At 41.0% G+C, this 57,671-nt stretch carries 53 protein-coding genes (2 of these 53 running past the window's edge); 42 read left to right on the forward strand and 11 right to left on the reverse strand.

Going from position 1 to position 57,671, the window contains the following annotated elements; all coding sequences use genetic code 11:
• Nucleotides 1-742, reverse strand: the 5' portion of a protein-coding gene (brnQ, locus tag DX933_RS14125; protein ID WP_123317076.1) for a branched-chain amino acid transport system II carrier protein. 560 nt of this gene lie to the left of the window's left edge; 742 of the gene's 1,302 nt are visible here — the first part of the coding sequence; it begins with the start codon at nucleotides 740-742; its stop codon lies off the left edge, out of view.
• A 473-nt stretch (nucleotides 743-1,215) separates the two neighbouring features.
• Between brnQ and DX933_RS14130 the strand changes: the two genes are divergently transcribed.
• Both DX933_RS14130 and DX933_RS14135 read left to right on the forward strand, forming a co-directional pair.
• Nucleotides 1,216-3,078 (forward strand): cation:proton antiporter, encoded by a 1,863-nt coding sequence (locus DX933_RS14130; RefSeq protein ID WP_123317077.1) that lies wholly within the window; start codon nucleotides 1,216-1,218, stop codon nucleotides 3,076-3,078.
• A gap of 24 nt (nucleotides 3,079-3,102) precedes the next feature.
• Nucleotides 3,103-3,534 (forward strand): GNAT family N-acetyltransferase, encoded by a 432-nt coding sequence (locus DX933_RS14135; protein ID WP_123317078.1) that lies wholly within the window; start codon nucleotides 3,103-3,105, stop codon nucleotides 3,532-3,534.
• A 119-nt stretch (nucleotides 3,535-3,653) separates the two neighbouring features.
• Here DX933_RS14135 and DX933_RS14140 read toward each other — a convergent pair whose 3' ends face one another.
• Nucleotides 3,654-3,836, reverse strand: a complete 183-nt coding sequence (locus DX933_RS14140; protein WP_397316609.1) for an SE1832 family protein — start codon at nucleotides 3,834-3,836, stop codon at nucleotides 3,654-3,656.
• Between the two features lie 364 nt (nucleotides 3,837-4,200).
• Between DX933_RS14140 and DX933_RS14145 the strand changes: the two genes are divergently transcribed.
• From DX933_RS14145 to DX933_RS14155, 3 genes are read left to right on the forward strand one after another with little or no spacing between them, the layout of a single operon-like run.
• On the forward strand, nucleotides 4,201-5,043 hold the full coding sequence (locus tag DX933_RS14145) for a GNAT family N-acetyltransferase (protein ID WP_123317079.1): 843 nt from the start codon (nucleotides 4,201-4,203) through the stop codon (nucleotides 5,041-5,043).
• Nucleotides 5,044-5,079: 36 nt separating this feature from the next.
• Complete coding sequence (locus DX933_RS14150) at nucleotides 5,080-5,262, forward strand: hypothetical protein (protein ID WP_123317080.1); 183 nt, start codon at nucleotides 5,080-5,082, stop codon at nucleotides 5,260-5,262.
• 25 nt (nucleotides 5,263-5,287) lie between these two features.
• Nucleotides 5,288-5,887: a hypothetical protein gene (locus DX933_RS14155; RefSeq protein WP_123317081.1), complete on the forward strand. Its 600-nt coding sequence runs from the start codon at nucleotides 5,288-5,290 to the stop codon at nucleotides 5,885-5,887.
• Nucleotides 5,888-5,992: 105 nt separating this feature from the next.
• On the opposite strand, the gene DX933_RS14160 is transcribed toward DX933_RS14155, so the two are convergent.
• Entirely contained in the window at nucleotides 5,993-7,075 is a 1,083-nt protein-coding gene (locus DX933_RS14160; protein ID WP_123317082.1) for an AI-2E family transporter, read from the reverse strand.
• A 363-nt stretch (nucleotides 7,076-7,438) separates the two neighbouring features.
• Between DX933_RS14160 and DX933_RS14165 the strand changes: the two genes are divergently transcribed.
• The 6 genes from DX933_RS14165 (at nucleotide 7,439) to DX933_RS14190 (ending at nucleotide 14,217) form a co-directional block, all read left to right on the forward strand.
• Nucleotides 7,439-9,175 (forward strand): phospho-sugar mutase, encoded by a 1,737-nt coding sequence (locus tag DX933_RS14165; protein WP_123317083.1) that lies wholly within the window; start codon nucleotides 7,439-7,441, stop codon nucleotides 9,173-9,175.
• A gap of 284 nt (nucleotides 9,176-9,459) precedes the next feature.
• Nucleotides 9,460-10,221, forward strand: coding sequence for a TerC family protein (locus DX933_RS14170; protein WP_123317084.1), 762 nt, complete (start codon nucleotides 9,460-9,462; stop codon nucleotides 10,219-10,221).
• 233 nt (nucleotides 10,222-10,454) lie between these two features.
• A complete protein-coding gene (gene rsgA / locus DX933_RS14175) occupies nucleotides 10,455-11,504 on the forward strand; it encodes a ribosome small subunit-dependent GTPase A (RefSeq protein ID WP_123317085.1) in 1,050 nt (349 codons plus the stop codon).
• Between the two features lie 201 nt (nucleotides 11,505-11,705).
• Nucleotides 11,706-12,068: a DUF488 domain-containing protein gene (locus tag DX933_RS14180; RefSeq protein WP_123317086.1), complete on the forward strand. Its 363-nt coding sequence runs from the start codon at nucleotides 11,706-11,708 to the stop codon at nucleotides 12,066-12,068.
• A gap of 91 nt (nucleotides 12,069-12,159) precedes the next feature.
• Nucleotides 12,160-12,597, forward strand: coding sequence for an OsmC family protein (locus DX933_RS14185; protein ID WP_123317087.1), 438 nt, complete (start codon nucleotides 12,160-12,162; stop codon nucleotides 12,595-12,597).
• Nucleotides 12,598-12,825: 228 nt separating this feature from the next.
• Nucleotides 12,826-14,217, forward strand: coding sequence for an L-cystine transporter (locus DX933_RS14190; protein WP_123317088.1), 1,392 nt, complete (start codon nucleotides 12,826-12,828; stop codon nucleotides 14,215-14,217).
• Between the two features lie 50 nt (nucleotides 14,218-14,267).
• Here DX933_RS14190 and DX933_RS14195 read toward each other — a convergent pair whose 3' ends face one another.
• Nucleotides 14,268-16,067 carry a DNA ligase D gene (locus DX933_RS14195; RefSeq protein WP_123317089.1) on the reverse strand — a complete coding sequence of 600 codons (1,800 nt, stop codon included), beginning with the start codon at nucleotides 16,065-16,067 and terminating at the stop codon, nucleotides 14,268-14,270.
• 287 nt (nucleotides 16,068-16,354) lie between these two features.
• Here DX933_RS14195 and ku point away from each other — a divergent pair, with 287 nt between their 5' ends.
• From ku to DX933_RS14210, 3 genes are all read left to right on the forward strand, one after another.
• Entirely contained in the window at nucleotides 16,355-17,185 is an 831-nt protein-coding gene (ku, locus tag DX933_RS14200; RefSeq protein ID WP_123317090.1) for a non-homologous end joining protein Ku, read from the forward strand.
• Nucleotides 17,186-17,383: 198 nt separating this feature from the next.
• Complete coding sequence (locus DX933_RS14205; protein WP_123317091.1) at nucleotides 17,384-18,394, forward strand: acyltransferase family protein; 1,011 nt, start codon at nucleotides 17,384-17,386, stop codon at nucleotides 18,392-18,394.
• Between the two features lie 66 nt (nucleotides 18,395-18,460).
• On the forward strand, nucleotides 18,461-18,754 hold the full coding sequence (locus DX933_RS14210) for a hypothetical protein (RefSeq protein ID WP_123317092.1): 294 nt from the start codon (nucleotides 18,461-18,463) through the stop codon (nucleotides 18,752-18,754).
• 97 nt (nucleotides 18,755-18,851) lie between these two features.
• Here DX933_RS14210 and DX933_RS14215 read toward each other — a convergent pair whose 3' ends face one another.
• Nucleotides 18,852-20,198: a YjiH family protein gene (locus DX933_RS14215; protein WP_123317093.1), complete on the reverse strand. Its 1,347-nt coding sequence runs from the start codon at nucleotides 20,196-20,198 to the stop codon at nucleotides 18,852-18,854.
• 313 nt (nucleotides 20,199-20,511) lie between these two features.
• Here DX933_RS14215 and DX933_RS14220 point away from each other — a divergent pair, with 313 nt between their 5' ends.
• The 10 genes from DX933_RS14220 to DX933_RS14260 all read left to right on the forward strand — a co-directional run bounded on the left by DX933_RS14220 (nucleotide 20,512) and on the right by DX933_RS14260 (nucleotide 29,364).
• Complete coding sequence (locus DX933_RS14220; RefSeq protein WP_123317094.1) at nucleotides 20,512-22,032, forward strand: ABC1 kinase family protein; 1,521 nt, start codon at nucleotides 20,512-20,514, stop codon at nucleotides 22,030-22,032.
• Nucleotides 22,033-22,046: 14 nt separating this feature from the next.
• Entirely contained in the window at nucleotides 22,047-22,361 is a 315-nt protein-coding gene (locus DX933_RS14225; RefSeq protein WP_123317095.1) for a phasin family protein, read from the forward strand.
• A gap of 426 nt (nucleotides 22,362-22,787) precedes the next feature.
• Nucleotides 22,788-23,477, forward strand: coding sequence for a cytochrome c oxidase subunit II (gene coxB, locus DX933_RS14230; protein WP_190279534.1), 690 nt, complete (start codon nucleotides 22,788-22,790; stop codon nucleotides 23,475-23,477).
• A gap of 11 nt (nucleotides 23,478-23,488) precedes the next feature.
• Nucleotides 23,489-25,399 (forward strand): cytochrome c oxidase subunit I, encoded by a 1,911-nt coding sequence (locus DX933_RS14235; RefSeq protein WP_123317097.1) that lies wholly within the window; start codon nucleotides 23,489-23,491, stop codon nucleotides 25,397-25,399.
• Entirely contained in the window at nucleotides 25,396-25,968 is a 573-nt protein-coding gene (locus tag DX933_RS14240; protein WP_123317098.1) for a cytochrome c oxidase subunit 3, read from the forward strand. Before DX933_RS14235 ends, DX933_RS14240 begins: the two co-directional genes overlap by 4 nt.
• Nucleotides 25,969-25,981: 13 nt before the next feature.
• Nucleotides 25,982-27,559 (forward strand): FMN-binding glutamate synthase family protein, encoded by a 1,578-nt coding sequence (locus DX933_RS14245; RefSeq protein WP_123317099.1) that lies wholly within the window; start codon nucleotides 25,982-25,984, stop codon nucleotides 27,557-27,559.
• Between the two features lie 146 nt (nucleotides 27,560-27,705).
• Nucleotides 27,706-27,837: a hypothetical protein gene (locus DX933_RS18750; protein ID WP_263363198.1), complete on the forward strand. Its 132-nt coding sequence runs from the start codon at nucleotides 27,706-27,708 to the stop codon at nucleotides 27,835-27,837.
• Nucleotides 27,838-27,867: 30 nt separating this feature from the next.
• Nucleotides 27,868-28,122 (forward strand): GlsB/YeaQ/YmgE family stress response membrane protein, encoded by a 255-nt coding sequence (locus tag DX933_RS14250; protein WP_123317100.1) that lies wholly within the window; start codon nucleotides 27,868-27,870, stop codon nucleotides 28,120-28,122.
• Between the two features lie 539 nt (nucleotides 28,123-28,661).
• Nucleotides 28,662-28,964, forward strand: a complete 303-nt coding sequence (locus DX933_RS14255) for a DUF5327 family protein (protein WP_123317101.1) — start codon at nucleotides 28,662-28,664, stop codon at nucleotides 28,962-28,964.
• Nucleotides 28,965-28,995: 31 nt separating this feature from the next.
• A complete protein-coding gene (locus DX933_RS14260) occupies nucleotides 28,996-29,364 on the forward strand; it encodes a DUF423 domain-containing protein (protein WP_123317102.1) in 369 nt (122 codons plus the stop codon).
• Here the strand turns inward: DX933_RS14260 and DX933_RS14265 are convergent.
• The 4 genes from DX933_RS14265 to hemQ form a co-directional block, all read right to left on the reverse strand.
• The gene (locus DX933_RS14265; RefSeq protein ID WP_123317103.1) at nucleotides 29,359-29,610 is read right to left on the reverse strand and encodes a hypothetical protein; all 252 of its coding nucleotides are present in this window, start codon (nucleotides 29,608-29,610) and stop codon (nucleotides 29,359-29,361) included. The genes DX933_RS14260 and DX933_RS14265 overlap by 6 nt on opposite strands.
• A 123-nt stretch (nucleotides 29,611-29,733) precedes the next feature.
• Nucleotides 29,734-30,174: a spore coat protein GerQ gene (gene gerQ / locus DX933_RS14270; protein WP_123317104.1), complete on the reverse strand. Its 441-nt coding sequence runs from the start codon at nucleotides 30,172-30,174 to the stop codon at nucleotides 29,734-29,736.
• 32 nt (nucleotides 30,175-30,206) lie between these two features.
• On the reverse strand, nucleotides 30,207-30,629 hold the full coding sequence (locus tag DX933_RS14275; protein ID WP_123317105.1) for a cell wall hydrolase: 423 nt from the start codon (nucleotides 30,627-30,629) through the stop codon (nucleotides 30,207-30,209).
• Nucleotides 30,630-30,763: 134 nt separating this feature from the next.
• A complete protein-coding gene (gene hemQ, locus DX933_RS14280) occupies nucleotides 30,764-31,513 on the reverse strand; it encodes a hydrogen peroxide-dependent heme synthase (protein ID WP_123317106.1) in 750 nt (249 codons plus the stop codon).
• Between the two features lie 268 nt (nucleotides 31,514-31,781).
• Between hemQ and pta the strand changes: the two genes are divergently transcribed.
• The gene (gene pta, locus DX933_RS14285; protein ID WP_123317107.1) at nucleotides 31,782-32,753 is read left to right on the forward strand and encodes a phosphate acetyltransferase; all 972 of its coding nucleotides are present in this window, start codon (nucleotides 31,782-31,784) and stop codon (nucleotides 32,751-32,753) included.
• Nucleotides 32,754-32,884: 131 nt separating this feature from the next.
• Here pta and DX933_RS14290 read toward each other — a convergent pair whose 3' ends face one another.
• Nucleotides 32,885-33,742, reverse strand: a complete 858-nt coding sequence (locus DX933_RS14290; RefSeq protein WP_123317108.1) for a lipoate--protein ligase family protein — start codon at nucleotides 33,740-33,742, stop codon at nucleotides 32,885-32,887.
• Between the two features lie 185 nt (nucleotides 33,743-33,927).
• Here DX933_RS14290 and DX933_RS14295 point away from each other — a divergent pair, with 185 nt between their 5' ends.
• From DX933_RS14295 to DX933_RS14305, 3 genes are all read left to right on the forward strand, one after another.
• Nucleotides 33,928-35,238 (forward strand): HD domain-containing protein, encoded by a 1,311-nt coding sequence (locus DX933_RS14295; protein ID WP_123317109.1) that lies wholly within the window; start codon nucleotides 33,928-33,930, stop codon nucleotides 35,236-35,238.
• Nucleotides 35,228-35,740, forward strand: a complete 513-nt coding sequence (locus DX933_RS14300) for a YwgA family protein (protein ID WP_123317110.1) — start codon at nucleotides 35,228-35,230, stop codon at nucleotides 35,738-35,740. The genes DX933_RS14295 and DX933_RS14300 overlap by 11 nt, the downstream gene beginning before the upstream one ends.
• 208 nt (nucleotides 35,741-35,948) lie before the next feature.
• Nucleotides 35,949-36,461, forward strand: coding sequence for a YwhD family protein (locus DX933_RS14305; RefSeq protein ID WP_123317111.1), 513 nt, complete (start codon nucleotides 35,949-35,951; stop codon nucleotides 36,459-36,461).
• A gap of 353 nt (nucleotides 36,462-36,814) precedes the next feature.
• Here DX933_RS14305 and DX933_RS14310 read toward each other — a convergent pair whose 3' ends face one another.
• Nucleotides 36,815-38,830 (reverse strand): transglycosylase domain-containing protein, encoded by a 2,016-nt coding sequence (locus DX933_RS14310; RefSeq protein WP_123317112.1) that lies wholly within the window; start codon nucleotides 38,828-38,830, stop codon nucleotides 36,815-36,817.
• 566 nt (nucleotides 38,831-39,396) lie between these two features.
• Here DX933_RS14310 and DX933_RS14315 point away from each other — a divergent pair.
• From DX933_RS14315 to fsa, 14 genes are all read left to right on the forward strand, one after another.
• Nucleotides 39,397-39,822: a DUF1934 domain-containing protein gene (locus tag DX933_RS14315; RefSeq protein ID WP_123317113.1), complete on the forward strand. Its 426-nt coding sequence runs from the start codon at nucleotides 39,397-39,399 to the stop codon at nucleotides 39,820-39,822.
• Between the two features lie 210 nt (nucleotides 39,823-40,032).
• The gene (locus DX933_RS14320) at nucleotides 40,033-42,138 is read left to right on the forward strand and encodes a (Fe-S)-binding protein (RefSeq protein ID WP_123317114.1); all 2,106 of its coding nucleotides are present in this window, start codon (nucleotides 40,033-40,035) and stop codon (nucleotides 42,136-42,138) included.
• Nucleotides 42,139-42,370: 232 nt separating this feature from the next.
• Complete coding sequence (locus tag DX933_RS14325; RefSeq protein WP_123317115.1) at nucleotides 42,371-43,558, forward strand: acetyl-CoA C-acetyltransferase; 1,188 nt, start codon at nucleotides 42,371-42,373, stop codon at nucleotides 43,556-43,558.
• 48 nt (nucleotides 43,559-43,606) lie between these two features.
• A complete protein-coding gene (locus DX933_RS14330; RefSeq protein WP_123317116.1) occupies nucleotides 43,607-44,461 on the forward strand; it encodes a 3-hydroxybutyryl-CoA dehydrogenase in 855 nt (284 codons plus the stop codon).
• A 90-nt stretch (nucleotides 44,462-44,551) separates the two neighbouring features.
• Nucleotides 44,552-45,685: an acyl-CoA dehydrogenase gene (locus DX933_RS14335; protein WP_123317117.1), complete on the forward strand. Its 1,134-nt coding sequence runs from the start codon at nucleotides 44,552-44,554 to the stop codon at nucleotides 45,683-45,685.
• Nucleotides 45,686-45,823: 138 nt separating this feature from the next.
• The gene (locus tag DX933_RS14340; RefSeq protein ID WP_123317118.1) at nucleotides 45,824-46,966 is read left to right on the forward strand and encodes an acyl-CoA dehydrogenase; all 1,143 of its coding nucleotides are present in this window, start codon (nucleotides 45,824-45,826) and stop codon (nucleotides 46,964-46,966) included.
• A gap of 254 nt (nucleotides 46,967-47,220) precedes the next feature.
• A complete protein-coding gene (gene meaB, locus DX933_RS14345; protein WP_123317119.1) occupies nucleotides 47,221-48,174 on the forward strand; it encodes a methylmalonyl Co-A mutase-associated GTPase MeaB in 954 nt (317 codons plus the stop codon).
• Nucleotides 48,161-48,802 (forward strand): TetR/AcrR family transcriptional regulator, encoded by a 642-nt coding sequence (locus tag DX933_RS14350; protein WP_123317120.1) that lies wholly within the window; start codon nucleotides 48,161-48,163, stop codon nucleotides 48,800-48,802. The genes meaB and DX933_RS14350 overlap by 14 nt, the downstream gene beginning before the upstream one ends.
• A 61-nt stretch (nucleotides 48,803-48,863) precedes the next feature.
• Nucleotides 48,864-52,103 (forward strand): fused isobutyryl-CoA mutase/GTPase IcmF, encoded by a 3,240-nt coding sequence (icmF, locus tag DX933_RS14355; protein ID WP_123317121.1) that lies wholly within the window; start codon nucleotides 48,864-48,866, stop codon nucleotides 52,101-52,103.
• Nucleotides 52,104-52,595: 492 nt separating this feature from the next.
• Nucleotides 52,596-53,156, forward strand: a complete 561-nt coding sequence (rpoE, locus tag DX933_RS14360) for a DNA-directed RNA polymerase subunit delta (RefSeq protein ID WP_123317122.1) — start codon at nucleotides 52,596-52,598, stop codon at nucleotides 53,154-53,156.
• 408 nt (nucleotides 53,157-53,564) lie between these two features.
• Nucleotides 53,565-55,172, forward strand: a complete 1,608-nt coding sequence (locus DX933_RS14365; RefSeq protein WP_123317123.1) for a CTP synthase — start codon at nucleotides 53,565-53,567, stop codon at nucleotides 55,170-55,172.
• A 779-nt stretch (nucleotides 55,173-55,951) separates the two neighbouring features.
• Nucleotides 55,952-56,320: a response regulator gene (locus tag DX933_RS14370; RefSeq protein WP_123317124.1), complete on the forward strand. Its 369-nt coding sequence runs from the start codon at nucleotides 55,952-55,954 to the stop codon at nucleotides 56,318-56,320.
• Nucleotides 56,321-56,480: 160 nt separating this feature from the next.
• Nucleotides 56,481-57,338, forward strand: coding sequence for a class II fructose-bisphosphate aldolase (locus DX933_RS14375; RefSeq protein ID WP_123317125.1), 858 nt, complete (start codon nucleotides 56,481-56,483; stop codon nucleotides 57,336-57,338).
• A 67-nt stretch (nucleotides 57,339-57,405) separates the two neighbouring features.
• Nucleotides 57,406-57,671: the start of a fructose-6-phosphate aldolase gene (gene fsa, locus DX933_RS14380; protein WP_123317126.1), read on the forward strand. It continues 379 nt past the right edge of the window; 266 of the gene's 645 nt are visible here — the first part of the coding sequence; its start codon is at nucleotides 57,406-57,408; its stop codon lies off the right edge, out of view.

Below are 57,671 nucleotides of genomic sequence, written 5' to 3' on the forward strand. Positions count from 1 at the left end.
TCACACCAATCCAGCCAATCGCAGCATATACCGTAATTAACGCAACTGCAGTGATGGTGCCGGCCTTTAGTGTAGACGTAATCAGCTCCTGCTTTGTGGTAGCGCCGCGGTCTTTAAAGGCTTGCACGACAATAATCCCGAATGCCAAAGCGGCGATGGCATCCATCGTTAAATACCCTTCGACAAATCCAGTGAAGAAGGGGGAGCTTTCATATGCTGCTGTCGGTGCTTGGACAGGATCTTTTAGGAAAAATATTCCGCCAATTCCGAGTATAACAATAGCGAGTAGCAATATCGGTGTAAGCAGCTGACCAATCCGATCTACCATACGACTTGGATTCATACTCACCCAAAATACAATGGCAAAGAAAATAGCTGTAAATAGAAACAGCGAGCGCGATGTTGGCGCTTCTGTGAAAGGTGTGACACTCATTTCATAGGCAACAGTAGCAGCTCTTGGAATGCCAAAGAATGGTGCAATTGCGAGATAAACAACAGATGTGAAAATGAGTCCAAATACAGGGTGTACTCGATCAGCAAGCTCACGTGGATCCTGTTTGACCGTTGATACAGCAAGTACCGTCAAAATAGGTAATCCAACGCCAGTAAGGATGAAGCCCAAAATAGCTAGGCCGTAATTGGTACCGGAGTCAATACCAAGTGTAGGTGGATATATAAGATTTCCTGCCCCAAAAAACAAGGCAAATAACATAAAACCAATGGTAACATTTTGTTTATTCATATGTATTCCTCCAACATGCATTGATAACGCTTACGAAACTGCAGTAATATAATTCTGAATTCTTATACAAACAAGCCAATTCTAACAAGGAATAATTATCAATGTCAATGAACAATAAATGACAATATGCTTGTGAAAGATTTTCAGTGAGAAATTTTTCCTGAAAGAAATGGTAGGAGGAAGTCCTTGAAAAAGCTGGTGATTAAACACTTGCGTTAGTTCCATTTTTATCTGGTAAAAGATAATTTACATTTTAGAGTTATTCCGGTTTACTTTCATGGCAATTTAATTTATGTTATAGGTTATTAAGATTGAAAACGGTTCTAATTCTGCTTATTTTTGGTAGGATTTCATGCAGGAATTCCTACTCTATTGCATACATTCGGAAAAACCTTATAGAATGGGGCATGTGCAATAATCAATAAAATGGGCATCCTAAGAACCAAATCAATGGATGGAATAAGGGGGAAGCTATGAGCCCAACTATATTATTTGAAATCATGCTCATCGGTTTATTAGGCATCGGCTCACAATGGGTTGCATGGAGATATCGCATGCCAGCTATTGTTGTGATGTCCGTTGCAGGTTTATTAATTGGACCTATATTCGGTATCATTAATCCAGAAGAAAACTTTGGCGCAGTATATGATCCGATTATTTCCGTTGCAGTTGCAATTATATTATTTGAAGGAAGCTTAAATTTGAGCTTCAAGGAACTTCGCGGGCTAGGACGTCCGCTATTTCGAATCGCAACATTCGGTGCATTTATTGCCTGGATTTTGGGATCGTTAACAGCTCATTATATTGCTGGTCTATCCTGGGCGGTTGCATTTGTCATTGGTGGCCTGTTCATCGTAACTGGACCAACCGTTATTTTGCCATTGCTGCGCCAGTCAAAATTAAAGCCACGCCCAGCAAAAATTTTGAAATGGGAAGGCATTATCGTTGACCCCATTGGAGCTTTATTAGCAGTATTTGCTTTTGAAATCATTACGTATATAACGGCTGAAACCCCAGACGGATCAAAGCTATTGATGTTCTTTTTCGTCTCTTTATTAGCCGCTATCTTTGGCTGGTTATGTGGTCGAGGAATCGGCTGGATGTTCGAGACAGGTCATATACCGGAATATCTGAAATCTCCAGCAGTATTCATTGTAGTTATCCTTTGCTTTACCATCCCGGAAGAGGTTATTAAAGCAACAGGTCTATTATCGGTAACAGCAATGGGGATTACGCTTGCCAATATGGGAATTAGTTCTGTGGCAGATATGAGGCACTTTAAGGAGAATATATCTATTTTACTAATATCCGCCATTTTTATTATGCTAACAGCGTCCTTACAGATAGATACGATTTTGGAAATTTTCACGCCAAATATTATTGGGTATGTTTTACTGATGATGTTTGCAGTACGACCGCTATCTATTTTCCTGTCGACGATTGGGACCAATTTGGCATTAAATGAAAAGATATTAGTTGGATGGATTGCCCCAAGGGGAATTGTAGCCTTAACAGTTTCCGGTTATTTTGCTACCATTCTCGCTGATGCGGGCTATGCCGGTGCGTCCATTTTAACGACGTTGACATTTGGCCTGGTGTTCTTCACAGTTGTGGCACACGGATTCTCTATCCGCTGGTTAGCGAAAAAGCTGAACCTGTCGATGGAGGGTAGACCTGGAACGCTGATTGTTGGTAGTAATCGATTTACGGTCGAGCTAGCCAAGTCCCTGTCCAAGGCAAAGACGCCGGTCATTATTGTGGATTCATCTTGGGAAAAATTGCGTAAGGCTAGAGAAGCAGGTGTACCATTTTATCATGGTGACATGCTTTCAGAGCAGACGGAATATAATTTAGATACGATTCCATATGAATATTTACTGACGGTAACAGATGATAATTCCTATAACGCGCTCGTTTGTACGACATTTATTCCGGAGTACGGTCGGACAAATGTTTATAAAATTAGTGCACTTGATAATATTTATGGTGGAACGAGAGAAACAGTTTCCAAGGTTGGTGGCCGCATTCTGTTTGGGGAGAATATCAATATGGATGATATCCGTGACCGAATGGAGGCAGGCTACGTTTTCCGTCAAACAAATATTACGGAACAATTTACGTATGATAAATATTTGCTTGAGAAGGAAAAAGGCACTGTATTGCTCTATTTGATCAAGCCATCAGGTCAAATCAAATTTTATTCAGAGGAAATGTCCATTTCTCCTGGAGCAGGTGATGTTGTAGTAAGTTTAACTCCACCTGTCAAAGAACAAGCAAAGATTCAAGCTAAACTTGAAAACCAGCGTACAAATGGCAATGGTAAAGATAAAGAATAACATCAACATATGAGGGGGCTTGTGATGGGGAGCACGGTAAAGCAACTCGTAACAACAACAGAAATTGCAGCTGCATATCCAATTATGAAGCAGCTGCGGACACATGTTGATGAGAATGATTATATGATGCTGGTTCAGGAAGCGATGGACAAAGATGGCTATCATTTATTTGCATTATATGATGCAGGACAAATTGTTGCAGTTACGGGTTTCAAACCAATGATTACTTTATATTATGGCAGGTTTGTCTGGGTCTGTGATTTGGTAACGGATGAAGTAAAACGATCCAATGGTTACGGGGAACAGCTGCTGCAATTTGTTGAGAAATGGGCGAAGAAGCATCAATACACCTCAGTAGCCCTATCCTCAGGGTTACAACGACAGCATGCCCACCGTTTTTATGAACACCAACTTGACTATGAAAAAGTAAGCTTTGTATTTAAAAAAAATATTTAAAAAAACAAAAGCAATTGCTGTGAAGATAGGCAATTGCTTTTGTTGTATAAGTAGTATTTAATTGATCATGCGGCCAGGCTTTAAATGTCGCTGTCAGCCTGTGGTGCTTAATTATTATGCTATCTGATATCATCAAGCTTCTTATTAATTTCCTTTATTTCATCCTCTAGGCGAATGAGCTGCTCCTCTGCAGAAGACACTCTTCCTCTGACATACTCCAATTTATCCATATCTCCCTGGATGCGCACGTAGTCTGACTTTAACTCAGCTAGCTTAGCTTCTAGTTGTTTTTTCGTTATCATGGGGAATCACCTCTTTTATCACAGATTAACTGGCTGTAAGCCCCCCACTCTTCAAAAACTTTTGTTCATAACAAGAATTGTAAGGGCGGGCAACAGCCAGTAAAGGCCTGATTCGTTTAACTAACAATCAGTAGAGGAAGTGCGAAAACCTCCACTGAATGAAGTTTCACTTTATCACAGATTAACTGGCTGTATGCCCTGACTTCGAGAATTGTCAGTGGGGGATCGACAGCCAGTAAAGGCCTGATTCGTTTAACTAACAATCAGTGGAGGAAGTGCGAAAACCCCACTGAATGAAGTTTCACTTAATCGTTCCATTTAGCGTATACTAAATATATCATATAATCAAAGGGGAGGGACTGCATTGAACATATATTTTGAAACATCGCCTATCACTTATTTAAAGAAAGTAGAGCCATTGCTGTTACAAAGAGAAGCAAATAACAATTTAATTTTGGGGCTGTTGGGACGTGCTGTAGAAAGAGAATCGGATGCGGAGCTTCATTTAGGCGTCGTAGAAGAAGAAGGGGAAATCATGTATGCTTTCATGCAGACCGCGCCACATGATTGGATTTTGGCAGATGCTGGTATTGTAGATGAACCAATGATCAGGAAGATAGTTAACGTGATAATCGATGCTGGACTTGAAATTCCTGGAGTCCATGGTCCTTCAACTCAGGCAACAATCTTTAAGGAATTTTTGGTGAAAGAACATGGAAGAACAATGACCAAGCATATGGGTCAACTCATTTATCAACTGGATCATGTTCAGCTGAACCCACAGGTGGAAGGTCGTTTAGAATTGGCAACGGACGAAGATGTGGATTTATTTACAGACTGGCTCTGGCAGTTTGGTCAAGAAGCGAATGAACCAATCGCAAGGGAGCGGGCTAGGGGGCTGGCAGAAACGATGATTCAACATGCTTCTTTATATAAATGGGTAGTTGCAGATAAACCTGTTTCTATGGTCAATCAATCCCGAAAAACACGGCATGGCACGACCATTAATGCAGTCTTTACACCAAATGCACATAAGCGAAAGGGGTATGCAACCGCTGCAGTTGCGTCATTATCACAACAACTGTTGGAGGAAGGGTTTCAATTTTGTTCTCTATATACCGACGCGTCCAATCCAACCTCGAATAACATCTATCAAAGAATTGGCTACAATCAGGTAGGAAAGGCAGTCGTCTACAAAACGATGTAATACATAATGAGGTTATTGGGCTAGGGGGAAATCCATTTGTATCGTCATTTTATTGTATTAGGCGTAGCAGTTTTTATTTTTTTAACGGTCAAGCAGCTTATTTTTAACGATTATATCCAATGGCTGGACAATATCGGCATATCTGTGTTATTCATCCTCATTTCCGTTATTTGGGAATGGTCCAAAAAACCGTATCAATGGAAAAAAGAAAAAGACTAAAAGCCAACGATTGGATAAGGGTAAAATGTCTCCGGAAGCAGTAGCACGAGTGGAAAAATCTGGTGGAAGCGGTGTAAAATTCGCCTCGCGCAAGTTCCGAGTGAAAAAGTCTGGTGGAAGCAGTGGAAGATTCGCTTCGCTTGTAGTTCGAGTAAAAAAATCAAGTGAGAGCGACGAGAAATTCGCCTCGCCCACCGCCCGAGTGAAAAAATCCGATGAGAACAGCGGAAAATTCGCTTCGCTTGTAGTTCGAGTAAAAAAATCAAGTGAAAGCGACGAGAAATTCGCTTGGCCCGCCGTCCGAGTGGAAAAATCTGGTGGAAGCGGTGGGAAATTCGCCTCGCTTGTAGTTCGAGTGAAAAAATCCGGTGAGAGCGGCAAGAAATTCGCTTGGCCCGCCGTCCGAGTGAAAAAATCTGGTGGAAGCAGTGTAAGATTCGCTTCGCTCACGTTCCGAGTGAAAAAATCCGGTGAGAACAGCGGAAAATTCGCCTCGCTTGTAGTTCGAGTGAAAAAATCCGGTGAGAGCAGCAAGAAATTCGCTTCGCCCGCCGCCCGAGTGAAAAAATCCGATGAGAACAGCGGTAAATTCGCCTCACGCACAAATCGAGTAAAAAAATCTTGAAAAATGCTGTGAAAACTTGCTTCGGTCATCCAATCTACCTATAAGAAGCATTTATCTTATACATCAAAAAAGTACCCAGCAATGAAAAGCCGGGTACTTTTTTTCCTAAATGAGCGCATCCTCTTCGTTGTCTTTTGATGCTTTATAGGTTTGGTAAAAATGTATGATAATCGTTTTGATGACGGCATAGAACGGTACCGCAAATAAAATTCCGACGAAGCCGGCGATACTGCCCGCGGCAAGAATGACTGTGATAATCGTAAGGGGGTGCATTTCCAGTGCACGCCCCATGACGTTTGGCGAGATAAAATTACTCTCCAGTTGCTGCGCAATGAGGGTAACGAGGGACACCCAGATAATCATCATTGGATCCTGAAATGCCCCGACAATGAGTGCCGGTGTTACAGCGATAAAAGGACCAATAAATGGAACAACATTCATCACCATTCCAAAGATCCCCAGCGTCAGGGAGTAATTGAGACCAATAATCAAATAGCCGATATAAAGCAGTAAACCGAGCACGAAGCTAACAATTAATTGACCTTGTATAAAGGAGGTTAATACTTCATCTACTTTATGAAGTAAGCTACGAAGGTTGTCTGCTTTTTTCTTGCTGAAAATTTGTGTAACGAATGGTACAAGCTTGTCCCCATCCTTGAGCATGAAAAATAGGAAAAATGGAACGAGCACCAATGCTGTCACTACACTAATAATTTGGCCAATGAAGCCAAATAGATAGTTGATGACACTTTCTGTATGCTGCTGTAGATTATTTGTAAAATCATTAATCGCATTATTGACCTCTTCTGGGAAAACAAATTTACCAGATTGGAATTTTTCAATTAAATCCTGGGCCCATTCAACCATTACTGGAATATTGTCAATTAGATTAGTAAACTGTCTTTGTGCAATCGGTGCGATAAATAGGGAAATAAAAGTGCCTATTCCGATGAGCAAAAGAAATACAATGACAATCGCAAGCGTTTTATTTATTTTAAACCGCATGAGTAAATGCACGACGGGCTTGGTGACATAAAATAATATGCCTGCTCCAATGATTGGAATGGCAACAGCACCTAAATATTGAAACAATGGCTGGAAAACAAAATCCGTTACAGAAATGAGCCATATGAGTAGAAATAGCATAATGAAAAAAGTTAATACATGAAACCAGCGTTTTTGAAGCATCCCATCACATCCTGACCGACTTTTTATCACAGAGCTGTAAGCCCCCCACATCAATAATTTTTGTTGATAACAAGCATGGTAAGTGTGGGATCAACAGCCAGTAAAGGCCTGATTAGTTCAACTAACAATCAGTGGGGGAAGTTCTGCCCCACTGATTGAAGTTTCACTTTATATGTTCCATCATACCAATTGTAGGATGGCATGGGAAGTGTATTCTGGATATATGCATGGAATTTGAACATTCAATCACGCTTTTTTCCTTCGTACAGCTAGTAAACGATTGTGTGTGATGCGAGTTACATAGAAAAAAATGCAAAAATATGCTAAACTTTGAGCATAAACATATGTTGGGGGATATGGAAGATGCGGAATTGGGAAACGGTTTTTACGCAATGGGATACATATAAGCATTTGGAGCCATCCGTACGAACAGAATTGGATCAATTAAAACAGGATGAAGACAAGCTGGAGGATGCTTTTTATAAAGAATTAACCTTTGGTACCGGCGGGATGCGAGGCATTCTTGGACCAGGAATTAATCGGATGAATATCTATACGATTCGAAAAACGGTGAAAGGTTTGGCAGAATATTTACTCGTTCATTGTGTGAATGTAAAGGATCGAGGGGTTGTCGTAGCCTATGATTCTCGTTATATGTCGAAAACATTTGCGATAGAAACAGCAAGGGTTCTTGGCGTTTATGGGATTAAAACATATATTTGTGAATCACTGCGGCCAACACCATTGCTTTCATTCGCAATTCGTTATTTAGGAACCGCGGCAGGCGTCATGATTACCGCAAGCCATAACCCACCGGAATATAACGGTTTTAAAGTATATAACGAGGATGGCGGTCAAATGGTCCCTAAGGAAGCCGATCAGGTGATTACGGCCATTCAAGCCATTGAAAATGAATTGGAAATCCCCGTGCTGGAGCAGGCACAGCTTGAGGAAGAGGAATTACTCATTTGGGTTGGCAAGGAAGTAGACAGTGCTTACCTGGAACAATTGGCACAAATCACAAACCTGGATGAAGACGAACAGGCTGCAGAAAAAGACTTAGGCATTGTGTTTACACCATTGCATGGAACGGCAGAGCAATTGGTAATGCAGGGCTTGGAGCAATTAAACTTTACCAATGTGCATCTCGTAGAAGAACAAGCTGTTCCAGATCCGGAGTTTTCGACTGTTGCCTCACCAAACCCTGAGGAACACCAAGCATTCGAATATTCGATTCGTCTTGGGAAGGAAAAACAAGCAGATATTTTGCTGGCGACAGATCCCGATGCAGATCGTTTAGGCGTTGCAGTGAAAAATGAGCAAGGTGAATATACAGTTCTTACAGGAAACCAACTTGGCTCCTTATTGCTGGATTATATTCTCACTTATACAGATGCGGATGTCTTTAAAAATGCGCGAATGGTCAAATCAATTGTTACAACCGAGTTAGGACGTGCAATCGCAAAGTCCTATGGTGTCGAAACAATTGATGTATTAACTGGTTTTAAATACATTGCGGAGAAAATTCGTCAATTTGACACAACAGGTGAAACATTTATTTTTGGCTATGAGGAAAGCTATGGCTACTTAATCCGTACGTTTGCACGTGATAAGGATGCGGTTCAAGCTGCTGTTATGGCCTGTGAAATGGCTTATTATTGGAAAAAGCAAGGAAAGACCTTATTAGATGCGCTTGAGGTTATTTATGAGAAGCATGGTTATTATTTGGAAGGCATGACTTCTTTAACATTAGATGGAATCGCAGGAACGAAACAAATTGCTACCATTATGGAAACATTCCGTGACCAGCCGTTGACAGAAATTGCTGGTTTCAAAGTACATGTAGCGGAAGATTACTTGCTAAGTGAACGGAATCTTTTACAATCAAAGGAGAAGCAAGTGATTGATTTACCAAAAGAAAATGTACTTAAATTTAATTTGGCAGATCATGGCTGGGTTTGCTTGCGCCCTTCCGGAACAGAGCCGAAAATAAAATGCTATTATGGTGTTTGTGGGACAGATGCTACGGATAGTAAACAGCGCCTGGCTGCACTTAAGGAAGAAATGGATGGCCGCATTCAAGCGATCATTGGTGACTGATAAGGTGTATAGTTTTGTAGAAAAATAGGGAATGCTAAGCATGGCGGTGGAATAACCATTGACAATGTTCTGTTTTTCCTGTTTAATAAAATTAATATATTCCTAAAGGGGAGTAGCTGGACATTTCAAGTCGTCATTACGGGATTATTTGTCCCCGGCTTGATTTGGCAACGTGTGTTGTTAGCGAGACCTTTACCGCTTATGGGTAAAGGTCTCTTCTTTTTTATAGAAGAAGTGGTTTTGCCCATTGGCAGGACCACTTTTTTAATAGAGGAGAAGAGATCATGGAATTACAACTACTAATGGAATATGGCTGGGTACTGCTTATTTTAGTCGGGCTAGAAGGTCTTTTGGCAGCAGATAATGCGCTTGTATTGGCGATCATGGTGAAGCATTTACCAGAAAATCAACGAAAAAAAGCGTTGTTTTATGGTCTGGTTGGTGCGTTTATATTACGTTTTGGATCTTTGTTTATTATTTCTTTTCTTGTCGACGTATGGCAGGTACAGGCAATCGGAGCAGCTTATTTATTGTTTATTGCCATCAAGCATTTATATGACCATTATTCCAAAAAGGAGAAGGAAAAGAAGCCGAAAGGGAATGGCAGCGGCTTTTGGATGACGGTTGTAAAAGTGGAAATTGCGGACCTCGCTTTTGCGGTGGATTCGATTCTTGCCGCTGTTGCGCTTGCTGTAGCATTGCCAGCTACAGGTCTTGGGCATATTGGCAGCCTGGATACTGGCCAGTTTATCGTAATTTTTGCAGGTGGGATGATTGGTATTATCATCATGCGTTTTGCGGCAAATGTATTTGTTGAATTGCTGCAAAAACGTCCAAGCCTAGAGGTAGCGGCTTTTATTATCGTTGGTTGGGTAGGTGTCAAATTAGCGGTAATCACGTTGGCGCATGAAGATATTGCTTTAATTCCTGAAGCATTTCCGCATTCTACCTGGTGGAAAGCAACCTTCTATATCGTACTTGTCGGAATTGCTGTGGTAGCATGGTTTATCTCGGGTCGCAAAAAGCAGGAAGTAAGTCATTCCTAAGACAAGCAACTTTAAAACGCGTAGAAGGATAAAGGAATGTTATGTCGAATAAATAAATAGAATGGCTTATATGTTCACGAATAAAGGTTCAACCATATTGAAAGGAGTGATGTTTGATGATTGTTACAAACCAAATCATATACAACCAAAACATAACCAGCAAAATGGAGGAACGGTTCGTTTAACGTATATTGGATACGGGCTTTTCCTCCCATTACCAAGGAGGAAATGTATTGCCTAATTTAGAACGTATTGGCTGGGATGTATCCAGTCAGATAGATGATGCATCCATAGCAAGAGTTATTTCAGTACAAAAAAATAGTTATCGTATTACAGATGGAAAGTTGGCGTTCACGGCTCATTTAAGTGGACGGTTTTTGAATCAAGCTGAAGCTACACAGGATTATCCCGCTGTTGGAGACTGGGTGGAAGTGGTCAAGCTGGAGGATGAGGGAAAAGCAGTCATTCAGCGCGTGCTACCACGTAAAAGTCAGTTTATTCGCCAAGCAGCAGGTGGTCGAACAGAAGCACAGGTGCTAGCAGCTAACATGGATTCGGTTCTCATTGTGAATTCATGTAATCATGATTTGAATGTCCGTCGATTGGAGCGTTATTTAATAGCTGCTTATGAAAGTGGAGCGCAACCGATGATTGTTTTGACGAAGATCGATGCTTGCCCACAGGAGGAAAGGAATTCTATTATCCAGCAGGTTGAAGCGGTAGCAATGGGTGTGCCGGTCATTGCGATTAGCAGTGTAACTGGCGAAGGCTTACAGGAGCTGCTTACCTTCCTGCCCGCTAAGAAAACAGCTGTATTGTTAGGGTCATCCGGTGTTGGAAAGTCCACCTTGGTTAATACCCTGTTAGATAAGGAAATCCAAGCAACGAAAACGATTCGCGAGGACGACAGCAAAGGACGCCACACAACGACACATCGGGAAATGTTTTTTCTGCCAAATGATGCGATGTTAATTGATACACCGGGGATTCGCGAATTACAGCTTTGGGAAAATACTTCAGCAATAGAAACGACCTTTGAGGATGTTGAAGCATATGGAAATGCTTGTAAATTTAAGGATTGCAAGCATGAATCAGAGCCCGGCTGCCGGATTCGCCAAGCATTGGAATCTGGGGAACTTTCTGAAGCGCGTTATCAGAGCTATCAGAAGCTGCAAAAAGAGCTGGCATATGAAAAAAGAAAGCAAGATCAAAAAGCACGATTAGAAGAAAAGAATCGCTGGAAGCAAATATCAAAATTCCAGAAAAAACTTCGTAAGCATTAAGACCTTTTTCATACGCCATGGCTTTTCATACGATAGAAACTTCACGAAAAAAGCTTTGATTTTTTGGAGGTTGTAAAGGTGGACTGCAGTGACCATTATGGGTAGCTGTAGTCCACCTTTTTAATTGTTTCTCACGTTTGTCCGAAATCGGTAATGGGAACGGTATACATATAGATGAAAAAATAAGGGAGGAGAAAAAATATGCCAGTAGCTATCAAACGAATTTATGATGATAATAATGGTAAAGATGATGGTGTTCGTGTTTTAGTTGATCGCGTTTGGCCCCGTGGAATTTCAAAGGATGATGCCAATTTGGATCATTGGATGAAGGAAGTTGCCCCTTCCAGTGAGCTTCGAAAATGGTTTGGACATGACCCGGATAAATATGAGGAATTTAAAGATAAATATAAGCAAGAACTAGAAGAAGGAAAGGCACAGGAGGAGCTGGAAAAATTAAAACAACTGACAAAAAAACATCATAAACATATTACACTCTTATACGGTGCAAAAGACGAAAAACATAATCAAGCACAAGTGTTAAAGGAAATACTCGATCATCAGTAACGATTATTCGCGCAACGTATCAGCAAATGGTAATTCACCACTTCCTGTGTATTTCGCGGTAAAATAGATAGGGAAGGGGGAGTGTAAAGGAATGGCAACACATCATTTTCAATTAAAAGCAGCGTGGCCAGGTGGACGAAATAGCGTTGGCTCGATTGAAGCAGGTAATTTGCGCACAAAGGTGTCCATACCACCAGAAATGGACGGGCCCGGTGAAGGAACCAATCCAGATGAAATGCTGCTGGGAGCGGCAGCAACCTGTTATATCATTACCCTTGCAGCCATGATCGAACGAGCAGATCTTCCATTACTGGAAATGGATTTGGAGTCTGAAGGTGTCGTGGATGTGACAAAGGGTGTGATTACATATCAAAAAATAATTCATCGCCCTCGCATCCTATTACAGGAAACAGCTTCAGCAGCAGCGCATCAAAAGCTGGAGAAATTAATTGAAAAAGCAGAGCAAAGCTGTATGATTTCCCGTGCATTAAAGGGAAATGTAGCCGTTACTGCTGAAAGGCGTGCATAATTTATCATTCTTAGCGGTGGCCAATCTCAATGATTGGATTACCGCTATTTTTTTATGTTTATCGTTAAATAACGAAAAGACAACCACATCAAACTTTCCTCTTGACACTTTTCCAAATGCCGTGTATTTTAATTAAGCATAGTAATTTTATCGGATTAATTAGTATTTTAAGTAACTAATAGATACTATGTGCATAAGCTAAAGAAACTTTACAGGGGGAAAGAGGAAATGGATGTCTTTTTTATCATCTTGAATATTGCTGCATTGCTTATATTGATGGGGTTACTCTTTGTCATGCAACGGAAGCATGTATCATTTACAAAGCGGGTCTTCACTGGTTTAGGTGCAGGAAGTGCACTTGGCGCATTGTTGCAGGCAATTTATGGGGTTGGAACAGATACACTGACCCAGACGACAAGCTGGTACAGTATTGCAGGTAATGGTTATGTTAGATTACTGATGATGATTGTTATTCCATTGGTAATGGTCTCTATTATTCAATCCATCATTAATCTGGAAAAAACAGCTGCATTGGGGAAAATGGCGGCCTGGATCATTGGTGTATTAATTGCTACGACAATGATTGCTGCCTTTGTCGGTATTGGTTCTGCGTTATTATTTGATTTAAACGCAGATCAAATAGAAGCAGGGCAGGCTGAAACTGATCGCGGATTGATGCTGGAGGAAAGACTAGGGGATGTTCAAAACCAAACTACACCGGAACGAATCCTGGAATTCATCCCATCTAATCCATTCTTGGATATGACAGGTGCACGTTCTACCTCTGTTATCGCAGTCGTTATTTTTTCAATCATTGTTGGCGTTGCTGTACTCGGTGTCCGACGGAAAAATCCGGAACAAGCGGAAATGTTTACGAAGATGGTTAATTCCATTTATGCTGTAGTGATGCGGATTGTAACGCTTGTTCTACGTTTAACACCGTATGGTATTTTGGCCTTGATGGCAAATACAGTCGCCAATACAAATATCACTGGTATTTTGGAACTGGGTAAATTTGTGCTTGCTTCGTATGTAGCCATTATCGCGATGTTTATCATCCATTTGGTGCTTGTTGGCATTTTTGGTATAAATCCAATTACTTATATTAGAAAGGTAATCCCAGTGCTTGGCTTTGCTTTTACTTCACGATCCAGTGCAGGAACGATTCCGTTGAATATCCAAGCACAGCATAAGTCATTGGGTGTAAGTGAAGGGATTGCTAATATGTCCGCGTCCTTTGGGGCAACGATGGGGCAAAACGGTTGTGCAGGTATCTATCCTGCTATGCTGGCAGTTATGATTGCGCCGACGATAGGAATTGATCCACTATCACCAGGATTTATTTTTCAACTCGTACTCATTGTTGGTATAAGTTCATTTGGTGTGGCAGGAGTCGGCGGTGGAGCAACCTTTGCAGCATTGATTGTCCTATCATCGATGAATATGCCAGTTGCTTTAGCTGGTTTGCTCATCTCAGTTGAAGCACTGATTGATATGGGGCGAACAGCATTAAATGTAAATGGATCGATGGTGACTGGTACGATTACCTCCAAGATGCTGCATGAATTTGATGAAGATGTATTTCATGAAAAGCAATCCTTAGAAGGACACGCCATATAATCTAAAATGGAAAAAACGATGGAGCAGCCAACGCTTCATCGTTTTTTTAGTTAGTTCTTCTGTCGAATGAGTGCTTCCATCGGCTCAAGATCCTGGATTTGTCTTGCCGCCGCATAGTTTTGAAAAGGACACCCATGGTAATGAATACGTTCTATCATATTGGCTATAGTAAATTGTGTTGGCTGTAACCCAGCCTTCACTTCCTGCCAATATAAGGGGGCGGCAACGGTTGCTTCTGCTGTTTTTCTAGGGGAATATGGTGCAATAATTGTTTTATCCTTTCCATGTTGTACATAATCTATATACAGTCGCCCCTGTCGTTTAGACTTTATTCGTTCTGTAGTGAATATATCTGGTCGTTGCTGCTCCACTGTTAGTGCAACAGCCTGTGTAAATATGGCCGTATCCTCGTATGTTAACCTGTTTTCCGGAATTGGTATATAAATTTGTATCCCTTTATTGCCCGAAGTTTTCACAAACGAGTGTAGTTTTAAATGATCGAGTAGTTCCTTAATGAGCAGTGCCGCCTCAATAGCCAAGTCGAATTGATCCCTTGAAGGTGGGTCCAGATCGAACACAATTTCGACAGGATCATTGGAATCGATATTCTGAAAAGGAAGGTGATATTCCATCGCGCCTTGGTTAGCAAACCATAGCAATGTAGCAAGTGAAGGGCAACTGATACGTTCCGAAGTTTGTTGTTCCAATCGAATGAAATCAGGTGCATGCTCTGGCAAATGCTTTTGAAAAAAATGTTCCTCGCCCACACCATCGGGAAGGCGAATCATCGTTAAGGTTCGGTTACGAAAAAAGGGGAGCATATAGGGCGCAATTTCCCTTAAATAACAAATCATATCACCTTTTGTCATTGCTGGTTCCGGCCAATACATTTTATCCAAATTAGAAAAAGTCACTTCACTTGGTAGCATTGCCATATCCAACTGCAGCTGTTTGGCTGTACAATGATCAACGGATTCATTTGGAGTAAGCTGTACAAAATTTGGCTCACGCAGCTTACCTTGCAATAAATCCAAGGCATGGATGCTGGCAGAAATAGCAGGTGGTAAATGATAGCTGCTGCCTTGCCGTTCTCCTTTTTCACGAAATAATTCCTGTATTGCGGCTGCCTCTTGTTGATCCAACCCATGCTTGCAAGAGCCAATCGTGTGGGGAATATTGTCTGCAAGTACATCTATTTGAAAATAATCATTGCTGGTATCAAAGGCAGTTAATATGCCTTTTAGTGGGCGCCAGTTTTTTTGTTTGTACCAATCGCCATGCCCTTTACCAGGAGTGTACCGGCTCTGTTTCCGCTTGGCAACAATTCCCTCCGCTTTATGATCAAAGACAATTTTCCATACAGCGGTTAAATCTTGATGTGTAGTAATAAACTGAAAACGTTCTGTTGTTATATTTTTAAGCTTTTTCTGAAGTATGCTCTTGCGCTCCACCAATGGTAACTCGTTTGTCGTCTGTCCGTTCGTTTCTAGCAAGTCAAATGCAATATATGTCGCTGGGCGTGTGCTTGCAGCTTGGTGAATTTTCCCCTCGTTTTGCAGTCTGCCTCGCGTTTGAATCCAGGAAAAATTAGCCTGATAAGGATGGTTCAAGACCACGAGTTCACCATCTATCGTTATTGGAAGAAAGGATTCGACTGTACTTTGCTGCTGCTGACAAAAATCAATTATTTCCGGGAACTTGCTTGTTAGCTGTAGGCCCCTTTTACTGTATAATTCGACTTTATCTTTTTCCCAAATAAGCAAACAACGAAAGCCGTCATATTTTATTTCATATAACCATTCGGGTCCAATTGGTAATTTTTCACTTGGAATAGGTTTCATGACCTGCATAAGAGATACCTCCTATTTCTTATTATGCGCAGGCCACATGTTGTCATGTATGAAGAAGTGACAGCTATAACGTTCTTAAGACAAGCACAAAATACATGAATGAGGGAGGGAAATAAAATAGTGGAATGAGCTAAATGAACCTTGGAATAAAGCAGAGGAAACCATTCGAGAATCGATAAAATAGTAATTTACCTAACAGATAAAGTCGGACATTTCCCTCATCGGGATAAAACAATGGTTGTTTGACAAACTAATATTAAAACATGATTTCGGGAGGCATGGAAAAAATGCATACCATGTGGAAGGGTACCATTAGTTTTGGGTTAGTAAATATACCAGTGAAAATGCATGCTGCTACAGAAAATAAAGATGTGAAGCTACGGCAGCTGCATAAAGAATGTCAAACACCTATCAAGTATGAAAAGGTCTGTCCTGCTTGTGATCGGGAAATAAAGAATGAAGAAATTGTTCGTGCATTTGAATATGCTAAGGATAAATTTGTTGTGCTGGATGAGGAGGATTTAGCAGCGTTACAAAAAGAACAAACCGATAAAGCAGTGGAAATCATTGATTTTGTGAAGCTGGAACAAATAGATCCGATCTATTTTGAAAAGAGTTATTATCTGTCACCTAATGAAGGTGGGGCAAAGGCATATGGTTTGCTGCATCAAGCATTAGAAGAGACAGGGAAAATTGGTGTAGCAAAAATGATGATTCGATCCAAGGAACAGCTAGCTGTGATTCGGGTCTATCAGCAGGTGATTGTAGTAGAGACGATTCATTATCCAGATGAAGTGCGGGATGTCAAAGAGGTTCCTAATATTCCAGAGCAAATAGAAACCGGCAAGAAAGAATTGGATACGGCAAAAATGTTAATCGATCAATTGACGACAGAATTCATGCCGGAAAAATACACCGATGATTATCGGACAGCCTTGCTGCAATTGATTGAAGAACATAAAGATAATACGGTAACAAGTGCAGCAAAGCCCGTTCCAGACAACGTTACCAATTTAATGGATGCGCTCCAGGCATCTCTGGACCGTGCCAAAAAAGACAAGCCCAAACCGTCCAAACCGAAACGGAAAACGCCGGCAAAGAAGACCGCTGCACGATAATTCCTAAATATGACCAACAATATTACAAAAATGTTTGAAGGTTTCAATTGATTTACAGCAAACTTACATCCTGATGAAATCTCGGTTAAAACCATTTAAATGTTCAAAAAACCGGGTATCCTAATGATAGGATGGTAGTGTCCCACAACAATCAGTGCAGCCTAGACTGCCTGATTTTGAAGGAAAAGGATGTTCAACATGGAGAGAAATGCATATTTTGATAACGCAAAAGTATTACTTATCTTTTTAGTCGTGTTTGGTCATATGATTCAACCATTTATTGATGACTCACAAGGAACGAATACATTATATATGGTTATCTACACCTTTCATATGCCAGCATTTATCTTTTTATCTGGATTCTTTGCAAAGGGATCTGGTAATAAAAAATATGTTATTAACTTGGCCAAAAAATTATTATTGCCCTATTTGATTTTCCAAATGATCTATTCTGGGTATTTTTTCTTTATCGGTAAAGAGAATTGGCAAGCAGGGCTATTCACCCCGCATTGGTCACTATGGTTCTTGTTTAGCCTGTTCTGCTGGCATATGCTCCTATACTGGTTTAAAAAGATTCCAGCTGTGCTAAGTATGGCAATCGCTGTTGAAATTGGTCTTGTTGTCGGTTACTTTGGAGAAATTGGTCATACATTCAGTCTGTCACGCACCTTTGTGTTTTTCCCATTTTTCTTACTAGGGTATTGGTTAACTGAAAAACAAGTGATGTGGATGAAGCGTCGTTCTGTTAAGCTTGCATCTATATTTATTCTTGCTGGTGTGTCAGCTGCGATATACTTTTTACCGGATTTAAATGCTGGTTGGTTATTAGCCTCTAAATCTTATGGTGATTTAGGCTTGCCAGAAGCTGGTGGCGTTGCAAGATTACTTGTTTACGTTACAGCAGCAGTGATGGCAATGAGTGTGCTCGTATGGGTTCCTAAGCATCATGGGCTGCTGACAAAGCTTGGTTCACGAACATTATATGTTTATTTACTGCATGGATTTTTCATTCAGTATTTCCGAGAAGCGAATATTTTCCAAGTAAATCATCCAATCGATTTAGTTGGATTAGCCGTTATTTCCGCTGGTATCGTTCTGTTATTGTCTAGTAAACCAGTACTCGGAGTTTGGCAACCATTTGTGGAAGGCAGTACTTCTATTTTGAAACAGTCTCTACGTTCCAGGGCAAGTAAAGAAACAGCTGGTTAAAATGATTGAAACCTATCCCGGTTCGTTCCGTATAAATAAGTAGGATGAAACGGGAGGGGTTCAGTTGTGGGGCTATTACTTGAAGCAGTGTTTGAAATTTTTCTATACATGGGTGAATCATCACTTGTTTCCAAACGGACGATTGCTAGAAAGCTGCGTCTGTTAGAAGAAAAAGCATGGTTTCAACGGTTAATGGAAGAACCCACCTATGCAGAACTGGTTGCTAATGACCGGCAAGTACGCAGGATTATTGGTGCATGCAGTATTCGAAAACTAAAAAAACCCGCCTATATCGACCGCTACAGCTACCGGTTAGAAACGGTGTTGGAAAAACGAGCAGAAGCAAAACGGTATCAGTAAAAGCCCAATGTTCCGATCACGGATCATTGGGCTTGTTCTTTTGGAAAAGATATGATTTTATTACCTATCAATTTGGCGAGTGGTGTTCTTCTTTTATTTAGAATAAGAAATGTGCAACAAGCACGATGATAGGCAATGTGATAATTGTCCGTAACAGGAATATAATAAATAACTGCCAAAATGATACTGGAACTTTAGAACCGAGTATGACGCCACCTACTTCAGACATATAAATGAGCTGTGTAACAGATAATGCTGCAATGATAAATCTCGTCATATCAGCCTCAATGGAAGCACCGATAATGGACGGTAGGAACATATCAGCAAATCCAATCAAAATGGTTTGAGAGGCTTCTGCTGCATGAGGCACCTGCATCAATTCCAGCAATGGAATAAATGGTATGCCCAACCATTGGAATAAAGGCGTATATTCTGCAAGCATGAGCGCAATTAGACCAAATGCCATTACAATTGGCGCAACGCCCATCCACATATCCAGCACATTTTGAAATCCTTGTTTGAAAAATTGATACAGGCTCGTTTGTTTCTCGGCCCGTTGCAATGCTTGATCATAGCTATGTGACAGCATCGTATGCTCTTTTGGAACCGATTCATTCAATTCTTCCTGTTCCGTAATATAGGTGTCCGGATAACGTGAAAGTGGTGGAATCCGCGGCATTATTAATGCAGCGACAATTCCTGAAAAAACAACGGTCCCATAAAACGGGATGAACATTTCTTGAAGACCGACTTGTTCAATGACAACAAGGGTAAAGGTAATCGATACGACCGAAAAAGTAGTACCAATCACAGCAGCCTCTCTTTTTGTATAGAAGCCATCTTCATATTGCTTACTTGTTAATAATACACCAATGGTTCCGTCACCAATCCATGATGCAAGTGCATCAATGGAAGAACGTCCAGGCAACTTAAAGAGTGGACGCATGATCTTGGTCATCAGAAAACCGAAAAATTCCATTAAGCCATAATTCATGAGCAAAGGTAGAAATACACCAGCAAATAAGAAAACAGAAAATAGCACATGCAATAGATCACTTAGCAATAGCTGTCCAGTATCTTCACTCTTAATGGCTTCTGGTCCGATTTGAAAGAGTACCATGACCGCAAAAATGGCTGCAATGATTCTAGTAATTGTCCAAAACCAACTCACATAAAATAATTGCTGGAAAAATGGTGTTTTGGTTAATGCCTGTTTACCAAGCATTTTTGCAATGATTGTCATGAGCGCGGTAAGAACAATAATGACGGCCATAATTGCTGATAGCTGATTAGCCAGTAAATCCTGTATCCAATTGGCCATAATGGCAATGGGAATGGTATAGCCTGTTCCTACTTTAATTGGTGTCATAAATAAAAATACACCAATTAGGGAAGGGATAATAAATTTGAGATGTGTTTGAAGTGGATATTTTTTCTTTTCCATCATGTCCTCCATCATATAAAAAAATTCACTTTTATGCAGAAAAAATAACCTTCTAAAAATGAAAAACGCTTAATATATGCTTTTTCAATCGTAGGTAATGTATATTCATACAAAAAGATAAATATACTGTACCACTTTTTTTGAATAAATTCCATAGCGTTTGTTGAAGTAATGGTCCGGGTAAAGTAAAAGTGGGGTGTTTTCTTTGAAAAAGCGGCTAAGATACAATTACATTTTTCGCAGTACGACCATTATTTGGCTGGCAATAAAGTTTATTTTACAATTTTATCTTTTTCAATGGAGGCACCGCGTGATGGATCATCAATCACGTGAACAGTGGAATCAATTGCTGAGGAAACAAGCGAAGGAATATAAGGAAAAGGCCTCTGAGCTTGGTGGGGTTATGATCAAGGTAGGTCAGTTTCTAGGTGCAAGGACAGATATCATTCCAGAAGTAGTCGTTCAGGAACTACTTAGTTTGGTTGATCATGTTCCGCCAAGCACACATCGCTATGCAGTTGATCTGTTGGAGAAGGAATGGAATTGTACATGGCAGGAGCAACTGCTGCAAATGGATGAAGAGCCAATTGCTTCGGCCTCGATTGGAGATGTGTACCGTGCGGTGTTACAGGATGGCTCACAAGTAGCAATTAAAATTCAACGAAACCGAATCGTCGATATATTTCATATGGATTTTAAAGCATTAAAAGTCGTGTTTTGGATATTCAAAACATGGACAGCAATAGGGAAAAAGGCAGATATGCGCAAGCTATATAATGAATTGATTTATGTTATGGACCGTGAACTTGACTTTAAGCAGGAACTGGAATTTGGTACGTATTTTAAACAACGATATGAAAAAAATCAGCAGCTGCACATCCCTGATTACTATGCTTCTTTATGTACGGACAAGGTGTTGGTGATGGAATGGGTGGAAGGTGTGAAAATAACGGATACGGCATTTATGGATCGGCATCACATTGACCGCCGAAAAATTGCCCGTTTATTATTTGATTTCTATTTTGATCAATATTTAAAAGAAGGCTATTTCCATGCAGATCCACATGCAGGAAACATCATGATTCATGCTTCCGGGGTCATTTCCATTATTGATTTTGGCATGGTTGGTGCCATTAGTAAAAGGGATGTTAATCAATTTAAACAGCTCATTCAAGGGCTGATCGTCGATGATTATACATTGGTAATTCAAGCATTAGAAGACATGCATTTCATCTTACCAGGTGCCAATACCGTCCAGCTGAAGAAAATGATTAAACAAACGTTTGATTTGTATGAAACGGCTGAACAGAGCAAGATGGATGCTCATATGATGAATCAAATTAAAGATGATGTGTTACAATTTATACATGAGCAACCGATTCAGATGTCAGCTGAGTATGCTTATTTAAGTAGAGCAATTTCTATTATATTTGGCATCTTAATTACTTTGGATCCATCGCTTGATTTAGGGGCGTGGACAAAGCCAAAAATTCGCAAGTGGCTCGGAAACCGCAGACTGGCAGAGGCATTTTATCAGCAAAAGCTAAAGGAAGTGACTGCACCGATTCAATCCTTTGCGGAAGCTGCAATGAATTGGTTAGAGCGTGGTGACAAAGATAGGGAATGGGAAAAAGAGAAACTGCGGCGTCAACAGAGGCACCAGCTCTTTATGTTTATGGAAATTCTTTGTTTCTCACTTGCGATAACAGGTGTCGGTTTATTATATGTCAAGATAGTGAGCGTCTGGATTGGAAGCCTGATAATTGCAGGTTTTTCTACTGGAGGGCTTATTACATTGATTCAACATATGAAGGGAATTAATAAAGAATCCTGAAGGAGGAAAGGCATATGAATGAATTTATACGCAAAGGATTTTTGCTTGGAATTGGAACGATGGCTGTTGGAAAAGAGAAGCTGGAAAAGAAATTGAATGAACTCGTGGAAAAAAATGAGCTGACCAAGGATGAAGCAAAATCGCTTATGAAAAGCTATATGGAAAAGGGAGAAGCGAAAAAAGAAGAATGGTCGGAAAAAAGTGCACAAAAAGCGAAACAATCCGCAAAGGAAGCGGGCATTGCAACAGAGGATGATATCGCTCAATTAAATGAAAAAATTATTGCATTAGAAGCAAGAATTGCAGAACTCGAAAGCAAACCGGAATAAATAGATTGAAATGAAAGACATTCACTGATAAAAGTGGATGTCTTTTTTGTTGGGAAATAACGAATGTAGAAACTCAAACTGAAGGGGAAGTGGTTGTAGTTCTGTCACCGGTTTTTACCAACCCCAGCTTTCATTCGCTACGTGATTTGATTGGAAGCTGCTTTCGCTCATCCAGCGGAACCCCACGGATTGAAGTTTCACTTTATCACAGATTAACTGGCTGTAAGCCCCCACCTCAATCTTTTTTGTTGATAACTAAAATAGTAAGTGGGGGATCAAACAGCCAGTAAAAGCCTGATTGGTTCAACTAACAATCCGTGGGGGAAGTGCCAGAACCCCCCCTGATTGAAGTTTCACTTTATCGTTTAAGGTGAGCAAATCGTGGGAAAGGGTTAGCAATATCCTTTTTATGAAATGAGGTTGCGAATGGTGTTGAAACGATTCACGCTAGTGCCTGTATTACTCATGCTTGCGGGTTGCAACATAACCGTTCTAAATCCAAAAAGTGCAACAGGAAAAGATCAGGCCTTTTTAATTTGGTTTAGTTTTGGTCTGATGCTTATCGTGTTGCTTGTTGTCTTTTTTCTTTTTTTCCGATTTGTTGCAACGTATCGTTACACCGATAAAAAAGCGAACTTCATTCCGGAAGATGTACATGGTAACAAATGGCTGGAGCTGACGTGGACGATCCTGCCGATTTTATTGCTTATCGTGTTAGCTGTTCCAACAGTGGCTATTACGTATAATCAGTCGCCCATCTCAGAAGTACTTAAAAAGGATGAAGCTGTGCAAATCGAAGTGGAAGCACAGCAATATCAATGGACATTTACCCATGAGGGCGGTAAAACATCGAATCAAGCGCTTGTGATTCCTGAAGGGAAAACAATTCGGCTTCAGTTGAAATCAAAGGACGTCATTCATTCCTTTTGGGTTCCGGCACTTGGAGGGAAGGTAGATGTAATGCCACATAAGGATTTGTATTATGAAATCAAAAATCCAGAGGTCGGAACGTATCATGGAAAATGTGCGGAATACTGTGGTTTGGAGCATGCAAAGATGATTTTCACAGCAAAAGTAGTTACAGAAGAGGCATATGAACAGTACGTGAAGGAATAGAGGTGACATCGTTGCAGATTTCAATGTTCAATCAAACGTTTGAATTACCATCTGATGTGTTGGCAGCTTGGATATTCACCATCATAGCTGGTGGATTCGTCTTGCTTTATGTGATTAAGAAAAAGAAGCTGCCACTCATTTGGGATTATATTCGAACAACTAACCATCGAAAAATTGGTACCTTGTATATTTTATTTGGTGTCGTATATTTTCTGCGTGCAGGGTTGGATGCTGTATTTATTCGTCTGCAGCTAGCTTTTCCAGATCAATCCTTTTGGGTATTTCAGCAGGAAAAGTACAATGAAGTATTTACAACACATGGGACAATCATGATTTTCTTTTCGGCGATGCCCATTTTACTTGGACTCATGAACGTTGCTGTACCACTGCAAATTGGAGCACGTGATTTGGCTTTTCCATTTTTAAATGCGGTTGGATTTTGGTTGTTTTTCTTCGGGGCACTATTTTTTAATTTAGCATTCTTTGTTAATCAAGCACCAAGTATAGGTTGGACAGGATATGCCCCCTATTCACTGAATGAATACACACCAGGCGTCAGTACGGATTATTATGTGTTTGGGATCCAATTATCGGGCTTGGGAACGATTTTTACGGCACTTAATTTGATTGTAACGATTTTTCGCCATCGGGCTCCAGGGATGAAGCTGACGCGGATGCCACTGTTCACTTGGGCTTCACTTATCACTTCTTATTTGATATTAATCGCTTTTTCCGTGTTAGCTGTTGCCTTATATTTACTGATGTTTGATCGTTTATTTGGCACCGCATTTTTTTCCGGCAGTGAAGGAGATCCGGTGTATTGGCAGCATTTATTTTGGATATTTGGCCATCCGGAAGTGTATATTTTGGCATTGCCTGCGTTCGGGATATTTTCCGATATTATCCCTACTTTTTCATCCAAACGGATCTTTGGCTATCCAACAATGGTCGTTTCCCTTGCCCTGATTGGATTTTTAGGCTTTACCGTTTGGGCACATCATATGTTTACCGTAGGGCTTGGGCCAATGGCAAATACATTTTTTGCGCTGACAACGATGACAATTGCAGTCCCAACTGGTATTAAAGTATTTAACTGGTTATTTACCATACGAGGAGGATTGTTGCGCATGACAGCACCGATGTTGTTTGCGCTTGGATTTATTCCTTCCTTTGTGATGGGGGGAGTAACAGGTGTGATGTTATCTGTTTCGGCTGCCGACTTTCAATTTCATGATTCCCATTTTGTCGTCGCCCATTTTCACTATGTCATTATAGCTTCTACGATATTCGGTATTTTTGGCGGAATTTATTATTGGTATCCGAAAATAACCGGTTATCGGTTGAATGAAAAATTGGGAAAATGGCATTTTTGGTTATTTTTAATTGGATTCCATTTGACTTTTTTACCTATGCATATTTCCGGTCTACAAGGTATGCCACGACGCGTCTATACGTATGGAGCAGATGAAGGATTGACTGGTCTTAATTTCACAAGCACGATTGGTGCATTTGTCATGGGTGCGGCAGTCAGTATCTTTTTATGGAATATCGTCATCACGCATCGTCGCGGTGTAACAGTAGGAGCGGATCCATGGAATGGACGAACATTGGAATGGACTGTCGATTCGCCATCTCCAGAACATTCATTTGATCCGATGCCCGTTGTGGATCAAATGGACCCATTTTGGTATGCAAAACAGGAAAAACGGCAGCTTGCCATTTGTGCGAATCCACGACCTGCACCGCCGGATGAACAGAGCATGATTCCAATCAGTATGGGCCTATCCTTATTCGTTTTAGCAGCGGCGTTGACTTATTCCCTCTATTGGCTGGCGATAGCTGGTGGTGTCGGCATATTTGTATTGATGGCGATTCGATCATGGACAGATCGGACTATTATAGAAGAGGAGGAAGAAGCATGACTCAGGGTGAGATAGTCATATTCAAAGATAAACAGCTTGGTTTTTTTATTTATCTCGGTGTGGAAACGATTATGTTTGCGACGTTATTTGCCACGTACATGATTTTTACACCTGCGGAAAAGGGGCCACATCCAGCTGACATTTTTGAGTGGAAAACGCTGCTTCTATCCTCATTCTTCCTGTTGTCCAGCAGTGGTACCTTGATGATGTCGGAGAAAGGGCTTCGGAGCGGAAGGAAGGGGCTGCTCGTTCTCGGTCTGTTTATCACGCTTTTATTTGGCATGACTTTTCTAGGCTTGGAGATACTTGAGTTTTCTTCTTATTTGCAGCAGGGCTATGGAACGAGCGCAAGTGTTTTCTTTGGTTCCTTTTATGTTCTGGTCGGCTTGCACGCAGCCCATGTAGCCTTTGGTGTGGGCTGGATGGGGATGTTGTTTTTGCAGCTGGGACGCGAGAAGCACGCCGCTTCATTTGAACAAAAGCATCGAATTTTTTCTTATTATTGGCATTTTGTTGATGTTATTTGGATAGGTATTATGGTAATTGTTTATATTCCTTATTTACTGTAAAGGAGGGGGTTTGATGACAACTTGGTTAATGGTTATTATTATCATTTTATTAGTTGCCATTTTGATTGTACCGATTTATTTTTTACTCAGAATCTATTTCAAAGATGTGAATCAACAGCAGCATTCCATTTTACGAAATTACCCGGTATTGGGAAAAGTACGCTATATTCTTGAAAAAGCAGGGCCAGAATTACGACAATATTTGTTTGAAAACGATAATGAAGGAAAACCGTTCAATCGACGTGAATTTCAGTTTGTGTACATAGCAGCAAAGTACAATAGTCGCATGATTGGTTATGGATCAGATCGGGATTTTGAAAAAGCGAATTATTATATCGTCAATGATATGTTTCCTAAACAGGATACAGAAATGAAGGTTGCGCAAACACCGCTTATTGATACGCAGCTGTATCAAATTGACAATGAAAAATTATTCAGTCGAAAAGAGCATCGGGAATCGAATCAAATCAAACCTTATTATTTAACAGATGATGAGGCAATCGTTCTCGGAAAGGACACGGTAGCGAATCCATTTGTCATCAAGGGGTTGATTGGTCAGTCTGCAATGAGCTTTGGTGCGCTCGGAGATCATGCGATTACAGCCCTATCCAAAGGGCTTGGTATGGCCGGTGGAACTTGGATGAATACGGGAGAAGGTAGTATTTCTCCTTATCATTTAAAGGGAAATGTGGATTTAATCATGCAGATAAGTTCAGGTTTATTTGGTGTTCGTACAGCAGATGGTGCGTTTTCTTGGGAGTTATTTAAAGAAAAAAGTGACATGGAGCAAGTGAAGGCTTTTGAATTAAAAATCGCGCAAGGAGCAAAACAACGAGGTGGACATGTTGAAGCGAATAAGGTAACGGAAGAAATTGCTGAAATTCGTAAAATTGAACCATGGAAAACCATTAATAGTCCCAATCGTTTTCAGGAGTTTACCGATACAACCGGCATGCTTCAATTTGTTGAAAAAATGCGTGAGGTTGGTGGCAAGCCAGTTGGAATCAAAATAGTTGTCGGTAGTGAAAAACAGTTTGAAAAAGTGGCACAAACGATGCAAGCACTCGACATTGTCCCGGATTTTATTACAGTCGATGGTGGAGAAGGCGGGACAGGGGCAACGTATTATGAGCTGGCAAACTCGGTTGGCTTACCGACCTTTGCTGCATTACCAATGGTCGATGACATGTTAAAAAAATATAATTTACGCAACCGGACAAAGATTATTGCTTCTGGGAAACTGTTGACCCCAGACCGTATTGTGATGGCCTTGGCTCTAGGTGCTGATTTAATTAATATCGCAAGAGGATTTATGATGAGTGTCGGTTGTATTATGGCACAAACCTGCCATACGAATACTTGCCCTGCTGGTGTGACGACAACCGATCCGAAGCTGCAAAAGGGATTAAGCATTGAAGAGAAAAAATATCGTGTTTGCAATTATTTGGTGGCGCTTCGCGGGGGGATATTTGACATGGCTGCTGTTGCCGGAATCGATTCTCCTACTAAGTTTACACGAGAACATATTGTGTATAAAGATTATTTTCACGCGCTAAGGGATACAGTTCCGGATTTGGAATCTACGATGTAATGTCCATGAAACGTATTTGTAAACTGGACTCAGACTAACATACATTTATTGCATGCTTTCCAAGTTTTTGAAATATTCATTGAAATCGTGTAGAATAATCGTTACAATGAAAGAAAAAGTGTGAACGGTCAGGGGGAAGCCGCGCATTGAAAAGCTATAAACACCTTCAAGTTACAGTAGAACGTAAACTAGGGAGAAAATTACTTGAAAAAGAGGTCGCCTTTTTGCAGTGGCTATTTCACAGTCACGTAAAAGAATCCAAGGAACAAAGCCATTAACGGAGCTTGATGGAAGGAGGAAATAACAGTATGCTGTTTCTGTTATATTTGATTGTTGCACTTGTCGTCGGAGCTGTAATTGCAGCCATATTTCGCTTCAAGGTTCCAGGAGGGCTGCCCGGTGCAATCATAGCGGGCTTACTCGGTGCTTGGATGGGAGACGTACTTATTCGCCAGCTTGGCCCAAAAATTGGCGGCTACTATGTACTACCAGCAGCACTCGGTGCATTCATCGTCGCTTTAATCATTGCATTATTAGGAAAAAGAGCAAACATACAACGATAATATGAAAGGTACTGGACGATTGTCGATCCGGTACTTTTTTATTGCACATTCACATGGGACATGCGATTTAAAGTATGTGACATTCATTTTTTTGTGAATTGGAGTAAGTTAAACTAAGTTAAACTGTATTTAAGTTACGTGACATCGCAAATTTTCCAAATTGGAGTAAGATAAACCGTCTTTAAGTTACGTGACATCGCAAATTTTCCAAATTGGAGTAAGATAAACCGTCTTTAAGTTACGTGACATCGCAAATTTTCCAAATTGGAGTAAGTTAAACTGTATTTAAGTTACGCGACATCGTGATTTTTCCAAATTGGAGTAAGATAAACCGTCTTTAAGTTACGTGACATCGCAAATTTTCCAAATTGGAGTAAGATAAACTGTCTTTAAGTTACGTGACATCGCATTTTTCGCAAAATGATATCAGTTAAACTTGTTTATGAAATTTCATTTGCTGTTCATTCTTCTCTTGCGGTGATATGCCTGAAAAATGGTATACTGGATAAAGCAAATAAAGAATGATAGAGGTGATGGACGTGGGAGTTGCGAATGAGCGGTTATTAAAAAAGATGCAGCGGGAGCTTGAACGGGCGAGTGCACAGCAAAAATCAGGTGGTAATTGGCGCCGTCATATTGAGCGTGTGCATTTATTAAGTGAACTGCTGCTGGAAGAGGAGCCTGAAAATACATCCCCATCAGCTTCTGCATCAGGGATTTCTGAAGCAGAAATGAAAGCCATGCTTGGTGAGGGGAATCAAACTGCTTCATCAAGCTCTAAAAAGCAAAGCCTGTTGGATGACGATGATGATGTAAATGGAGATTCCATTTTTGATTTTTAATTAGATGATATGTTTGGAGGTCGTAATCAGCATGAAGATATTTTTAATACTTGGGATTATCAATGGATTTTTGGCAGTGGCATTGGGGGCGTTTGGAGCACATGGTTTAGAAGGGAAGCTTTCCGAAAAGTCATTGGCCATTTGGGAAAAAGCGGTGCATTATCAAATGTTCCATACGACAGCATTGCTAGTAACAGGATTATTATTAGCAAAAATTCAACAAACGAGTGCAGTTTGGGCAGGCTGGATGTTTTTTGTGGGGATTTTATTATTTTCTGGCAGTCTGTACCTCTACTCGACTACAGGGACCAAGCTGCTTGCGATGATTACGCCGTTTGGTGGAGTTGCTTTCCTTGTTGGTTGGGTATTACTTGGCTATGCTGTGGTGAAGCATTTATAATCGTAAAAGCAAACAGGTTGCTATGATAAAAAGCAGAACGGCGCGTGTCAGTTGTTTGGCAGCATGAGCGCTTTGTTTAGCATAAGTGGCCAGCATGCTATCACAAACAAGACTGAAAACGAGCAGATATAAGGTGAAGAGGAACAGTAAGGCATATCCTTTTAAAAGGGCAAAAAGACTAACCAGGATTGCTAAGATGATGGCAGCTAATTCACCGCGGATTAATTTTTCAAATGGATGCTTCATGGAATCACCACTTATCAATTGAAATGAACAAGGATGGAGTTGCTCAAGCTGTGTAGAAACGCTTATGCATCCATCCTTGTTTTTGTGTATCATCTGATGATGGGTTAATGGTTCGGGAAATGATTATCTTGTCTGGGTAGTAGAGAGCTGGCCAGCGAACGGGCTGGTGTACGTATAATTAATTTGTTCGTCGAAGGTCACATAATCTAAGTAAATCATCAACAGCAATAGCCACTTTCCTGTTTTTGTTTCTTGTAAAATAATATGATCTCTCCCGGCGCCCTCAATGGTACCTGTAAAGACCTTTTGCTGCTGCCCTTCAAAAGTCATATAAACATGGGCAGGCTTTCCGCGATTTAACCGTAAAATATTTTCAATATAAGACTGTTCCATTGGAAGCATTTCTGACCCAGACGATGGATTGGATTGATTTTGCTGTTGTTGGGGATTGAATTGTCGGTAATATGGTGCAGGATAATATGCTGGCGTGGCTGCTGGATAATAGTAAGGATAGGTTGGATAGGCACCTGCTTGTGGTCCGAATTGCTCCTGTTGTTTACTCATCGTAAAACCTCCTTCATGATGTGTGTCAAACGTTAATAAACAAGGGGACAATCACTTTCAGTAGGGATGTAGAAGCAGTGCGATTTAAAACGGCCACTATTCCATTGATCGAACCATTGCGGCGGGCATTCCGCTGCTGGCATAAAAAACCATAATGCATTTGTTGCTGGATGGAATCTTTCACCTCGTAAAACCCGTTCGGCAAGCCTGATTTCGTTATCTCTTGCTCGCTGATAGAAGTATCCTTTTTGGGTGGCTTCAAAACCGCCTGGATTCTGAAACACCATATCATCGATGGAACGAATCTGCTTAAAATCAAGGCAATTTGATTTCACTCGGTTTACACCGACATTTCCTACCATCAGCATGCCAAGATTGCCTTCCCCCTCTGCTTCAGCACGCATAAGCCTGGCAAGCAATTCAGTGCCTTTTTGTGTGGTAGGGATTACTGCCATCTAAACAAACACCTCACTTTTGTTTGATCATGTCCGCTATTAATATGTATGTAACGGAAAGGAATGGTATGCCTATAAAAAAAGGACCTCCCATATGGAAGATCCTTTGTTCACTCGGATAAAAGAAGTACAAATTATACGCTTAAGTAGTCAGTAAGATGCTCTTTTGCTAAGTAATTACCAACGAAAAATGCACCAAATTCGCCATATCTTGCACTTACTTCATCATAGCGCATTTCATAGACAATTTTTTTCAATTGCAGGACGTCATGAGCAAATAAAGTTACGCCCCATTCCCAGTCATCAAAGCCGATAGAACCAGTAATGACCTGTTTCACCTTACCCGCATATTTTCGTCCAGTTTTACTATGTTCATATAGAAGCTTTCCTCTTACTCCTTTTTCCAAGGTATACCAGTTATCATCGCCTTCGCGTCGTCTATCCATTGGGTAAAAGGACATATGGTTCCATTTTGGCAGAATTGGCTTCAGACGTTCCTGTGTTTCAGGTAATGTTTCCGGGTCAACGCCATCTTTTTGAGGTCGATATTTGGAAAGTTCAACAACTGATACATACGAATAGGCTGGAATAAGGAAGTCAGCTAAACGCGTTTTATTAAAAGCTGTTTCTAAATCAGTTAACTCTTCCATGGTGGGACGAAGGAACATAAACATTAAATCTGCTTTTTGTCCCACCACTTGATACATAACCTGGCTTCCCAGTTTATCATCTTCGACTTGCTCCCATTCGGATAGGAGTGCTTCGAATTCTTTTACAGCTTGCGCTCGTTCCTCCTGTGATACCTGCTTCCAGGAAGCCCAATCCATGGTGCGCAAATCATGCAAAGAATACCAGCCATCCATTGTTTCTACTGCTTCAACCATATGTGATCTCTCCTTCTTAATAATATTCGGACATGTTTTTACTATATCATAAGTGGGGAATAGTATTCAGTAGCTATAAAAATGCAACTATATACCGATAATATGGAAGGTGATGGGGTTTTCCCTGTTTTTCGGTTGAAAACACCTAAAATATTGTCAACAGATTGTCAAAGTTATCGGCTGTGACAAGAGAATATTCACGAAAAAAGGATTATGATGGTTATAGTGACATGTATAGTCAACCTAAAAAGATTTGGAGGTAATTGAATTGGATAATTTATTTCAACATCTTGAACGTAAAATAAAAGGCACTGGAAAATCCATCGTGTTTCCAGAAGCTTTGGATGACAGGATATTAACAGCAGCAAGCCAGTTGGGGGCTGCAGGGGTTTTGGAGCCCATCTTAATCGGGAATGTGCAGACCGTTCGCGGCCGTGCGAAGGAGCTGCAAATTGATATTGGTTCCTGTAAAATTATCGATCCAGAACAATATCCAGAATTTGATGTCTTGGTGGAGGCTTTCGTAGAGCGTCGCAATGGCAAGGCGACAGAGGAGCAAGCACGAGCCATTTTACTGGATCCAACCTATTTTGGAACGATGCTTGTATATATGAATCAGGCAGATGGACTTGTAAGTGGAGCAGTTAATTCAACTGCAGATACGGTTCGACCTGCATTGCAAATTATTAAAACAAAACCAGGTATTAAAAAAACATCAGGTGTCTTTATTATGGTGCGGGATGAAGAGAAGTATATTTTCGGTGATTGTGCCATTAATATTGCGCCAAGTAGTGAAGATCTTGCGGAAATTGCTGTCGCAAGTGCGCAAACAGCTAAATTATTTGATATTGATCCAAGCGTCGCTCTGCTTAGTTTTTCAACGAAGGGATCTGCTGTATCACCGGAAACAGAACGTGTAGTGGAAGCACTGCAACTGGCAAAAGACAAGGATCCTGCCTTAACGATTGATGGCGAGTTTCAATTTGATGCAGCATTTGTTCCAAGTGTCGCTGCTAAGAAAGCGCCAGATGCTATCCTGCAAGGGGATGCTAATGTATTTGTATTCCCAAGTCTTGAAGCAGGTAATATTGGTTATAAAATTGCACAACGTCTTGGTGGCTTCGAAGCGATTGGGCCAATCTTACAAGGGCTTCATAAGCCGGTTAATGATTTGTCCCGTGGCTGTCAAACAGATGATGTCTATAAATTGGCATTGATTACTGCCGCACAGGCAAAATAAGGTGAAAGCCAGTTAATCGGTGATAAAGTAATGACATACGAAAGGCAGGTTGGCATTTGAACGATAGGAGCCAACCTGCCTTTTCATAATCAGGTGCGTCAACAAGACGATAGGTCTATGAACAGATTCACTTATTGCTGTAGTTTCGCAATCTTTTCATTTCTCTTCCGCATTTGTTCATATCGTTTTTCAAATACAGCTAACTCATCACTAGATAAATCCTTCGTAAATATCACATCGTTACTGAGTTGTTTTAGAGCTGTCGCTGCCCGTAGCTTCATATCTTCAACAGTAAGTGTCATGCCGAGTAATTCGCTGAGCGATGCCATTTTTGCTGGAATGACGGTAGGATATTCAAATTTCGTTTCTGCTTGATTCCAGGCAATATCATAAAATTCCTTTACGCGGATTGCACGCTGTTGTGCATTGCCTTCCACATCTAAATAAATTTGAATTGCTGCGCCTTGTTTCACTCGTCGCTGGGAAATGCCTGCAAATTTTCTCCCGCCAATACTTAAATCATAATCACCAGGGCAATAGGAACCAACAATTTCGTATGCCTCAATTGCATCTGTTACATCAGCTAACATGAATTGAACAAATCGTACCATTGCTTCATAGCAATCATGAATAGAAATATGCTTCACATCTGGTAGGATCAGCGAAATGTTTAAGACACCTTTATCTAGTGCAACCGCTAAGCCGCCAGAGTTACGAATGATGACATGGTAGTTCTGTTGTGCAAGCATTTGTACACCTTGTTCAAGATATGGCAGTCTACCGTCTGGGATTCCAAGTACAATTGTGTTCGGGTGCACCCATAAACGAACTGTCGGTAGGGAATTGCCATCACTAACAGCTGTTGTAATGGCATCATCAATCGCAAAGGATGATATAGCTGTATTGGCTTTGTCAGCAATTTGTTGTTCATTTGAATGGTCCATAAAGCGAAAAGTGGGATGTGTAATGATGTCCTGCCAATTTTTCATAAAAATTCTCCTTATAAGATAAAAAGTAGCTGTTGAATAGCTGATTCATTGCATGCTTGTGCTGCTTTCATAATTATTTTCAAAAAATAATAAGAAATCTAACGTATAGCTGCCCCTTTTTTCCTGTGGCATTCTCCTATATAATATACTATATCAAAGACGGAAATTAGAAATGGGTGGGGAGTTTGGCATATAAAGATGAGCAATTACATGAGGAAAAAGTGTTCAAGGACCCTGTCCATCGTTATGTTCATGTACGTGATCGTGTCATTTGGGATTTAATCGCGACTCCAGAGTTTCAACGATTACGCAGGGTGTCTCAATTGGGAACGACAAATATTACTTTTCACGGAGCAGAGCACAGCCGATTTAATCATTCCTTAGGCGTGTATGAAATTGTCCGCCGAATCCTGTATAACTTTCGTGGGCTGCCACATTGGAATGATGATGAGCGCTTGCTATGCCTATGTGCTGCGCTGTTGCATGATCTTGGACATGGACCGTTTTCGCATTCATTTGAAAAGGTATTTAAACTGGATCATGAGTATTTTACCCAAGCAATTATTACCGGGGATACATATGTGCATCGAATTTTGGAACGTGTTCGACCAGGCTTTGCCAAGGATGTAGCAGATGTCATCGGCAAAACCTATGCGGACAAGCTTGTCGTTAGCCTAATCTCCAGTCAGATAGATGCGGATCGGATGGATTACCTGCAGCGGGATGCCTATTATACAGGAGTAAGCTATGGCCATTTTGATATGGAGCGAATTCTGCGTGTCATGCGTCCGATGGAGGATCAGGTCGTCATTAAATCAAGCGGCATGCACGCAGTTGAGGATTATATTATGAGTCGCTATCAAATGTATTGGCAGGTATACTTCCATCCTGTAACAAGAAGTGCGGAAGTTATCTTGACTAAAATACTGCATCGCGCCAAATATTTATATGAAAATAATTATACGTTTAAGCTGGATCCAACACATTTCCTTTCCTTCTTCAAGGGGAAGGTTTCACTAAAGGAATACATTCGATTGGATGAAACGATTGTTTATTATTATTTCCAGCAATGGCAGGATGAAGAGGATGCCATTTTAAGTGACCTTTGTGAACGATTCATTAATCGCCGACTATTTAAATATGTTGACTTTAATCCAAATGTACAGCTGCAGGAACTCATGCGCCTACAAGTGTTATTTCAGGAAGTCGGAATTGATCCGAACTACTATTTAGTCGTTGATTCATCTTCAGATTTACCATATGATTTTTATCGTCCTGGAGAGGAAGAGGAGCGACTGCCCATTCATTTACTCATGCCGACACATGAGCTGAAGGAGCTTTCCCGACATTCAGACATTGTAGATGCAATCTCCGGGAAAAAACGTACTGATCATAAGCTTTATTTTCCACTGGATTTTCTGGAGGAAAAAGGAGCAGCAGCAACAGAAATTATGGAAATATTGAGCAGGCAGGGAGAGATAGATTATGCTGACTAATCATGCCAATTTAATGCGCTTTTTTGCAGAAGCAAAGGAAATTACCGGCCGTAAAAAACTGCAAAAAATGATTTATATTTTGCAGGTATGTGGTCTACCATTTGAGGAAAAATATCAATTTCATTTTTATGGACCATACTCTGAGGAACTCTCCCTTCGGATGGAGGAATTATGTAATCTTGGATTTTTGCTTGAGACAAAAGAGGATAAAAGTAATTTCATTCAATATGAATATCGTGTGACAGCAGAAGGCTTAAATTTCCTTGAACAGTTTGCGGTTGACATGCCGCAGTTGCCGGATTTATTCACGATTTTGAAAGGGAAAAGTGCGCGCTTTCTAGAACTGGCTGCAACGATGCTATACTTTCGTGATTTGCCAAAAAACGAAGTGGAAGAAAAGGTGCAAGTAGTGAAGCCAAAACAAAACTATACACAGGATGAGGTTCAGGAGGCTTGGACATTTATCGATCAAATGATGACCAAAGCAAAAGGTACACACTAACAATTGCATCTAAGTATGAGGAAATGTTGAACCATCTAATCACTTGACAGAATAATACCTTTATCGCTAATCCAATATAACGAAGCAATTCGAAAGCATGCAGTCTATTCTGAGCTATGCTACAATGGTGGCAATCATGAAGACTGTGTAGAGGTAAAGGGAATATAAACGTACGGTCTGAAGAATGAATTGTAAGGAGGAATCATGCATGGATTCGAATCAGCCTAAAAAGAAGAGCAATGCATTTACCATTATAAAGGACGATCCGAATGATGGACATGGTGGATATGGGGTAGGTGCTATCAGCCTGGAAAACATGTCACCCGTTATTGTCGATCCGAATGAAGATAAGGCGTATATCGATATGGGGGCAATGCATGCCCGTAGTGAGGTAGAACGTCGGGTTAAATTTCTTCCGAATAAGGATGAAGTACCAAATGGCAAGCTATATTGGATCGTATGGGTGAACATGGAACGTAACGACCATGGTCCTTTTTACAGTGGTGTTGCGGCAAGCGAAATTCGAGTGGACCGCCCAATTAAGCGGGCCTATAAGTCGATGGCAGAACATGTAACCCATATGGAAAAATCATTAAAAGGCCATATTATTGTAGACCATATGGATGATAAATCGAAAAAGTTACTCGGGGATTTCCTCAAGGAGTTCGATGCGGCATATTGGGAAAATTCCACAGATGAATTAAAACAAGCTTTAGCTTAAGCAATTGCCAGCTGCCGTGTTGTACATTCAAGAACGATAGCTTTGTCAGGTCAGATATATAGTGAAACTTCAATCAGTGGGGGTTTTTGCACTTTCCCCACTGATTGTTAGTTGAACCAATCAGGCCCTTACTGGCTGTTAACCTGTGATAAAATTGAACAAATTGTGAACGAATCATGAATAATGGTGCAGGGGTATTGTACTTATTCGTGTAAATTTGTAAACTATTAGTACATGGGCTTTATCCTGTGTTACTAGGACAAAAAAGATGCCGACTGTGGCAGCGGATGGACACCGCTGGCTAGTCGGCTTCTTTTTTTTATTTTGGCGAATTAAATGGTTTTGTGGCGTGTTTATCTAAAAAAGACTTCAAACCATTTTTCCAATACGCCTTTTTGCTCCTCTGGCATATGATTGGCATGTGTGATACACATTTCAGTTGGTTCCTGTCCTGCTTCGAAATACATGATGCGACTTGTTGGACAACCCGGAGTTGCCCGCAGTCCGGTTTCGGGATCAATTGGTATTCCAATGACTCCTGGAGGCGGTATGAAAGGTGCTGCTTGCTTATTAGCATGAATACCTTCCATCAGATTGGCCCAAATTTGCTTCGCATACGTCGTTTCCTTCACTTTTTCTATTTTTCGATTGTCATCATAGCCAACCCAGATCCCTGTAACCGCACGCGGGCTAAAACCGAGCATCCAGCTGTCTGTTGGGGTAGAGCCGGATTTACCAGCGTACGTATGTGTGAGCTGATCTGAAATGAGGGAACCTGTCACAGCCATATAGCCGTCAAGCTCATGATCAAACATTCCAGTCATCAAATCGGTTAAAATGAATGCCTTTTTGGGATCAAGCAACTGTTTTTGTATTGGTTTTCGTTCGTAGAGGCTTTTCCCATTACTATCGACGATTTTTACAATCGTATGTGGCACTGTTTGTATTCCACCACTTGCAAGCATGCTATAGCCTGAAACCATCTCCTGAACAGATACAGCAGCTGTTCCTAATGCCAAGGAAGGCACAGCAGGTAGCTGCCCGGAAAAGCCAAACGTTTTGGCAGTATCGACCAATGTTTCCGGACCGAGAAATAAATTGGTCTTTACCGCATAGATATTGTCAGACAGAGCGAGCGCTTGTGCAAGTGTGATTGGTTTGTATGCGTAATAACCATTGAAATTACCCGGATTGTATGTTTCATCGTTTGGCAATTGAAAAACAGTCGGTTTACTTTCCAGCATCGTTCGTGCATTATAGCCATTTTCAAGTGCTGCATAATATAAAAAAGGCTTAAATGCGGAGCCTGGCATTCGTTTCGCTGCAACTGCCCGGTTAAAAGGACTCGCCATATAATCCCGTCCACCAAGCATGGCAGTGATGGCACCCGTTTTTGGTTGCATAACCATGGCACCAGTTTGTACATCGCTGTCAGCTGGGATGATTTGATGGACCTGCTTCATCAATTCATGCTGCGTTTCTTCAACGATGGTCGTATAAATATGAAAACCGCTTGAACGTACGGTTTCCGTATCCATTTCCAAAATGGAGGCGGCTTCCTTTAAGGCAGCATCGAGAAAATAACCATAAGGTCGCTTCACATCGACTGGAATTGGATTTGCATATGCTAGCTTTTCTTGTGAAGCAGTTGTAAATGCTTCATCTGTAAGGAAGCCTTCCTTTCGCATATTTTTCAAAATATGCTGCTGTCGTTTCGTAGCTCGATCGGCATCATTGAATGGGGAATAATAGGCAGGCCCTTTTGGTATACCAGCAAGCATAGCTGCTTCAGCGACAGAAAGCTCTGCAGCAGATTGATTAAAATAATATTTACTGGCTGCTTCAATCCCGTATGCACCATGACCGTAATAAATGGTGTTTAAATAACCTTCCAATATTTCGTCCTTGGAATAATGCTTTTCCAATCGTAGGGCATAAAAGGCTTCCTTTAGCTTGCGGCTGAATTTTTTCTCCGGTGTGAGAAATAAATTACGTGCATATTGTTGTGTTAATGTACTTGCTCCCTCTTTTAAGGATAGGCTTTTAATATCCTCTGAAATGGCAGCAAGAATTCGCCGATAGTCTAGCCCATGATGCTCGTAAAAGCGCTTGTCTTCTGTTAAAAGTGTGGCTTCAATAAGTGCTGGTGATATATCTTCGAGTGGGACCCAATAGCGACTTTCGACCCCTTTTTCTTCACCAATTACTTTGTCTTTATCATTTAAATAAATGGTTGTCTGTACCGTATGTAAATCAGGGGCAGGCATAAGAAATGCTGCAAGGTGCACAAGTGAAAAAGCCAATGCCAGCAACGAGATGCAGCCCGCAAAGATATATAATGGACCTATTTTTCGAAAAAATGTATGCATGTCTAAAACTCCCAGGTATGATCTGCTTCCATCATGCAAACAGATGTATTAAAAATATCGGGCTTTATTTCCCTTCATCATGACGACAAGTGTATGGATAAACAGCAGTCTATTACTTACATTATGGTGATCAAGCATCTGAATTAAACATCGTGCTGCACAAAAGCTCACCTCATCGAAAAACTATTGGGACTGCGCTTGCGCTCACCCCACCGAAAACACTTGTCTCAGGCACCTTCATGACCAACATCCTGTTGACCTCAAACCTTTGCTCTCCCACGTCTAAGGAGACACTGTGAAGTCAGGCGAAGCGATGACTGAACAGATGTCGCGCTTGTATCCGTAGTGGTGCATGCGAAGTATATTCCCTAAGCGGGGTATTCTACTTATTAAAAGTCGCTTTCTGATTGATTAGAAATAGCATTGTCCCTCCCTCGCTTACAGCCAGTTAATCTGTGATAATCAATAAGAGAAATGAAAACAAATTGTATAAAAAATGTATTGCTATCTATCGTTTCAAACCGATATAATTGACATATGTATGTAGGACTGGCGGGAGTGAAATCATGGATCAACAGGTAGAGATAGAATTACAAACAATCATTGATGATGAAGGACAGATGGAATACCATACGGTCCGGGAAATAGGACGTTGTTTTCAGAAAGGCAATCGAACCGTTCTGACTTTTGAAGAGAAAATAGAAAACGAAGTAATCAAAAATTTAATTACCATACAGCCTGAACGTGTATCCATCAAACGATCTGGTATTGTTGTGATGAATCAGCAGTTTCAATTGAAGCGTAAAACAGAAAATATTTTTCAGCATCCACATGGCAATATCCATATGGAAACATTTACACATACAATTGATTATGAACAACCTGCTCCGGATAAGCACCAAGGGTTATTGCAAATGACTTATACCGTACAGCTGAATGGTCAGGAAAATCGCGAGCATAAGTTAATCTTGCGTTTCGAGCCGTCACATTAAAAAAAGTACTTCAAGCAAGCGAAGACAAGTTAGGCCATGTCCAGATTGGTTTTCGCTTTTTTTCTGGCAGCATTTTTTTAAAAGGGTGTTGACTGAATGTTCATTCATAATATACAGTAGAGATAGATTGTTCGCTTGTTTTTTATTTTTTAGAAAAATGCAATCGCTATCATTTTGGGTTATGCTTATTATAAAAAGGGGGAGCGGGTCATGAATACGTTTGAATGGATCAATTTACTGGCATTTATTGCTGTCACCATATATGGAATTTATTTATTTGCCAGAGTTGTTGCAACGCGGGTCGCTTATATTAGACTAGGTAAAAAATCAGACTTTGATTTTGATTTAAAGAAACAGGTAAAAAAGATTATTACCATTGTATTTGGCCAATCAAAGCTCTTAAAGGATAAAAAATCAGGCACCATTCATGTCATGATGTTTTATGGTTTCATTCTGGTACAGTTTGGTGCCATTGACATGTTTATCAAGGGCTTGGCACCTGGTAAGCATTTGCCGTTTGGAGTGCTTTATCCCGGGTTTACCTTTTTCCAAGAAATTGTAACGATGACCATTTTGGTTGCGGTTATATGGGCGTTCTACCGTCGTTATGTCGAGAAGCTTGTTCGTTTGAAGCGTGGCTTTAAAGCAGGGCTGGTACTTGTATTTATTGGCACATTGATGTTATCTGTTTTGGCTGGAAATGGGATGGCACAAATCTGGCATGAAACGGGTACAGCATGGACGGAACCAATCGCTAGTGTCATAGCTTTGGCCTTTGGCTGGTTATCGCCACAAGCAGCAATGGTATTGTTTTATTTGGCTTGGTGGGTACATACAGTGACATTGCTCAGCTTCCTCGTATATGTACCACAATCTAAGCATGCGCATTTAATTGCTGCACCAATCAACGTATTTTTTAGTAAGCGTGTACCAGGTAAATTAAAAAAACTGGATTTTGATATAGATGAAGAAAGTGAAGAAGAGGATATCTCCTTTGGTGTTGGAAAGGTAGAGGATTTCGAACAAGTACAAATGATTGATTTCTATGCTTGTGTGGAATGTGGACGTTGCACAGATGTGTGTCCTGCTTCAACAACTGGGAAAATGCTCTCCCCAATGGATTTAATGATTAAAATTCGCGACCACTTGACAGATACGGGCGCAGCAGTTACAGGCAAGACAGCGTGGGTCCCTTCCTATTCGTTTTCCAATACGCCGGCTAACCTGGCTGCAAAAGGCGATGAATCAGCAGTTGCTGCGATTGAGAGCAGAAGTCTGATTGGGGATGTCATTACGGAAGAGGAATTAAACGCTTGTACCACTTGCCGAAATTGTGAGGAAGCGTGTCCAGTAATGAATGAGCATGTCGATAAAATTATTGATTTAAGAAGATATCTCGTCATGACGGAAGGGAAAATGGATGGCGATATTCAACGAGCTGTAATGAATATTGAACGTCAAGGAAATCCATGGGGCCTATCGAAGAAGGACCGTATTAAATGGCGTGAACTGGATGAATCCATTTATATTCCAACCGTGAAAGAACTGAAGAAAGAAGAAAAAGACTTTGAATACTTATTCTGGGTTAGTTCCATGGGTGCATATGATAGTCGCAGTCAAAAAATTGCCCTTGCATTTGCAAAGCTAATGAACCAAGCAGGAGTGAGCTTTGCCATTCTAGGTAATAAAGAAGCAAACTCAGGCGATACAGCAAGAAGAATTGGAAATGAATTCTTATTTCAAGAAATTGCTGAGAAAAACATCAAAGAATTTACCAAGCATGATGTGAAGAAAATTGTTACAATTGATCCACATGCATATAATATCTTTAAAAATGAATATCCTGATTTTGGTTTTGAGGCAGAAGTATATCATCATACCCAGATGCTTTATGATTTGGTGATGCATGGCAAACTGAAGCCGCAGCGGCAAATCCGTGAAAAATTAACCTATCATGATTCTTGTTATTTGGGCCGTTATAATGGGGTTTATGACCCACCACGTGAAATCCTTCGCGCCATTCCGGGCTTGGAGCTGGTAGAGATGGACCGTTCCAAAGAAAATGGCATGTGCTGCGGTGCCGGTGGTGGCTTAATGTGGACGGAAGAAACGACGGGGAACCGGGTGAATGTTGCAAGGACAGAACAGGCACTTGCAGTAGAACCGACTATGATTTCCAGTGCATGTCCTTATTGCTTAACAATGCTAAGCGATGGAACCAAGGCAAAGGAAGTAGAAGAGGATATTAGCACCATGGACGTTGCAGAAATTCTAGCACTATCTGTTTTTGTTGAGGAAACAGTTAAAACCGCATAAAAGTTATGGTAGAATGATAGAGGGCCATTGTGCCCCTATCTTTTCTTCTGAAATTGAGCGAGCGTTCAATCGCGGTAAGAGTGCAATCATGTGTATTGCCAGCTTGTACGTCATCTTTGGAAGGAACACTTATGAAGTCATCGAGAAAAGAAAGCGCTACCAATGTGATGGGAAGTAGTATGCTTGAAATCATACCAATGAAATAAAAACAGGAATGAAAGAGGGATGTAAGATGAGAAAGACCGTAATTGTAGCAGGTGCAAGAACTCCATTTGGAAAGTTTGGTGGATCTTTACGCACCTTAACAGCATCACAGCTGGGTGGAATCGCAATCAAGGAGGCTCTGAAACGTGCTAACGTAGAGGGAGCAGAGGTGGATGAGGTCATAATGGGGACCGTTCTTCAAGGAGGTCAAGGACAAATTCCATCTCGTCAGGCAGCCCGTGAAGCAGGCTTGGCTTGGAATGTAAAAACAGAAACCATTAATAAAGTATGTGCTTCTGGTTTACGTAGTGTAACCTTAGCAGACCAATTGATTCGGTTGGGAGATGAGGATGTCATTGTTGCTGGTGGGATGGAAAGCATGAGCAATGCGCCATATTTTCTGCCAGATGCAAGATGGGGAAATCGTATGGGGGATAAGTCTGTCAAGGATATGATGATTCATGATGGCTTAACCTGTTCCTTTACAGGTGTTCATATGGGGAATTACGGTAACTCCACTGCGGAGGAATTTGAATTGTCACGGGAAGAGCAGGATGAGTGGTCTTATCGTAGCCATCAGCGTGCGGTTGCTGCAATTGAAACAGGTAAATTCGCCGAAGAAATTGTTGCAGTGGAGGTACCTCAGCGGAAAGGTGATCCGCTTGTTGTTGATACAGATGAAGCACCCCGTAAGGATACGAGCCTGGAACGTTTAGCAAAACTACGCCCGGCATTTGATCCGAACGGAACGATTACCGCAGGAAATGCTCCTGGGATAAATGATGGTGCCTGTGCTTTTGTTGTGATGGCTGAAGAGAAGGCAGCAGCACTTGGGAAACAACCAATGGCAGTCATCCATGGACATGCAGAGGTTGCTGTTGAGGCCAAGGACTTCCCGCAAACACCAGGATTGGTCATTAATAAACTGTTGGAAAAAACAGGTCATCAAACAGAAGAAATCGATCTTTTTGAAATCAATGAAGCTTTTGCAGCTGTATCGTTAGCTAGCGGTAAAATTGCGGGAATTGACCCGGATAAAGTCAATGTAAATGGTGGAGCAGTTGCGCTTGGACATCCAATAGGTGCTAGCGGAGCGAGAATTATTCTGACGTTAATCCATGAGCTTAAGCGTCGGGGTGGCGGACTTGGTATTGCTGCGATTTGTAGCGGTGGCGGTCAAGGGGATGCCGTGTTAATTGAAGTTCCAAAACAATAAGGAGTAGGGGGCATTGTCCCCCTGTTCATGTATGGGGAGGAAAGCAACATGGGAATCAAAAAGGTAATGGTCATTGGCGCTGGGCAAATGGGAGCAGGCATTGCCCAGGTTTGTGTTCAATCAGGGTTTGAAGTGTATTTGCATGATATGAAGGAAGCTGCCATTGACAAAGGGATTCAGATGATGGAGAAACTCATGACAAGAAATGTGGATAAAGGAAGAATGACTGACGAAGAAAAACAGGCAGCGCTTAGCAGGCTATCTCGCTCTACCACTTTAGAAGATGCAAAGGATGTCGATTTGGTTATCGAAGCAATTGTCGAAAATATGGAAGTAAAAACGAAGGTATTTCGTGCATTAGACGAAATTGCACCAGCACATACCATCTTGGCTTCGAATACATCTGCACTGCCAATTACGGAGATTGCCGCGGCAACGAATCGTCCGGATAAAGTAATCGGTATGCATTTTATGAATCCAGTTCCAGTCATGAAACTGGTGGAAATGATTCGTGGACTGCAAACAAGTGATGAAACATTTGAGACAATTCAACAGATGACAACAGAACTAGCTAAGACACCAGTAGAAGTAAAAGATTTTCCCGGCTTTGTATCAAATCGCGTATTGATGCCGATGATTAATGAGGCAATTTATACAGTATTTGAGGGGGTAGCTTCTCCAGAGGATATTGATACGGTGATGAAGCTTGGAATGAACCACCCTATGGGGCCGTTGACCTTAGCAGATTTTATTGGACTGGATACTTGTTTATATATTATGGAGGTTCTCCATGAAGGCTTTGGTGATAGCAAATATCGCCCATGCCCATTGCTCCGGCAATATGTAAAGGCAGGCTGGCTTGGTAAAAAATCAGGTCGCGGCTTCTTCCAATATGAAGCTTAATAAGTGTGATAAAAAACAACAATACTTAGGTTGGAACGATGCGAAATAGATTGTGTAGGCATCATGACAAACAGAAAAGGGGTGCTTGGCATGCAAATGCAGTTCACAGATGAACAAGAAATGATGCGTAAAATGGTCCGTGATTTTGCCCAAAAGGAAGTGGCACCAGCAGTGGAGCAAATGGAAAAAGAGGATCGTTTTCCAAGGGAACTCATCGACCGCATGGGTGAACTCGGTTTGATGGGAATACCCATTCCAGAATCCTATGGCGGAAGTGGTATGGACTATATATCTTATATCATTGCGATCCATGAATTATCTAAAGTAAGTGCTACACTTGGTGTAATTTTATCCGTGCATACTTCGGTAGGAACCAACCCAATTCTAATGTTTGGTACCGACGAACAGAAACAGCACTATCTCCCGAAACTTGCAGCTGGTGAATATGTAGGCGCTTTTGCCCTAACCGAACCAAGTGCTGGATCGGATGCATCCAGTCTAAAAACCACAGCAAAGCAAGACGGCGACCATTATATATTGCAGGGTTCTAAAGTGTTTATTACCAATGGCGGTGAGGCAGATACATATATCACTTTTGCACGTACAGGAGAAGCTCCAGGCTCCAAAGGCATCAGTGCGTTTATTGTGGAGAAAGATTCCCCGGGATTAATCATTGGAAAAAAGGAAAAGAAAATGGGGTTGCGTGGTTCCAACACAGTAGAATTAACCTTTGACCAGTGTAGGATATCGAAGTTACAGCTGCTCGGTACGCAGGGAGAAGGCTTTAAAATAGCGATGGCTATCTTAAATGTTGGCAGAATCGGCATTGCGGCACAAGCACTAGGGATTGGTGAAGGAGCACTCGAACATGCCATAGCATATGCAAAGGAACGCAAACAGTTTGGTAAGTCGATTGCTGCGAACCAAGGCATATCTTTTAAACTTGCAGATATGGCAACAGAGGTAGAGGCAGCAAAACTACTTACCTACCAGGCTGCAGCTTTGGTAGAACAAGGCGCATCCTGTGCGAAGGAGGTTTCCATGGCCAAAATGTATGCCTCAAAAACAGCGATGCGAACAGCAATCGAGACAGTTCAAATTTTTGGCGGCTACGGCTACACAGAGGATTATCCAGCTGAACGTTATTTCCGTGATGCCAAAGTAACGGAAATTTACGAAGGATCAAATGAGATTCAACGGATTGTGATTGCAAAAAACCTGTAAAATGGAAGCGATGCCATTTTGATTACTTCAAAATGAGAACTAGGTAAGAGGATAGAACGAATATCTAAACCAACTAACCATTTCATAAGATGGATAACCAAACAAACCTTTAACATCCTATACAAGGGGGAGACACATATGGATTTTCAATTGACTGATGAACAAGAAATGCTGCGGAAAATGGTTCGTGACTTCGCGAAGAAAGAAGTTGAACCGACTGCCGCGGAGCGTGACGAAGAAGAACGATTTGACCGGGAATTATTTGATAAAATGGCTGAGCTCGGTCTCACAGGAATTCCTTGGCCTGAGGAATATGGCGGAATAGGTTCCGACTATGTGAGCTATGTAATTGCTGTGGAAGAACTGTCTCGTGTATGTGCATCAACAGGTGTAACTCTGTCGGCGCATTTATCCTTGGCAAGTTGGCCGATTTTTACATATGGAAATGAGGCCCAAAAGAAAAACTTTCTCTATCGACTCGCAACTGGTGAAGCATTAGGTGCATATGCCTTATCCGAGCCTGGTGCTGGAAGCGATGTAGTTTCCATGAAAATGACTGCCAAGGAGGATGGAGATGACTATATCCTCAACGGTAATAAAGTGTGGATTACCAATGGTGGTGTAGCGGATATTTATATCGTATTTGCTAAAACAGATGCAGATGCCAAACATCGTGGAATTAGTGCATTTATCGTTGAAAAAGGAACAGAAGGCTTCAGCTTCGGTAAAAAAGAGAAGAAGCTGGGTATTCGCTCCAGTCCAACAACAGAATTAATTTTTGAGAATTGTCGTATACCAAAGGAAAACATGCTTGGTGCAGAAGGAGAAGGCTTTAAAATTGCAATGACAACATTGGATGGTGGGCGTAACGGTATTGCTGCCCAGGCACTAGGTATTGCCCAAGGTGCGCTTGATGCATCGGTTGCATATGCAAAAGATCGCGAACAGTTTGGCAAACCGATTGCACATAATCAAGGTATTTCCTTTAAGCTGGCAGATATGGCAACAGAAATTGAAGCGGCAAGACTATTAACCTATCAAGCAGCATGGCTTGAATCTAAAGGGCTACCATACGGTAAAGCTTCAGCCATGTCGAAGTTATTTGCAGGAGATGCAGCCATGCGAATAACCGTGGAAGCCGTCCAAGTATTTGGCGGCTATGGCTATACAAAGGACTATCCGGTGGAGCGTTATATGCGTGATGCAAAGATTACCCAAATTTATGAAGGAACGAATGAAATTCAGCGCCTGGTGATTGGCCGTATGCTGACGAAATCGTAACGTGAAACTTCAATCAGTGGGGTTTTTCGCACTTCCCCACAGATTGTTAGTTGAACCAATCAGGCCTTTACTGGCTGTTGATCCCCCACTTACGATTCTTGTTATCAACTAAAATGCTTGAAGTGGGGACTTACAGCCAGTTAATCTGTGATAAAGAGTTGGCGGACGCAGGGAATCAAAAACGATACCGCTTCCGCCAGTTTGGCATCGTGTGGTGGACAGTCCATGAGGGACATGGGAAAGGATGTACGTAAATGCATGCGTTGGTTGAACGATTGAAACAAAAGGATATCCGTGCATTGGCCCGGGCAATTACGATGGTGGAAAATGACCATCCGGAAAAACTGGAGCTGCTTCATGCTGTGTTTTCCATGCAGAAGCATGCCATCTATGTTGGACTCACGGGATCACCAGGCGCCGGAAAAAGTTCACTTGTGAATCGGCTCATAGCTGAAATACGTGCAACCGGTAAGACAGTCGCAGTGATTGCAGTCGATCCAACAAGCCCGTTTAGTGGTGGTGCCTTATTGGGAGATAGGGTACGTATGAACGAGCATTTTACTGATGATGGGGTTTATATTCGCAGCATGGCGACAAGAGGCAGTCTTGGCGGGCTTGCCAGAGCAACAAAGGATGCCGTGCGAATCTGTGATGCATTTGGTTTTGATGTCATTATCGTTGAAACAGTTGGTGTTGGACAGTCCGAGCTCGACATTATGAAAATAGTAGATACGACAGCAGTTGTTCTTACACCAAATAGTGGTGATGTGCTCCAGATTTTTAAAGCAGGAATCATGGAAATAGCTGATTTATTTGTGATCAACAAGGCGGATTTACACGGTGTTGGGAAATTACGTGCTTTATTACGGGAATTAGTGATGATGACAGCAGATAAAGATCGTGAGCGTGCCATCGTCAAAACCATATCGACTGAAAATAAAGGCATTGATAAGCTTTGGCAGGAAATACTGGCTCACCATAACTTCCTTTATGAAACGAAGGAAGGGAAGTCGAGACGGGATGACCAACAGCAGCTTGAAGTTTATGAATTGATTCGTGAAGAAATATGGCGTGAGGTTAAACAGTTTGTAGAAGCAAATGAAGAATCCCGTCCAATTCGGGCTGGTCAAGATCCATATCAGCTGGCAAAAGACTGGTTTGAAAAATGGAAACAGGAAGGGAGGTGCCCACAGGATGGAGGAAAATGAAGTAGTTTCTTCAATCAAGGATCGTGAACTCGTGGAGAAACGTCGCAATCAGATGATTCGGGGTGCGATTACACTGTTTAAAGAAAAAGGCTTCCATCGGACGACGACAAGAGAGATTGCCAAAGAATCAGGATTTAGTATTGGTACCTTATACGAATATATACGGACAAAAGAGGATGTGCTCTTTCTCGTATGTGATTCGATTTATGAACAAGTACGAGACCGTCTCGAAGCGAAAATCAATCCGCAACAAAAAAGTATGGATAGCTTTATCGATGTCATTCGTAATTATTTCATGCTCATGGATGAGATGCAGGATGAAGTCCTCATCATGTATCAGGAAGTGAAATCACTTAAAAAAGAAACGAAGGAATATGTCCTGGAGAAAGAACGGGATATGGTTGGTATGCTCGAACGGGTCATTGTGGCTTGCCTTCCTGTCCAACTGTCTAAACGGGATAGTGAGTTGTTAGCGAATAACATTATCATTCAAGGACAAATGTGGGGCTTCCGCAGGTGGATGCTTCAGAAGCAATTTACATTAGACGAGTATATCGACCGACAAATTTATTTCATTGTTCATGGACTGAATATGTCGGGCAGCTGGGAAGAACGAATGGCAGATTAACAAGGGGAAATCTGTTATAGAAGATGGGGCTATTGTGATAAAACAAAGGGAGGAAGGAATCATGCAGCAGGTAGAAGTGTACCGGCCAAAGCATCCTGTTCGGTTTGTGACAGCATCCAGCTTGTTTGACGGACATGATGCTTCCATTAATATTATGCGTCGGATCTTACAGGCTAGTGGGGCAGAGGTGATTCATTTAGGACATAATCGTTCGGTTGAGGAAGTTGTACATGCAGCAATTCAAGAAGACGTACAAGGAATCGCGATTTCCTCGTATCAGGGCGGGCATGTGGAATATTTTAAATATATGATTGATTTATTGAAAGAGCATGGTGCATCGCATATCAATGTGTATGGCGGTGGTGGCGGCGTCATTATTCCACGTGAAATCAAGGAATTACATGCCTATGGTGTGTCACGTGTATTTTCACCAGAGGATGGAAGGAATTTAGGATTGCAAGGCATGATCAATCAAATGCTGGAAGAATGTGATCATCCAACACCCATTGATTTTAAACAGGATTTAGAACAATTACGTAAAGGAGATCGGAAAGCTATCTCCAGATTTATTACGTATATGGAAAATGAAACACATGATCAACAAGAACGAACAGATATGTTGAAAAAACTGCAAGAAGTAGGGGATACTTCCATACCAGTGTTAGGAATTACAGGTACTGGTGGGGCAGGGAAGAGTTCTTTGACAGATGAATTAATCCGGCGTTTCATTCATGAAGTACCCGAGAAGAAGATTGCTATTTTATCCATTGATCCGACAAAACGAAAAACAGGTGGAGCGCTATTAGGGGATCGGATTCGAATGAATGCTATTTTTTCCGATCGTGTTTATATGCGATCCCTGGCAACACGTGATTCCCAGACAGAGCTTTCCAAAGCAATACAAGAAGTAATTGATGTCGTCCGCGCTTCGGACTATGATTTTATTATTGTAGAAACAAGCGGTATTGGGCAAGGGGATGCCGCCATTACGGATATAACAGATTTATCAATGTATGTGATGACAGCTGAATTCGGTGCCCCTACCCAGCTGGAGAAAATCGATATGATCGATTATGCCGATTTTATTGTGATCAATAAATTTGAACAGAGTGGTTCAGAAGATGCACTCAGTCAAGTGCGCAAACAATATGAACGAAGCCATATGCTCTTTCATGAAGATCAAACAAAATTTCCTGTGTTTGGAACGATAGCAAGTCAATTTAATGATGCAGGGACCAATGCATTATTTGCAGCTATTATCGATACATTGAATGAAAAATATGATTGGGAAATGGATGTCGAATTTGAAAGACATATCATTGCCGAGAAACAAAACCGGATTATTACCAATGAACGACGTGATTATTTAAGGGAAATTTCCCAGCATGTACGCGGATACCATCATCATACAACAAAACAAAGTGAAATTGCTCGACGTCTATACCAGTTAACCGGAGCGAAGGAGTTGTTAGCTGAAGCGGATCAACTGGCTATAGATGCAGCTATAGAGGAGCAGCAGGAGAATCTGGATCCAAAGGCTAAAAAACTACTGGATTCCTGGGATGAAACTAGCGAGCGCTATAGTGGCGAAACGATGACCTTCTCAGTTCGTGATAAGGAAATCGAAATGGATATTGTAACAGAATCGTTGGCAGGGCTTAAAATTCCTAAGGTTGCTTTTCCAACATTTGTCGACTGGGGAGAGCGATTACGTTGGCTCATGCGGGAAAATGTACCAGGTGCCTTTCCATTTACAGCTGGTGTTTTTCCATTTAAGCGTAAGGGAGAGGATCCTACAAGACAGTTTGCGGGAGAAGGGACACCAGAAAGAACAAATCGCCGGTTTCATTATTTATCGAAGAATGAGGATGCGAAACGACTTTCAACTGCCTTTGACTCGGTCACCTTGTATGGAGAAGATCCAGCACATCGTCCGGATATTTACGGAAAGGTTGGCGAGAGTGGTGTAAACATTTGTACACTGGAGGATATGAAAAAGCTGTACGCCGGCTTTGATTTGACGAATCCGTTAACCTCCGTGTCTATGACGATTAATGGTCCTGCACCTATCATCTTGGCGATGTATTTCAATACAGCGATTGACCAGCAGCTCGAAAAGTTCACAGCGGAAAATGATCGAGAACCAACTGCAGAAGAATATGAAACAATTCGTGATGAAACATTGGCGGTTGTTCGCGGTACAGTGCAAGCAGATATTTTGAAAGAGGATCAAGGACAGAATACTTGTATCTTCTCGACAGAATTTGCTTTAAGAATGATGGGGGATATCCAGCAATACTTTATTGATAAAAATGTTCGAAATTACTATTCTGTCTCCATTTCGGGCTACCATATTGCTGAAGCGGGTGCGAATCCGATTACACAGCTTGCTTTTACATTGGCCAATGGCTTTACGTATGTAGAATATTATTTAAGCCGCGGCATGGATATTGACAAATTTGCACCAAATCTGTCCTTTTTCTTCTCGAATGGATTGGATCCGGAATATACCGTGATCGGCAGGGTAGCGAGAAGGATTTGGGCGATTACGATGCGTGATAAATATGGTGCGAATGAGCGTAGTCAGAAGTTAAAATATCATATTCAAACCTCAGGCCGCTCCCTGCATGCCCAGGAAATTGATTTTAATGATATCCGTACGACGCTGCAGGCACTTATTGCTGTTCAGGATAATACGAACTCTTTGCATACGAATGCATATGATGAGGCTATCACAACACCGACAGAGGAATCTGTACGACGGGCAATGGCGATTCAAATGATTATCAATCGTGAATTTGGATTGACTAAAAATGAGAATTCCTTACAGGGATCTTTTATCGTGGAAGTATTGACAGACCTTGTGGAGGAAGCTGTTTTACAAGAATTTGAACGGATGAATGACCGTGGTGGTGTTCTTGGTGCGATGGAGAGACAATATCAACGTGGAAAAATTCAAGAAGAATCTCTTTATTATGAAGGTAAAAAGCATTCTGGAGAGCTGCCAATCATTGGTGTGAACACCTACTTGAATCCGAACCCACCAACAGAGGAAGAAATTGATTCCATGGAGCTTGCTCGTGCAACAGCTGAAGAAAAAGAACATCAAATTTCGGAACTGCACCGTTTTCAGGAAGCCCATCAGGATCAAGTAGATGAAGCATTGAAACGTCTAAAAAGAATCGCTGCATCTGGTGGTAATATTTTTGCTGAACTAATGGAAACCGTCAAAGTAGCGAGTCTTGGCCAAATTACCAATGCATTATATGAGGTTGGCGGCCAATATCGGAGAAATATGTAGCAGATAAGATGAAGTGAAACCGTTTGGAAACGATACTGTTGTTTCCAAACGGTTTTTTTCGTGAAAAATATAGTAAATTGTCTAATCAAAAAACTGGTAATTCGGGTATCTCATGGTTGGGAAATTTATTCACAAAAACTGTATATTTCCAATGGCTGTTGTCGTATAATAATAGCTATATATTTTTGGTGTAAATCAAGTATTATTAGTTGTGCATGAACAACGCTTTGGTTTATACTTTCAAGTGTTTGGAGAATATAGAAAAATGATTATGGATATTTTATACTTTTAGGCTTGACGTGTCGGCTGAAATGTATTTACATAGTCATAGCAAATAAAACGAATTGATGTAAGTTCTATACAGGGGAAATACATGGATGAGATAGATGAAATCTTATGAACAGCCATTACATGGTAGGTTTACCAGCATTGTAAGGTAGAGAAAAGGGCCATGCGCCATTCAATAAAACTAAGAAAAGGGAGTGCGGTGTCGTGAGTCTGAAAAACTATGACAACGAGCAATTAACGAAAATGTCAATGATTGAATTAGCAAATTTAATTTTGGCAGATGAAAAGAAATCATTGGAATTCAAGGATATTTTTCAACAAGTCGCTGATATAAAAGGACTAACAGAATCTCAGCGGGCAGATATCATTGCCCAATTTTATACAGATTTAAATATGGACGGTCGCTTCATAACGACTGGTTCAAATCTTTGGGGGTTGAAGCGTTGGTATCCAGTTGACCAACAAGAAGAAGAAATCACCCATACACCAAAGAAAAAGAAAGCAAAAAAGAAAAAGGTGAAGGAAGATCCATTGGGTCTGGAGTCTGGTTTTGATAGCCCGGAAGATGATTTAGAAGATGATGATTTTGATGAAGTATTAGAAGATGATGACGATGAAGTTGATTTGGATTTTGATGATGCGGACGATGAAGAAGATTACGATGATTTCGATGACGATGAAGAAGATGAAGATTTTGACGACGAAATCGATGAACTAGAAGAAGATGAAGATTTAGATGATGAGGACGACGAAGAAGACAGATAAAGTGAAACTTCAATCCGTGGGGTTTTCGTACTTCCCCCACGGATTGTTAGTTGAACCAATCAGGCCTTTACTGGCTGTTGAACCCCACTTACAATTCTAGTTATCAACAAAAGTTCTTGATATGTGTGAGTCTTACAGCCAGTGAATCTATGGTAAAATGTACACATTCAGATTTGAATTTTTCTGGATAGGCATGCTTGACATTTATAAAGCATGTAGGTAATATTTTAACTGGGCACTATAAAATTACTCGTTATGCGTTTCCCCTTTCTATATGGGGAGGCGCTTTTATTTTTTTGCTGTCATATGCAGCAGGTAATCAACAGGCTTCCTATAATGAATGAACAACTCCATGCATGAAAAATCGTGGAGAAGGAATATTTATAAGGAGAAGAAAGAGGGATTATATTGACAAAGTATATTTTTGTAACAGGCGGCGTTGTTTCTTCACTAGGAAAAGGTATCACTGCAGCATCACTTGGAAGACTGTTGAAAAATAGAGGTCTAAAAGTAACACTGCAAAAATTTGACCCGTATATTAATGTGGATCCAGGGACAATGAGCCCTTATCAGCATGGAGAGGTTTTCGTAACGGAAGATGGTGCGGAAACAGACCTTGATTTAGGCCACTATGAGCGGTTTATCGACATTAACTTAAATAAATATAGCAATATCACAACTGGAAAAGTGTATTCCAGTGTTATACGTAAAGAGCGCCGTGGTGATTATTTAGGTGCGACAGTACAGGTAATCCCTCATATTACGAATGAGATTAAGGACCAGGTATTTCGGGCAGGCGAAGCAACAGAGGCAGACATCGTCATTACTGAAATTGGTGGTACTGTCGGTGATATTGAATCCTTGCCTTTTCTAGAAGCAATTCGTCAAATCAAAAGTGATATCGGTAAAGAACATGTGATGTATGTTCATTGTACATTGGTACCATATATTCAAGCAGCAGGTGAAATGAAAACAAAGCCAACCCAGCATAGCGTGAAGGAATTACGTTCACTAGGTATTCAACCTGATGTCATCGTGCTGCGAACCGAACAAGAAATCAGCAAGGATATGAAAGAAAAGATTGCGCTTTTCTGTGATATTGATGAAAATGCCGTCATTGAAATGCGTGATGCAGACACATTATACCAAGTACCACTTGCATTGGAAGAACAGCATTTGGATCAAATTGCTTGTGACCATTTCGGACTTGGAAACAAAGCGGCAAATATGGATGAATGGGTAGAGCTCGTAGAAAAAGTACGCGGACTGACCAAAACCATTGATATCGGCTTAGTCGGTAAATATGTCGAGCTTCCGGACGCATATTTATCTGTCGTCGAATCCTTAAAGCATGCTGGATTCGCCTATGATGTGGACATCAAGGTACATTGGATTGATTCTGAACGTTTGGATACAGAATCCATTGAACAGGAATTGTCTCATGTAGATGGAATCATTGTACCGGGTGGATTTGGGGATCGTGGTATCGACGGCAAAATCGAAGCCATTCGCTATGCACGGGAAAATAAAATTCCTTTCTTTGGAATTTGTCTTGGCATGCAGCTGGCAACCATTGAATTTGCCAGAAATGTTGTTGGGTTAAAGGGCGCACATTCAACTGAAATCGTTCAGGATACACCACATCCAATCATATCCTTATTAACAGAACAAGAAGAAGTTGCTGATCTTGGTGGAACTTTAAGACTTGGAACATATCCATGTGTACTTGAAAATGATACGAAAATCAAAGCTGCTTATGATGGTGCAGACCAGATTGATGAACGTCATCGTCATCGTTATGAGTTTAATAATGCATATCGCCAGCAGTTGGCAGACAAAGGGCTTGTTTTCTCTGGCTTCAGTCCAGATGGAAAATTGGTAGAAACAATTGAGCTTCAAGACCATCCGTGGTTTGTAGCTTGCCAATTCCATCCAGAATTCAAATCACGCCCAACAAGACCACAACCATTGTTCCTTGGTTTCATCGGAGCATCCGTTGAACAAAAAAATAAATAATGAAGATACAAAGCTGCAGACAGGCCCGTAACCTATCTGCAGCTTTTTACTTTGATGGACGGCTTCTTTTTCCTAGGAAGCCGGGTTCATATGCAGTCCTTCACTGAAACAGACCGTTTATCATATGTGATTTCGTGTAAAAACTGAAATGGGGTAAGATAAACGGCTTTTAAGTTATGCGAAATCGTGTATTTTTGGAAATGGAGTAAGATAAACGGCTTTTAAGTTATGCGAAATCGTGTATTTTTGGAAATGGAGTAAGATAAACGGCTTTTAAGTTATGCGAAATCGTGTATTTACGGAATTGGAGTAAGTTAAACAGCATTTAAGTTACTCGAAATCCTGTACTTTTGGAAATGGAGTAAGATAAACGGTTTTTAAGTTACGCGAAATTGTGTATTTTTGGAAATGGAGTAAGATAAACGGTTTTTAAGTTACTCGACATCGTGTATTTATGTAAATGGAGAAAGATAAACGGTTTTTAAGTTACTCGAAATTGTGTATTTTCGGAAATGAAGTAAGATAAACGCGGTCGACGGTATTTTAAATAGGCTGGTTAACCAGCTTTATCATATGTGATGGAATGAAAAAGCTGCGGATGCCCCTGGGTGACTTCCATTTTGAGGTTGAAGGTCATGAGAACAACCACCTGATTCCTCCTAATGAAACGTATGGTTAAAAACGTAATAATTTAATTTCTCCTATTTTCTGAAAAGTCAATAAGGAAAGCAGGATTTTCCAGCCCCCTTCTAGAAGTAACATAGAAGGGGGGAACGTGTGTGACAAAAGAATTATTGGTTGTAGACGATCAGCAAGGTATACGTATGCTCATACAAGAACTCTTTTCTGGGGAAGGCTACCATGTAACAACTGCAAAAACAGGTAAGGAAGCATTAGAAATACTTCGTAAACACACGATTGATTTAATCATTATGGATTACCAATTACCAGTTATGAATGGCCTTGAGGTACTCCATATAATGGAACAGGAAGAGAGATATATTCCAACAATCCTGATTAGTGGAATGCTGGAGGATATTCAACGGAAAATAGTGGCATTTTCTTTCGTTGCAACAACTTTATCAAAGCCATTTAATGTAGTAGATTTATCTCTAGCTGCAAAGTGTGCACTGGAGATAAAGGCTTAATTATTCATTTGTATTGCTTGAAATAATTCATTATTTTTTCATAAGTATTCCATTCATAGGAGAGGAAGGCCTCTCAATTGTTGCGACTTGACTCCGGAGTTGGTATTCTTATAATGAAATACATTAAGTCATTCAACCCACCATCTAAGGAGGAAGTCAAATGCCATTAGTTTCAATGAAAGAAATGCTTGAAAAAGGAAAAGAACAAGGATATGCAGTAGGTCAATTTAACGTGAATAACTTGGAATATGCCCAGGCTATTTTACAGGCTGCCGAAGAAGAGAAGTCTCCAGTAATTTTAGGAGTTTCTGAAGGTGCCGGAAGATATATGGGTGGTTTCGGGGTTGTTGTTGCCATGGTTGACGCTCTAATGAAAGCGTACGGTACAACTGTCCCTGTAGCTATTCACCTGGATCACGGATCTAGCTTTGAAGCATGTGCAAAAGCCATTCACGCTGGATTTACATCCGTTATGATTGATGCATCCCATTCCCCATTGGAAGAAAATATTGCAACTACGAAAAAAGTGGTTGAATTAGCACATTTCCATGGTGTATCTGTGGAAGCTGAACTTGGTACAGTTGGCGGCCAGGAGGATGACGTCATTGCAGACGGAGTCATTTATGCAGATCCTGCTGAATGTAAGCAATTAGTGGATGAAACACATATTGATTGTTTAGCACCTGCACTTGGTTCTGTGCATGGTCCTTACAAAGGTGAACCAAACCTTGGCTTTAAGGAAATGGAAGAAATCTCTAATCTAGTGGATATGCCACTTGTATTGCACGGTGGAACAGGCATTCCAACAAAAGATATTCAGCGTGCCATTTCTCTGGGAACGTCAAAAATTAACGTCAATACAGAAAACCAAATTTCACAAACAAATGCAATTCGTGACGTATTGAATAATGATGCTGACGTATATGATCCAAGAAAATATCTTGGTCCAGGTACAGCAGCAATTAAAGCTACAGTGATTGAGAAAATGCGTGAATTTGGTTCTTCACAAAAAGCTTAAAGCCTTCCTAGTGGTGGGTGTATAAATAAAATGCAATAAGACTGTTCAAAGGAAAGGAGTCGATTCGATGAAGTTTTTTATTGATACTGCAAATATAAATGAAATTCAAGAAGCAAATCAGCTGGGCATATTAGCGGGTGTCACAACAAATCCCAGCCTCGTTGCAAAAGAAGGGGTTTCCTTTCACGATCGTTTGCGGGAAATAACAAAAGAAGTGTCTGGCTCTGTTAGTGCAGAGGTTATTTCTGAGGATGCAGCTGGTATGATTGAAGAAGGTAAAGAACTGGCAGCAATCGCTCCAAACATAACTGTCAAAGTTCCAATGACGTTGGA

Origin of the sequence: Ornithinibacillus gellani (assembly GCF_003730295.1) — a bacterium.
In the GTDB taxonomy this organism is placed as follows: domain Bacteria; phylum Bacillota; class Bacilli; order Bacillales; family Amphibacillaceae; genus Ornithinibacillus_A; species Ornithinibacillus_A gellani.

Excerpts from the sequence above, each read along its gene's own strand:
- meaB (WP_123317119.1), top strand. The coding sequence starts at position 47,221 with ATGCATGCGTTGGTTGAACGATTGAAACAAAAGGATATCCGTGCATTG.
- DX933_RS14195 (WP_123317089.1), bottom strand. The coding sequence starts at position 16,067 with ATGCAGGTCATGAAACCTATTCCAAGTGAAAAATTACCAATTGGACCC.
- coxB (WP_190279534.1), top strand. The coding sequence starts at position 22,788 with ATGGTGTTGAAACGATTCACGCTAGTGCCTGTATTACTCATGCTTGCG.
- DX933_RS14155 (WP_123317081.1), top strand. The coding sequence starts at position 5,288 with ATGTCTCCGGAAGCAGTAGCACGAGTGGAAAAATCTGGTGGAAGCGGT.
- DX933_RS14330 (WP_123317116.1), top strand. The coding sequence starts at position 43,607 with ATGGGAATCAAAAAGGTAATGGTCATTGGCGCTGGGCAAATGGGAGCA.
- DX933_RS14260 (WP_123317102.1), top strand. The coding sequence starts at position 28,996 with ATGAAGATATTTTTAATACTTGGGATTATCAATGGATTTTTGGCAGTG.
- DX933_RS14170 (WP_123317084.1), top strand. The coding sequence starts at position 9,460 with ATGGAATTACAACTACTAATGGAATATGGCTGGGTACTGCTTATTTTA.
- DX933_RS14160 (WP_123317082.1), bottom strand. The coding sequence starts at position 7,075 with ATGCTTCAAAAACGCTGGTTTCATGTATTAACTTTTTTCATTATGCTA.
- DX933_RS14220 (WP_123317094.1), top strand. The coding sequence starts at position 20,512 with ATGGATCATCAATCACGTGAACAGTGGAATCAATTGCTGAGGAAACAA.
- DX933_RS14340 (WP_123317118.1), top strand. The coding sequence starts at position 45,824 with ATGGATTTTCAATTGACTGATGAACAAGAAATGCTGCGGAAAATGGTT.
- DX933_RS14225 (WP_123317095.1), top strand. The coding sequence starts at position 22,047 with ATGAATGAATTTATACGCAAAGGATTTTTGCTTGGAATTGGAACGATG.
- icmF (WP_123317121.1), top strand. The coding sequence starts at position 48,864 with ATGCAGCAGGTAGAAGTGTACCGGCCAAAGCATCCTGTTCGGTTTGTG.
- DX933_RS14205 (WP_123317091.1), top strand. The coding sequence starts at position 17,384 with ATGGAGAGAAATGCATATTTTGATAACGCAAAAGTATTACTTATCTTT.
- DX933_RS14300 (WP_123317110.1), top strand. The coding sequence starts at position 35,228 with ATGCTGACTAATCATGCCAATTTAATGCGCTTTTTTGCAGAAGCAAAG.
- DX933_RS14250 (WP_123317100.1), top strand. The coding sequence starts at position 27,868 with ATGCTGTTTCTGTTATATTTGATTGTTGCACTTGTCGTCGGAGCTGTA.
- DX933_RS14320 (WP_123317114.1), top strand. The coding sequence starts at position 40,033 with ATGAATACGTTTGAATGGATCAATTTACTGGCATTTATTGCTGTCACC.
- DX933_RS14185 (WP_123317087.1), top strand. The coding sequence starts at position 12,160 with ATGGCAACACATCATTTTCAATTAAAAGCAGCGTGGCCAGGTGGACGA.
- DX933_RS14290 (WP_123317108.1), bottom strand. The coding sequence starts at position 33,742 with ATGAAAAATTGGCAGGACATCATTACACATCCCACTTTTCGCTTTATG.
- DX933_RS14130 (WP_123317077.1), top strand. The coding sequence starts at position 1,216 with ATGAGCCCAACTATATTATTTGAAATCATGCTCATCGGTTTATTAGGC.
- DX933_RS14240 (WP_123317098.1), top strand. The coding sequence starts at position 25,396 with ATGACTCAGGGTGAGATAGTCATATTCAAAGATAAACAGCTTGGTTTT.
- DX933_RS14305 (WP_123317111.1), top strand. The coding sequence starts at position 35,949 with ATGGATTCGAATCAGCCTAAAAAGAAGAGCAATGCATTTACCATTATA.
- DX933_RS14180 (WP_123317086.1), top strand. The coding sequence starts at position 11,706 with ATGCCAGTAGCTATCAAACGAATTTATGATGATAATAATGGTAAAGAT.
- DX933_RS14165 (WP_123317083.1), top strand. The coding sequence starts at position 7,439 with ATGCGGAATTGGGAAACGGTTTTTACGCAATGGGATACATATAAGCAT.
- DX933_RS14315 (WP_123317113.1), top strand. The coding sequence starts at position 39,397 with ATGGATCAACAGGTAGAGATAGAATTACAAACAATCATTGATGATGAA.
- DX933_RS14375 (WP_123317125.1), top strand. The coding sequence starts at position 56,481 with ATGCCATTAGTTTCAATGAAAGAAATGCTTGAAAAAGGAAAAGAACAA.
- DX933_RS14350 (WP_123317120.1), top strand. The coding sequence starts at position 48,161 with ATGGAGGAAAATGAAGTAGTTTCTTCAATCAAGGATCGTGAACTCGTG.
- DX933_RS14310 (WP_123317112.1), bottom strand. The coding sequence starts at position 38,830 with ATGCATACATTTTTTCGAAAAATAGGTCCATTATATATCTTTGCGGGC.
- hemQ (WP_123317106.1), bottom strand. The coding sequence starts at position 31,513 with ATGGTTGAAGCAGTAGAAACAATGGATGGCTGGTATTCTTTGCATGAT.
- gerQ (WP_123317104.1), bottom strand. The coding sequence starts at position 30,174 with ATGAGTAAACAACAGGAGCAATTCGGACCACAAGCAGGTGCCTATCCA.
- ku (WP_123317090.1), top strand. The coding sequence starts at position 16,355 with ATGCATACCATGTGGAAGGGTACCATTAGTTTTGGGTTAGTAAATATA.
- DX933_RS14245 (WP_123317099.1), top strand. The coding sequence starts at position 25,982 with ATGACAACTTGGTTAATGGTTATTATTATCATTTTATTAGTTGCCATT.
- DX933_RS14265 (WP_123317103.1), bottom strand. The coding sequence starts at position 29,610 with ATGAAGCATCCATTTGAAAAATTAATCCGCGGTGAATTAGCTGCCATC.
- DX933_RS14325 (WP_123317115.1), top strand. The coding sequence starts at position 42,371 with ATGAGAAAGACCGTAATTGTAGCAGGTGCAAGAACTCCATTTGGAAAG.
- DX933_RS14135 (WP_123317078.1), top strand. The coding sequence starts at position 3,103 with ATGGGGAGCACGGTAAAGCAACTCGTAACAACAACAGAAATTGCAGCT.
- DX933_RS14140 (WP_397316609.1), bottom strand. The coding sequence starts at position 3,836 with ATGATAACGAAAAAACAACTAGAAGCTAAGCTAGCTGAGTTAAAGTCA.
- DX933_RS14215 (WP_123317093.1), bottom strand. The coding sequence starts at position 20,198 with ATGGAAAAGAAAAAATATCCACTTCAAACACATCTCAAATTTATTATC.
- DX933_RS14190 (WP_123317088.1), top strand. The coding sequence starts at position 12,826 with ATGGATGTCTTTTTTATCATCTTGAATATTGCTGCATTGCTTATATTG.
- DX933_RS14335 (WP_123317117.1), top strand. The coding sequence starts at position 44,552 with ATGCAAATGCAGTTCACAGATGAACAAGAAATGATGCGTAAAATGGTC.
- DX933_RS14275 (WP_123317105.1), bottom strand. The coding sequence starts at position 30,629 with ATGGCAGTAATCCCTACCACACAAAAAGGCACTGAATTGCTTGCCAGG.